Source organism: Paenibacillus tundrae, assembly GCF_030812775.1.
GTDB lineage: Bacteria > Bacillota > Bacilli > Paenibacillales > Paenibacillaceae > Paenibacillus > Paenibacillus tundrae_A.
This window is the reverse complement of sequence record NZ_JAUSTI010000016.1, coordinates 1-57,671: the sequence shown is the minus strand read 5'-3', so window position 1 is coordinate 57,671 and position 57,671 is coordinate 1. Positions and strand designations below refer to the sequence as shown.

Sequence of the window (57,671 nt, the reverse complement as noted above, 5' to 3'; positions counted from 1 at the left end):
TGGAGCGGCGATGATTGGCTGGTTAGGGACATCCATGCTCTGTTATGTTACACCGAAGGAACATTTGGGGCTGCCTAACAAAGATGATGTACGAGAGGGAGTCATCGCCTACAAAATCGCAGCACATGCCGCTGACCTAGCTAAAGGTCATCCCCGAGCTCAACGCCGAGATGATGCCTTGTCCAAGGCTAGATTCGAATTCCGCTGGCGCGACCAATTCAATCTGTCTCTTGACCCGGAACGTGCACTCTCTTATCATGACGAGACGTTGCCCGCCGAGGGAGCCAAGGAAGCCCACTTCTGCTCGATGTGTGGGCCGAAGTTCTGTAGTATGCGCATCACGCAGGATATTCGCAAATTTGCTGCAGACAAGGGATTGTCCGAGCAGGAGGCGGTTGCCGCAGGGATGCAGGCGAAGGCTGAGGAATATCGGATGCGTTCCTAAGAAAATTCGGAGATGACAGGCTTTCATAGCTTAAGCTTAAGGTTACCAGCATGCAGAAATGCAGAGCAGCCCATACCCACTAGGAACAAGATAAGAATATATAAAAATCGCATTTAATTATTCACCTCTCTCATTAAGTAACATGTGTAAAAGAGAACGATTTTTAAATCGTTCTCTTTTTTGAAATATTATGAAATATTTTATTTACCTTAAATATAAACGAGAAATAGGCATAGACAGCAAACCAATTCCAACATCTATTGCGGTGCCATGCCTACCTTCTTCTCCAAATATGTTGCAAGCAATGCCAAAGGGCTATGGATCGCAATACCGGTCTCTACTGTAACTCGCGCAGCAGCCGGCGCCATGGATAATTGGGCTGCGACTACCGTTTTGCCGGGATGCTGCCCAGCAATAGACTGTAATCCTTCACGTACTGCTGCAAGATAACCTTCCTTGTCACCGCGCATAATCAATTGAAACGTCCCAGGAATGCACACGGCTTCTGGCTGAGGTGCCTCGGTAACAAAGTTCTGCCCTTTCTCATAATCCTGTTGTAAAGCCCGATTTACCCGTGCCATTGTACCTTCAACTGTAGCCGGGTTCGTAAAAGCAAATATGTATTCATTGTCCATACGTTGTATCTCCGCTAGCAGTGGATCATCAATGCCGATGACAGGAATGGTAATATTCTGTGCTTCCTGATCTAGAACTGCAGCAAACAGGGTGCAGGTCACAAGAATGGCATCGGTATGGCAGCGTTCAATCCATTGCAGGGTTTGGGATATTTTGTCCTTCGTTATGGTGTCCGAGAAGTCTACATCATGTTTAAGCCGATCCAGCCCGGGATCAACATAATGTACGAGTTCAACCGCATAGGCAGAGAGAGCTTCTTCGATAAGTGTGATGTTGGAATAGTGAGCGTGAAAACAACTGATGGTAATCATGGTATCTTCCCCCTAATGGCTTCAGCTACCCGTGAGCAGCCTAGGCTTGCCTGAGTGTTTAACCCATTATAGAGGGCGGGCAGGGCACTGTACATACTGAATACGCTCGTACAATGCCAAGCTAACCGTCAACCTGACGGGACTGCCTCGTGCATGAGGACGAAGGCTATCGCTTGTTAGTAGTTCATCATCTGATCTGATTGGTGTGTACTCGACAACAGCGAATAACCGTCATCCCTAGCGTTCTGGAAGGACGGTAAGCTGGTTGTAACCGAATAAGAACAAGAGACGATTAGGTCGTAATATATTAGCGCATAGATGGAGTAGCGTTCTTATTGGCAATCTTTTGTTGCAAAATTTCATGAAAGGATAGACCTTGAGTACTCTCATTCTCCTTTTTTGGAGCATTGGTCGCCGTGTTGCGCGGATATTGGTGGTGATACGGGATCATTTGCTGAATAGGCATGCGGATCATCTTGGTTCCTCCTTTGATGCATTTTCTATGTATTCATGTTTTATACCTATATAGGTACATGTGACTTGTTATGCGAAATGGGCAAATCTATGATGTAATTCCAATTGGATTGTAGTGATTTTACCCGGTATTTGAAAGATGTAAACGTTTTTAGAGAAATTCAGGAATAAAGAACTGTATTTCGAAGGGAACAAATGGGAGGATAGAATCGGTTGTTAAGTGAATAGACCCAATTTTAAATAAGTCAACCATCCCCTGATTAAGACATATTGTCTGGTTGAATAGGTACGGGAATTGCTAAGTAACTTGGTACCTTAGACCGTTGTTTGAAGGGAGTGGGGTTATCAGATTGCGCAAAAAATAAGTCATTGGCGTTGATTTGACTCTAGAAAGTGATCAATCATTGGTTAAAATGATTCGCTAAAAGTACACATAACAAAGAGCCATCGGACTCCTCCGATAGCTCGTTAAATATGGTCCTATAATTTAAGATCAAGCATTGCTATCACATAAAATAACAATCTATTGCATGGATTGAACAGCAATATACACATCTACCTGAACATTCTCAGGGTCGATGCTACGTTCATCATACAGCTCAAAGTCCCCTGTAAATGTACGTTTATGCTGATCCGCCCAAGCCCATACTGCGCCCCATGCTTCCCCTACAACTTCTGCCATAGGTCCTCTTCTGGAGGTGAATACGGCGTACGTAGCCGGTGGCAGATCAACTGAATCCATACCCTCGAGCAAAACTTCATCGAAAGTCACTTCATGACCAACCAGAATGGTGTACTCCCCGGTAATACCGTCTGTATAGTCGCTGTAACAGCCATAGCGAGCTACCTCAGGTGCAGGCAGTTGGTCAGAGGGGAAATACTGATTCCACAAGCCTTGAATGCAGCCTTTGCCACTGATCTCAATTGCATTGGTTGTTCTCGCAGACACACCCGCAAGACGTTTCGCCGGAAGAGTCACATAACGAACAGGCTCAGACAATCCAAGAAGCGCACCGCTCAGACCATACGACTCCGTAGCAATAGTTGAATTAGCGGGATTAGTGAAGCCAGTTGGAACAGAAGAGCCAGATGTATCATTTGAATCGTCCCCTAAGCGTGCCGAGGTTCCTCTCTCTACTGTGCCATTCCATCGTTTCAAATAAGGAAGCTGATTCTGCAGCATAGATCGTGCAGACTCTTCATCCATGCCTTCCCCCTTGAGAATTGCGGTGCACATTTCAATCATACCTTCTAGTGGAATGTTAGGCTGTTCGAACTGCCCGTTCTTATAACAGTAGATACAATACTCTCTTGTAGCATTCCCATCAGCCTCTGTTCCGAACTGTGCTGGAGTTGTTAGTGGCATACCGCAGCTTTGGCATAACGTCGTGTTCATCATAATTCCTCCTCAATAGTTGTAACTGGATATATGGAAAGTATACTGAGGGGAACTGGACAGCAGTCTGTCAGGTTTGAGATGCAGAAGTATAATTTTGTACAATCTGTTCTGCCATTTGTCGTATTGTAACTCGGATATGCTCTGGCTCTAACACCTCGACATCTGCTCCAAAGCCCAAAATGAAGCCGTACAACCAGTTATCTTCTGGAAAGGCGACCTGGCTGATGTAATATCCGTTTCCATCGGGAATGACATTTTCAATGCCAAACCATTCTTCTGCTAGATGGCGGGCGCGAGCGTGAAATCGCAGGGTCAGAGGAGCCTCGTTGTCGGGTGCTACCCATTCTTGCTGCCAGGGTCTACCATGTGGTTGTATAATTCTTCGCTCAAAATGTTCTTGTGCAAGGGTTACATCTCGCATACGGACTAGCTTGAACATGCGGAATTGATTCCGCTCATGACAGAATGCATAGAGGTACCAAGAATGCCGCTTGAGCACCAGCGTGTGGGGTTCAACAGTTCGGATCGTCTGATTCCCTCCAGCACTGCAATAGGTGAAGGTGATGAGCCGTGACTGATCCATCCCCGATTCGATCAACTGAAGCTTGAGCTGCAATGCTTCGGGATGTGTCCAGGTTGAATAATCGACAATGAAGCGGCTCGTATTAGACTGGAAATCTTCATTTTTGGCTTCGGGTACAATACTGCTGAGCTTCTCGACCAAGAGGTCCCGTGCCACGTTGCTATGAGAAGTAGAGATACTACGCAGTGCAGTCACGATGGATGCCAGATCCTGATCTGTTAGCACGTTACGGTCAAGTCGATAACCCTCTGCAAGACCAATTCCGCCGCTAGCACCTTGATACGTGACGACAGGGATGCCGGCTTGACCCAACGTGTCGATATCTCTATAAATGGTACGGATAGACACTTCAAACGTATCCGCTAGATCCTTGGCCTGTACACGACCTCGATTGACCAGCAGCACCACGATGGCTAATAAACGATCCAGTTTCATGAGTGGGTTTCCTTTCGATCGTTGATTATGTTAGATTCAGATAGATTATACTGCCCACTATCACATATAGGAGTGGAATAGGCAATGAAACGTATTACGATATTGATCGCAGATGATGAAGTTGAGATTGCGGATCTGGTTGCTTTGCACCTGCAAAAAGAAGGATATCATATCATCAAAGCATTTGATGGCAAAACGGCAGTTCAAGCCGTTCAGACACAAACGATAGATTTAGCGATTTTGGATATTATGATGCCTGGTATGGACGGATATGAGGTGACCCGTAAGATTCGGGAGCAGCACCATATGCCTATTATTTTTCTGAGCGCGAAGACCTCGGATATGGACAAAATTACGGGACTCGTGATGGGTGCGGACGATTACATGACCAAGCCGTTTAATCCGATGGAGCTGGTTGCCCGTGTGAATTCACAGTTACGTCGTTCGCTTCAATTCAGTCAGGCACCATCTGTCCATCGAACTGTTCTCGAGAAAGGCGGACTTGTGATCGCTCCCGACCAGCATAGTGTTATGCTCTATGGCAAGCCTGTAGAGTTAACACCGAAGGAATTCGATATTCTATATCTGCTTGCTAGCCATCCCAAACAGGTTTTTAGTGCCGAAAGCATTTTTGAACAAGTGTGGGGAGAGGCTTACTATGAGAGCGGTAATACCGTTATGGTTCACATTCGAACCCTGCGCAAGAAGCTTGGTGAAGACGTAGACAAGAACAAGTTTATCAAAACGATCTGGGGTGTGGGGTACACATTTAATGAATAAACGTAGAAGTTTTCGAACAACGATGATTCTGTTGCTTGGTCTAAGCATGCTGGCCTCTGGTGCAATTACCTATGGTGTGTACAAATTAATGCAATACTTCTATTCTGGAGTGCGGGCAGAAGATCAGCTTGCGGAGTATCGACATTTTATGAAGAGCATCGGTGATATTTATTTTTTCTTACTCCTGTTCATTCCACTTGCAATATTGTTCTTCTTCTGGTTTACCAAACCCTATGTTACCTATTTTAAAGACATCTCTGCAGGCATAAGACACTTGGCCAATGGAGATTTTCAGCATCGGGTGCAGATTTCCTCGAAGGACGAATTAGGAACGATTGCCGAGGATATTAATTTGGCAAGTCTCAAGCTCAAGGAAGCGGTAGAGCGGGGTGATTTTGCAGAGAACAGTAAGGATCAGCTAGTGGTGAATCTGGCGCATGATCTGCGAACTCCTTTAACCTCCGTGTTAGGTTACCTAGATCTATTGGTGAAGGATGATCAACTCACAGAGGAGCAGGTTAGGCATTTTACTTCCATTGCATATACCAAGTCTCAGCGTTTAGAGAAACTGATTGATGATTTGTTTGAAATTACAAGAATGAACTACGGCATGTTACCACTAGAGAAAAAGCGACTCAACATTAGCGAATTGCTCCGACAATTGAATGAGGAGTTGTATCCGGTATTTGAAAAGAACCACTTGGTTACTCGATTGAACATGGATCCCGAATTAATCATTTCGGGGGATGGCGAGCTGCTTGCACGTGTATTCGAAAATCTATTAATTAATGCAGCCCGCCACGGTAAGGACGGTCTATACGTAGATATTAACGGGCGTAATGAAGCGGGACAAGTCATCGTTCAGGTGATGAACTATGGTGGACATATTGATCCAGAAGACTTGCCCCATATTTTCGATATGTACTATACGGGCGATCGCTCGCGGACACCTCAGGAGGGTGGAACAGGTCTAGGGCTCTTTATCGCCAAGAATATTGTGGAGCAGCATGATGGAGCCATATCGGCTGAGAGCGATGTTGTACGAACGGTATTTGAGATTCGGCTGCCTGCGCTAGCGTGAGTTGAATCTAAATGAAGTTAAATTTAATCAAACCAAATGAAATGATTATAAGATACACCCTAATTTAAGAAAAACTTTAGAATTGCCCTGCTTTTATTTAACTAGTTTCTTCTATCCTTAATTTTATGAGGAAAAGGAGGAGCGTGGAGATGAAAAAGTGGGGATTTTTGATATGTATCATTGCCGTGGGTTATATTTTTAGCAGGTCAACTGCTTGGTTTCAAGAACCGACCGAACCGATGATCGAGATTCAGTATACGAATGAGATTCATACACAATACGCCCAAACCATTCATGTAGATATGAAAAATGAAGTACATAAAGGTAATCTATTACTCGTTAATTCGGAGTATCCTGTTCATCTAGAGGGTATGAGAACGGATATTGTGAATTTAGCTGAACAGAACGAGTTGGTGCGTGGATATGGCTTGATGGATCAGAAAATAATGTTATCGCGGTACGTAGCCCAAGCGTTTGAGAAGATGGTTGAAGCCGCTGGCCACGATGATGTCCGATATTTTATCATAAGTAGTGGTTATCGGGACTTGGCAGAACAAGCACGATTGTATGAGGAAAAAGGGTTGGATTATGCACTCCCTCCAGGGCACAGTGAACATAATCTAGGTTTGTCCGTAGATGTAGGCTCTACATTAGCCGCTATGAGTGAAGCACCAGAAGGGGCATGGCTGGAGCAGAATGCCTGGAAATATGGTTTTATTTTACGCTATCCGAAGGACAAGGTACATATTACAGGGATTCAATACGAACCCTGGCACTTTCGTTATGTAGGCTTACCACATAGTGCTGTCATGTACCAGCGAAATTTGGCATTGGAGCAATATCTGGAGCTGCTTAAGGACAAGAAGAGCCTGACTGTTGATGTTGAGGGTCAGACCTATCACGTTCATTATTACACTGCTTCCCGAGAACAGGCGGTGCACATCCCTGAGAACCGTTCATATGAGATATCGGGCGATAACATGGACGGCGTCGTCGTGACGGTGAAGGAGTAACATCACCAGTAACATCGCAACATTTGCACACTTGCAACCGTACAATATAAAGGAGGTTCCATCATGAAAACCCAAAAAATATTAATCCAATTCTTATGGATCTCCGCTTTGGTCATCTATCTATATCTGTTAACGAAGCTGATCTTATTCAAAGGTAACCCCGTTGATATTAAATTGGTACTGACTCAACTTAAGTTGCTCATGCAAGAGCCAGACCTTATTCATACACGAATTGTCAACTTAACGCCATTTCAGGAGATCGCAAGAGACTGGCATAGTCTGTCGTTGGGTCGGCCGGGTAGTGCTATTCATCTGTTTGGCAATGTGCTCGCTTTTATTCCACTAGGTATATTTATCCCTGTGCTAATGGGTAACAAGTTGTTGGCGGGGGCAAACGTGTTGGTGTTATCTCTACTGCTCAGTCTGGCCTATGAGGTGACACAGTTATTGACCGGTATGGGTGTATTTGATGTGGATGATCTTATCCTCAATACTGCGGGTGGAATCATTGGGTATGTTCTCTTTGCGTTGGTTCGTGGGGTGAAACGGATGATAGCAGGTGAACCTGCGCGTACTGTGAAAAAACGATATGATGCAAACAAAAGTCACACCTAAGGGGGAGGATATTCATGTTCTATATGGCTCTTCTAATCATTGGCGTAGGTCTTATGTTCATCGTTAGTCCGCGTTATGTAACGCATAGCTCGAATCGTCGTATAATGGATCGCGCGACATCCAAGTGGATTGGGTACTCACTCATTATGATGTCATGCTTGTTTCTTATCATGGGAGTACTGCAAATGTTGGATCAGGCCTCCCATCATATGGATCATTAGTGAGCAGGCATGTTCGTCAACTGAAAAGGGGGAAAGCGATTGTATTCATTAGCTAAACAACTGGCTAGCCGAATGAGAGCTATTATGGAAGTTGAGAATGAGATTGCAGTTTCCAAAAGCAAAGATGCCGATGACAAGGCTATACTGGATCTGGAACAGAAGAGATCTGAGTTAATCAACAGCTCTACACGAGATGAGTTATTCGTAATCAAAACGGTGATGAATGTAGGACGTGGAGAGCGAGGATATCGGTTCTATGCTGGATCGGATGAGATAGAGATTATTAAACTACCGATTGAATTAAACGAGCATGAGTTGATGCAGAAGTATTCCTACTATCTTGTACATAAGACAGAACGTGAACTGGCGAATAGCCTTGAATTTAATACGGTTGTGACGGAAGAACTGAGGGAAGGTATGGAAATCTTAAAACTCTAAGATATCTGAACATGCAGTCTAAGGTATACCAGGAACGCTAAGCTTGAAGGAGGTTTGTTCAATGATAATGAAGATTTCATATTATAGCCCAGAAGGTCACTATTTTCATGTACCTGATCATTGTGCAGAGCGAATCGAAGAGTGGCGAATAGAATTCTCTGATTTTTTGCAGACGTTAGAATATAAGCATCCCTTCACCCAATACATGGAGTCCATTAACTATGATGGCGAATTGGAATATGGTCACTTTGTCCGTTGTTACTGAGGGGATGACTTTGTAGATTGGATTAATGTAGAGAAATTAAACAGTAGAGGGCTGTACCGCATTCCTGAACCACCTGATGATTCGGAGGTTGGCATAAAGATTGATTTTTAATAACATCTATCTTCCGGTTAGGATAAATTAACGCCTCCCATGGCAGACATATCATATGCCAGTAGATATACACTAATAATCCAAAAAAAAGCTCCCCATCATGCCAACCGGCAACGATGGGGAGCTTCTGTTATATCACTTCATAGCACGAATGGTTAATGCAATTAAGCTTTTTTCATCATTTGACGCAGTACCGTTTGCAGGATACCGCCGTTATGGTAGTAATCCACATCAACCATACTGTCCAGACGAGCGATAACAGGGAAATCGAACTGTGTACCGTCTTCACGAGTTACAGTTACTTTCAATTCTTGCCCTGGTTTCACGTCATTGCTCAGGCCAGTAATGTCGTATGTTTCGCGTCCATTCAGACCCAGGCTAGACCAGCCGTGACCTTCTTGGAATTGCAATGGCATAACGCCCATGCCGACGAGGTTACTACGGTGAATCCGCTCGAAACTTTCTGCGATAACGGCTTTGACGCCGAGCAAGAATGTTCCTTTGGCTGCCCAGTCACGGGAGCTTCCTGTACCATACTCTTTACCTGCGATAACGATCAGGTTCTGTCCTTCATCCTGATACTTCATGGAAGCATCGTAGATGGACATTTCCTCGTCTGTTGGCAAGTATTTCGTAATACCACCCTCAGTACCTGGAGCCACTTGGTTACGAATACGGATATTCGCAAACGTACCACGCATCATAACTTCATGGTTACCACGACGTGAGCCGTAGGAGTTGAAGTCTTTGCGCTCTACGCCATGCTCTTTCAGGTACAATCCAGCTGGGCTGGACGGTGCGATATTACCTGCTGGTGAGATGTGATCCGTTGTTACGGAATCCGCAAGCAATGCCATAACACGTGCAGAACGGATATCGGAGATATCGTTCAGCTTGTCACCAAGCTCTTGGAAGAACGGAGGATTTTGAATGTACGTGGAGTTTGGATCCCACTCGTACAATTCACCTTCTGGTACAGGGATGTTGTTCCAACGTTCGTTAGCTGTAAATACGTTCTCGTATTTGTTACGGAACATTTGAGCGTTCAGGGAGCTAGCAATTGCATCCTTGATCTCCTCAGAGCTAGGCCAGAGGTCTTTCAAGAAGACTGGCTCGTTATTCGTATCATAGCCGATTGGATCCACTTCGAAGTCAATATTCACCGTACCCGCGAGAGCGTATGCCACAACGAGTGGTGGGGAAGCCAAGTAGTTAGCTTTAACCTGAGCGTGTACACGGCCTTCGAAGTTACGGTTACCAGACAATACAGCCGCTACGGTCATATCGTTCTCAGCAATAGCTTCGCTTACTTCATCCGGTAGTGGACCGGAGTTACCGATACAAGTCGCACAGCCGTAACCAGCAACGTTGAATCCGAGTTGATCCAAGTACTCGATCAGACCTGCTTTTTCCAGATACTCGGTAACAACCAGAGATCCTGGAGTCAAGCTGCTTTTCACGTATCCTGGCTTAGTCAAGCCACGTTCAACTGCTTTTTTCGCAAGCAAACCTGCACCAACCATAACACTAGGGTTAGATGTGTTCGTGCAGCTTGTGATGGCTGCGATTACGACAGCTCCAGCAGCAAGCTCACTTGTTGAACCATCAGGATGCTTAACAGGTACTTTTTGTTCAAGCTTCTCTTCAGTCAGTCCGTATCCACCTTTATCAACCGGTGTGCGGATGATGCTGTTGAAGCTTTCTTTCATTTGTGTCAGCTCGATACGGTCTTGTGGACGTTTAGGTCCTGCAAGGCTTGGTACAACGGAGCCGAGGTCAAGTTCAATAACATCTGTAAATTCAGGATCTACTGTTGAAGCAGTCCGGAACATACCTTGAGCTTTGTAGTAAGCTTCAACCAGATCCACTTGCTCATCGGAACGGCCTGTGCTGCGCAAGTAGTTCAGCGTTTCGCTATCTACAGGGAAGAAACCGATTGTTGCGCCGTATTCAGGTGCCATGTTAGCTACAGTTGCACGGTCAGCAAGACCGATATTAGCAAGTCCTGGGCCGTAGAACTCTACGAATTTACCAACAACGCCTTTTTTACGAAGCATTTGGGTAACAGTCAGTGCCAGATCCGTTGCTGTTGCGCCTTCGCTCAGGCTACCTGTCAATTTGAAACCGATAACGTCAGGTGTAACAAAGTAAAGCGGTTGGCCAAGCATACCTGCTTCAGCCTCAATCCCGCCAACACCCCAACCTACAACGCCAAGACCGTTGATCATTGTTGTATGGGAGTCCGTACCTACGAGAGAGTCTGGGAATACAACTGTTTCGCCGTCAACTGTTTTGGTTGCAGCAACGGAAGCTAGATACTCCAAGTTTACTTGGTGAACGATCCCTGTGGACGGTGGAACAGCACGGAAGTTGTTGAACGCCGTTTGTGCCCAACGCAAGAAACGGTAACGCTCTTCGTTACGCTCAAATTCAACCTTGATATTGTAGTCAAGGGCATCGTTGGTTCCGAACGCATCTACCATGACGGAGTGGTCAATAACGAGGTCAACCGGTACGAGCGGGTTGATCTGTTTTGGGTCGCCGCCTGCTTTTTTAACCGTATCACGCATTGCAGCAAGGTCAACGACAACAGGTACGCCGGTGAAGTCTTGCAGAACGATACGTGCAGGAATAAATGGAATTTCTTTGTTATTGTCACGGCCATCTGCCCAGCCGGTCAATTGTTTCACATGTTCTTCGGTAATTGCGTGTCCATCGAATTGACGAACTGCTGCTTCAAGCAGCACTTTAATAGAGAAGGGAAGCTTGGAAAGGTCGCCGTAGCCGCCTTCCTGAAGAGCATCTAAACTGTAGTAGCGGTAAGACTTGCCTCCGACCTCAAGACTGCGTGCGGCGGAGAAATGGTTCTTGGCTGACATACATGTACCTCCTTAAAAATGTGTCGGTGAGATGAAGAAGACATTCATTTAAATGAAGAACAGGCCTTCATCGCTCCGTGTTCTTGTTCGTTGGTTTCATTAGGTGAAACATAATTTCATAATCGTAACTTTAGTTTTAAGTATACCGTTTCAAGAGGTCTACGTAAAGGGCTTTTTGCCTGTGAAATCCTGCTTTTCAAAAAGAATGAAGGCGTTTTCTCACAAAGAGCAAGTTTGTATCAGTTGGATTTCGAAGGCGTACTCATACAACCCGGTGGGTTCTCATAGATATAGAAGTAGTTTTATTGTGCATATCGGTGGGAGATCGTCCAAACACAGCTTATGCCGAAGGGGGACAACAGCTTGGAACGGGAATGGAAGAGTGCCTTGTATACGTACGTTAACCAATATAATCGCTGCGAGATTGACTACCGCCTACAGACAAGCGAACGTATTGTAACTGATCCTGCGTTTGTTCTGGAGCGGGGCGAGCGTATGGCGAGATTAGACGAGTGGTATCGTAAGCGGCGGGCTGTGCCGTTACGGAGTGAGACCAGCGCCAAAATCATACGTACGGTTACCGAGAGTCCGGAAGAGTCTGTGGTGGATGTGCAGCTTTACAGCAGGTTATTTTATGAGAAAAGCGGCATGACTCATCGCGAAGATCGAATTGAGCGGGAACGGTTGACCTTTCTACGGCAGAACGGAACTTGGACGATTACACGGGTAGAACGGGAGGTGCCCGAGCGCCGTCCTCCTGGAGCGAGTCGCCCGTTTCAGCAGGCTGATTTTGTACAGGCGATGAATCGACCTTTGCTCAATCATGATGTGCTTAGGCAGGGGCGCAGCTCTCGTCAACAATTGTACCGCCGAGATTTAGCGGTTGCGTATGCGGATCGTTGGTGGAATACAGGCAATCCGGCATTTGAAGAATTCGAGGTGGATTGCACCAATTACGTGTCCCAGTGCCTCTTTGCAGGGGAGGCACCCATCCACTATACTGGTAGAAGAGAAGCGGGCTGGTGGTATAAAGGGTATGTAAATGGCACGGAAATGTGGAGCTATAGCTGGGCGGTATCGAACAGTTTGGAGCGTTATCTGTCCAGTAGCATTTGGGGCTTGACCGCAACGGTAGTGGAGCGTCCTGAGCAACTGATGCTGGGGGATGTCATTCTCTACGATTGGGATGGGGATGGTCGCTTTCAGCATAGCACGGTGGTAACCGCCTTTGATGCGGGTGGCATGCCGCTTGTTAACGCACATACAGTCAGCAGTCGTCACCGTTACTGGGATTACCAGGACTCTTACGCTTGGACAGAGCGTACGGTGTATCGGCTTTTTCACATTGCAGACGAATTTTGAGTCTGTTCTCACAGGGAAAGAACTTGTTTTCGGTGACGAGCCAAGCCCATTCCGTGTAAAATAAGATCAGTACAGAATAACAATGGTGCCTGTCGTGATTACGTTCATGATGAAGGCATGATGCACAGATAATCGGAGGTTACGCATGAGTATGGATAAATTAAAAGTAGGCGTCGTTTATGGCGGGAAATCTGGTGAGCACGAGGTATCGCTTCAGACGGCGTTTGCTGTAACAAATGCATTTGATTATGAAAAGTATGAACTAGTTCCTTTTTATATCTCCAAGCAAGGTACATGGAAAAAAGGTTCTGTGATGCATGCGCCATTCGCGCAGATCGAGGATCTGAAGCTGGAACAAGCTGCGGGCGGAACACAGGAAGCGCTGAACGCGCTATTCGGTCGCCTGTACGGTGGAGAAGAAGCGTTGGACGTGATGTTCCCACTGCTGCATGGCACATTTGGTGAAGACGGAACGATCCAAGGTATGTTCGAGATGGCAGATATGCCTTACGTTGGTGCGGGTGTACTCGCTTCAGCAGGTGGTATGGACAAAGTGGTAATGAAGAAGTTGTTCGCACAAGCGGGTATTGACCAATGTGCCTTCACTTATTTCAACTGGGCACAATGGAAACAATCTGAGCATGAAATGATCGTTCAGGTGGAAGATCAGCTAGGTTATCCGTGCTTTATCAAGCCGGCAAACTTGGGCTCCAGTGTGGGAATCTCCAAAGCGCGCAACCGGGATGAATTGAAAACAGCTGTAGAATTTGCACTTCGTTATGATACGAAGGTGGTTATTGAGGAGTTCGTTGAAGCACGTGAAGTCGAGGTGAGCGTGCTAGGAAACGATGAGCCGATGGCTTCGGTGCCAGGAGAAATCGTATCCTCTGGTGAATATTATGATTATGCGGCGAAGTACATTGACGGACAATCGCAGATGTTGATCCCTGCACCACTCGATCCAGAAGCAGCAGATCGTGTTCGTGAAGCGGCGTTGCAGGCATTTCGTGCAATCGAAGGCAATGGTATCTCCCGCGTGGACTTTTTCATTCGCAAATCAGATGGCGCCTTGCTTATTAATGAAGTGAACACAATGCCAGGTTTCACACCGTATAGCATGTATCCTTTGTTATGGCGTGAGACAGGTGTAGCGTATGCAGAGCTGCTGGATCGCATGATTGAGCTTGCTTTGGAGCGTTATAACCGCAAACAAGCTCTGAACTACGAAAACGGCGTGCAAGCATAACTTTGGGTTCTATAAAATGAACTTATTATTTACACGCTAATTTAAGGAGGGATAGGCATGGGATTTCAGACTGAATTCAATTCCGTATGCAAATTCAAAAGCGAACAAGAACTATTCGAGCTGCTTGAATATGGCCGTGGCAAAATGGTTAAACAAGGATTCCGTGTGTTCCCTACCGGCCAGAAAGTCATTGCGTATACACCGGACAATGTGGCGGTTGCCATCGTGAAGATTGTCGCTTCCATTGCGGAGATTAACTTCCAAAATCAAGAGGTGACCGAAGTAGAGATGCAACTCATCCGTAAATTAACGGAAGAAGAGTCACGCATCCAGACTGCGCTTGCGGACGAGATGTTCTTTGGAGAGCAAGCCCAGAGTTAATCAACCGATTTGGTGCCTGAGCGATTATGGTCTTTCGTTTAGGGTAAAACTTGGTTATATACAAGTTGGCAAAGCTCGGCGTACTTACGTCGGGTAGAATTGCCACCCATAGAGAGGAAGAACCTTCATGCTCGTGCGTTTTGGTTACGTGGCTATGTCTGTGCTTGTGGAGAATGCTTCACCATCGCGCACAATGACCATGGCCAGCTTCAAAAAGATCGACGACAGGCAAGCAGCCATTCGTAAGCTGGAACGGATCGCGGCTGAGAATCTACACAATACGTTACGATTACTCAGACATAATCGCGGGAGTCATATTCATGTCTATCGTTTCTCCTCCAAATTAATTCCACTCGCAACGCATGAGGATCTAAGTGATTGGGATCCATTTCCGGCACTGAAATCTGATTTTGCAGCAATAGGTGAATTTGTGAAGGAGAATCAGATGCGTGTATCGTTTCACCCCGATCATTTTACGGTGCTTAGTACCCCTCGTGAGGAAGTGCTACGTAACTCGATTAAGGATCTGCGTCATCATGTGCGGATGCTCGATGCAATGGGTCTGAATGCAACCGCCAAGAACAATATACATATTGGTGGTGCATATGGGGACAAGCCTTCTGCAGCACTTCGTTTTGAAGAGAACTTTATGAAGCTGGACAAGGATATTCAAGAGCGGATTACGCTCGAAAATGATGACAAAACGTTCAATGTGCCCGAAACGCTTGCGGTGTGTGAACATTTGGGATTACCGATGGTACTGGATATTCATCATCAGTGGGTCAACAACGAAGGGGAGAAGCCTTGGGAGCTGTGGCCTAACATTTTGAAAACGTGGACGTCACCACTTGCCCAGGCAGATTCACCAGCGGATCGCCCACTCCCACCTAAGATCCACGTATCCAGCCCGAAGAGTGAGAAAGACCCGCGTGGTCATGCGGACGGGGTAGAGGTTGAGCCATTGCTGGACTTTTTAAGGCACATTGCTGCAGGTACCCCTGCGCTGGATGTCATGATTGAGGCCAAACGTAAAGACGAAGCCTTGGTTCAGTTGATGCAGAAGCTAGCATTCTATCACGAAGAGGGTGTGGAATGGGTGGACGAGTCGACGGTCATTATTCATCCCTAATGCCAAAAGAGGCTTAGGCAACCAGAAACTTTACCTCCTAAGGAACGTATACTTTTATCAAGTATTTTAATTTTTCGTAGATTGATATAGAAAGTAGAGTGAACGCTTTGAATGAGAAGGAAAAGACACCTTATGTCGTGACAAGCAAAAGCTATACTGCCGTCGCCATCAATGCAGCTTCCAAAGCTGGAGAGTGGATCAAGAGTCGACTTGGAACGGTAAGTGAACTTGGAATTAAGTATTCTCCGCAAGATCTGGTAACCGAAGTGGATAAAGGAGCGGAACAGATGATCCGCCGCCTCATTCTTACCCATTTTCCTGAGCATGCTATTCTGGGAGAAGAGGGCGTGGAGCCGGGACCTGAAGCTTCGGCTAGAGCACTCCAAGAGATCCAAGATGAAGAGTATCTCTGGATTGTTGACCCTGTGGATGGCACGACCAACTTCGTGCATGGATTTCCGTTCTTTTCGGTATCTATCGCATTAGCGCATCGTGGTGAAGTCATTGTAGGTGTTATCTATGATCCTTCACGAGATGAATTATTTGTAGCTGAAAAAGGAAAAGGCGCTTACGTTCATGGTAATCGTATGGGCGTATCAGGAGAGCAAGAGCTGGCACATAGCCTTGTTGCGGTTGGCTTCCCTGCTGATCCTAACTATACACTGCCGATTAATATGGCGGCTGTACAGGCACTTGCACCACAGGTGCGTAACTTACGTGCTGGCGGTTCGGCTGCATTACATCTGGCTTATGTTGCTGCGGGACGACTCAGCGCTTATACCGAAATTGGACTGAAGCCATGGGATATTGCAGCAGGTGCATTGCTCGTTGCGGAGTCTGGTGGCACAATCACAGATACGGTTGGAACACCGTACGATCTGTCGGTTAGCCACATCGTCGCGAGTAATGGCAAAATTCATGACGCCCTGACAGGTGTACTGAAGGAAGCCAAAGCTACGGGCATGGAGTGAGCGTAACTTATCCAAGATTGAATAACTTGTCATCGTAATCATGTGAATTTAATCAAAGGAGCGAATACCAATGGATGAATCCAAAGAACTGGAACAACGGCTCAGAGATATGCTGATGGAAGGGAACATGGAGGACTCCGGCGACGCCGAACAGCGTGAACGCCAATTGATTCCTCCCAAATATGAAGTGCGGATCCAGACGGAGCGCGATCCCATTGTCGAAGAAACGTTGAAATTCCGGCAATTGGCACGTGAAGTAGATGATCGTTATGACCGTTATCTGGAGCGTGCTGCTGGTAACAAACCGGATACTGACACAGTGGGTCCCAATCATTCTAAAGATGCAGATCCGTCGCAAACTTAACCAATGGCCAATGTGTGACTATAATTAGACATAGCCAACGAATAAGAATGAACGAAATAACAGGTTATCCCGTCAGGGAAGCCTGTTATTTCATGTGCATCACCACCGGTAGTGGGGACAACCTCTACTTGATAATGATAGAATAGAATGACACGCACTTATGTCATTAGAATGACGGATGTACTATATAATCGTGTAAAATGATAGATTCGCGAAAAGGAGTGTTAACGAGAATGAAGCGTAAACGTACATGGGGAAATACAGCAGCAGGATTAACAGCGAGTATGTTAGCCGGAATGCTGCTCTTAGCGTCATCTGCACTGCCTGCGCATGCAGCAGAGGCAGGCACAAGCACATTGCCAGCAAGCACAAGCGAAGCAGCCCTGCCAGCGAAGAAAGACGCAGTCGCGGTAACGAAGGAGATTCGTATCGTAACCTTGGGAGATTCCATCACTGTAGGATACGAGCCTAATCTCAAACAGCAAGAGCTACCCTATGGTTATGTAGAACGTTTGCAGGAGCAAGGCTTGCTTCATGGTCGTACACAAGTGGATAACTTCGGCATTGCTGGCTTGAAGAGCAGTGGTCTGAAGACGTTCACGACGGCAATTAAAGATGGCAAAACGCTCACGTCTGAAGCGATTCAACCAAGTCTGCCAGACCCAAGAGCTGGACAGATCGGAGCGAATACCGCTGCCATTCGGGAGAGTATTGCTCAAGCGAATCTAGTAGCCATTACGATTGGCGGAAATGACGTTTCGGAATTGCTCGGTACAGCAAACAAGCTGAGTGATCAGGAGCTTCAAGAGAAGGTAAAAGAATTACTTACAACATATACAGCGAATATTAGTGCAACAATTACTGATATTCATGAGATTAACCCAACGGCTCGAATTGTGATTGCGGATCAATATCAACCAATGCCAGAGGTAGCAGGCAAGGAGCTTTATGCGAAACTCATGGAGGCATCCAAAGGCTTCACAACAACGATTGATGGAATTGCAGCTCAATTCACTTCCCAAGGGGTCGATGTACAAGTAGCTCACGTAGCGAAAGAGTTTATTGGTGGCGAAGGTACGATGACACATATGATCAGAGATCGTGACTTCCATCCGAATCAATTGGGATATGCATCGATTGCCGAAGTATTCGCCAAAACCATTTGGGGCAATTATAACAAACTGACAGCTCCTGCAGCAGGCGAGCCAATGAACATTATTGTCAGCGGCAAAACGTTGGATACACCATACAAACCGATCATCCGCAGCGGTAAGAACCTTGTAGCTATTCAGGATATCGTGAACGCGGTTGGTGCAACAACGGTATGGGATAACAAAACGTCTACAGCTACAATTACTTATGGTGATCGCAAGGTTGCTGTGAAGATCGGTGCGGACGCGGTTTTAGTTAACGGAGCATCGGTTAAAGTGGACACGCCTGCCTTCCTAAACAAGGTAGGCAAAGAGTCCAAAACATATGTACCTCTTGCTATGGTAGCAGAAGGTCTTGGATTTGACGTGCAATATGTAGCGAAGCTAAAAACGGTATTTGTGAATCCGTAACACATAGTTCATACCCGAATAGACAGGTGGGTTCCTTCATTTCAGAGGGAACCCACCTGTCTATTTATCTTTTTATCTAGAGACATCATGAATAGATTGTTCCATGACGCCAAAAAGTTGAATAAATATGACTTGTCATCTGACCATGGATGTGTAAATATGAAAATAACTTACAGTATAACTATACTCCATAAGAAGCATCGTACCCTTCGCCAGTCAAAGGAGCGCGTTGGATGAGGAAAATTAAGAACGCTTTCATGACGTTGCCGATACAACACAAAACCATTCTTCTCATCGGGCTTTTGATGTTGGTCAGCTTCACCTTTTATGTCTCTGTCCTGCGATATGTCTTCAACATCTATGACCGCCAGATTTACGAGAAATCATCACAGGTTCTTAATATGTCCTCTGTAGGCATCGAGAATCAGCTTCGGGAGATCACGAATCTATCCTTCAAAGTCATGTCGGACGAACCACTTCAGCAATACCTGTTGCAGTTGGAGAAGGCAGAAACGGGATACGAAAAGAACAGTGTACGCAAGAAGATCACCAATCGACTTGTCGCTTATGCTGGTTCGGAGAAATACGTGTACTCTATGATATTTATTGATAATGATAATAATATTATGGCTGCGGGAAACCGGGAAGGTGTCTCCGAAGCAATGCAAAATGAGCTGGTTGCGCTCGGTGAGCAGCATTCCGGTGCAAACGCTTGGTATACCGGGGGGGATCGTCAAGCGAGATTGTTATCGGTAAGACAGGTGAAATCCTTCATCGGAGGTGCGTTTACACTCGATAAGCTAGGGACGTTAGTGATTCGTGTTCGATTGGATCGTATTGTACAGGATCAGATGCAGCATCCGGCAGAGGATTCTCAGCTACTCATTACGGATGGCAAAGAAGTCATCTATCCAACTGAACCTTCAGTCAGTGAATCGGAAATTGAGTCAGAACTGAAACGCATTCAGCCATACGGTATTGCAACGTTTGAACAGGGGAGGAATTTTGTTGCCCGTGCGCACTCCTCCTATACGGATTGGGTATACCTGTATATGACGCCCTTTGATCAGATGTTTAAGCAGATTCAATTTGTTAAACAGCTGGTTACGGTCATTTTCATTGTCATATTCCTGGCGGCACTTGTATTCGGATTCCGGTTTTCGCGTAGCATCACGCAGCCTATTGCTCATTTAATCAAAAAAATGCGCAATATCGAAAAGGGTGATCTCGACAAGCTGGAGGAAGCTGCACTCGGTGATATTCCGTCTTCTCCGCAAAATGAGGTGGGATTGTTACATCGAACCTTCAAAATGATGCTACAGCGCATCCGAGAATTAATTGATGAGAATTATGCCAAGCAGCTGGTTATCCGTGAGACAGAGTTGAAAGCGCTTCAGGCGCAGATCAATCCTCATTTCTTATACAACACACTCGAATCAATCAATTGGCTCGCCAAAATTCAGAAACAACGCCAAATCTCTGAAATGGTGGAGGCACTTGGGTTTTTGTTACGAAGTTCTGTGAATATGTCTGAGAAGTGGATTACACTCGAAAGGGAATTGGACATCGTTCGCAGCTATGTGACCATCCAGCGCACACGCTTTGAGGAAAGGCTTGATTTTGACATGGAGATTGCTCCTGAAGTAGGAACAGCTCGGATACCGAAGCTGACGTTACAGCCTCTGGTGGAGAATGCCATTCATTATGCACTGGAGCCAAGCATAGATCCTTGTCGCATTCGTATCCGAGCGAGGGCAGAGGCTGATAAGGTGGTTATTGAAGTGGAGGATGATGGTCCGGGAATGACGGCTGAATTCTTAGAACAATTGCACGAGGGACAGATTCAGACAAGAGGGCAGGGCATTGGGTTATCTAACATTCAAGAACGGATCAGATTGACCTTCGGTGATGAAGGCACAATGGTCATGAGCAGCAGCCCTGGATCAGGAACTGTAGTATCCATCAGCATACCTTGGATTAGAGAGGACGATGACGATGTACAAAGTAATGCTCGTAGATGATGAGCGTGTCATTCTAGAGGGGATTTCTCAAGTTGTCGATTGGGCTGCGGCAGGTACGGAGCTGGTGGATACGGCGAGAAATGGAATTGAAGCATTGGACAAAATCGGGCAATCTCGTCCTGACATTATCATCACAGATATTTCAATGCCTGGTTTAGATGGTCTTGGACTTATTGAGAAGGCGTCCGAGGCCTATCCTGATCTACGGTTTATTATGTTGTCTGGTTATAAGGAGTTTGAATATGCCCGTAGAGCCATGCAATATGGGGTGAAGCATTATCTACTTAAACCTTGTAATGAGAATCAGATCCATGATGCCTTGTCCGAGATCTTACAGGAACAACAGGTTGCCCAGGTTAAGGAGCATGTTGCGGGAGAGATGAAGCAACGACTGCAAAGGGTTCTTCCACATGTGAAAGAACAGTTTCTGCTGGAATTCATGACGAATCGTACCTACGGACCAGGTGATCTAGAATATTATCAAGAGCTGTTCGAGCTAGAGCTTGAGGATACTGAAGTGCGCTTATTGTTGTTCCGAATTGCAGATGAACATGATTACAGTCATTTATTTGCGATCAAGAATATCGCGAATGATCTTCTCCCACATGTCATGTTAAGTACGACAATAGAAGGAAAGCTGTTAATTTTGCTAAAGGATTCCGCAGATGCAGTTAGCTTACAGGAAAGTATTGAAGAAGTCCGGACTACATTTACACGATTGTATAAGTTACAGGTGACGGCTGCACTGAGCGAAGCGGATCGAATGATTCAGTCCCGGCGTCTATTCCGTGAGGCATTGCAATGTCTGAATCATCGCTTTTTCATTGGAGAAGGGAAGCTCATTACGAAGAACGATCTTGTCTTAGCTGGGGAACGTGAAGGTATACATGTGGAGCAGGATGCGGATCAATTATGTCAACTAATCAAGTCGGGAAATGCTGAAGAGACGGCGTCTGAAGTGGATCGTCTGTTTGATCTGTTATCCGAGCATCAGCTAGAGATTGAGGTGACTCGCTCCTATGTGGTGCAATTGTATTCGGCAATGATTCAAGTCTGTCCACCCGAAGAGGCGACGGAGTTCACTCAGCGAATGGCAGAGCTCTCTCATATTGATACGTTATCTGGTCTGAAATCCTTTGTATCCAGCAGTGCAGCCCGATTGACCTCGGGTTATTACAAGAATCATATTAGTCGACAATCCTCAGCGGTGGAGAAAATGATGGATATCGTGGATCGTCATTACGGTGAAGCGGATCTCTCGCTAAACGGTGTAGCACATCAGATGTTATATATGAATCCGGATTATCTGGGGAAAATTTTCAAGAAGGTGACCGGTGAGAATTTCTCCAATTATGTGAATCGTCTACGGATCGAACGGGCGTGTGACCATATTCGCCGAGGCGGAGATGTAAAAGTATTTGAGCTTGCCGAATTATTCGGCTTCGGCGGCAATTCACAATATTTCAGTCAGGTGTTCAAAAAGTGGACGGGAATGACACCTACTGAATTCCGTAGATCCGGCACATAACAATTGGACACCGATCCTGTGGTGATGATATGGGGAGGACGAACAGTGCCATGAGAGGCAATGTCGTCCTCCTCTGTTTTTTGAACCAACAAGACGGATTTGTGTATTCAACTATGCGCGTACATTTGCGAAAATGACATTATCAAGTTTGTGAAAGCGTTATCAGGGAAGAAAAGGTAACCCATTCACACAACCATATCAACATAAAAGGGGAGATTGGCATGGTGAAAAAGGCAATATTCCTGATGATGGCTGCATTGCTCGTTTTTACAGCGGCATGTAGTTCAGGTGGAGGAACAGAAGGTTCATCCTCAGATGGTTCGGTTAATCTACGGATCGCATGGTGGGGTTCAGATGCACGACATGAATATACACAGAAGGTCATCGACCTGTACAAAGAGAAAAACCCGAATGTCAAAATCGACGTGGAATATGCTTCATTTGATGATTACTGGAAAAAACTCGCTCCACAAGCAGCGGCAAGTCAATTGCCTGACATTGTGCAGATGGACATTTCCTATATCAGTCAATACGCTCAGAACGGTCAATTAGAAGATCTCGCTCCTTATCTGGGCAATCAGATCAAAGTAGACGATGTCTCTGAGAATGTTATTAGCACTGGCTTAATTAACGGTAAACAGTACGGTGTGCCAGCGGGTGTTAACGTTCTAGGCTTCCAATACGATCCGGCATTGCTTCAAAAAGCAGGAATAGATTCAATTCCAGATGATATGACTTGGGAAACTTATGAAGAGCTGGGTAAACAAGCGGCAGACAAAGGTCTGTTTTTGGATGGTGGGGTAGCTCCGGATATCTTCTTCCACTACTTCCTGCGTACCAAAGGACTGTCCCTGTACAATGCAGAGGGAACTGGGCTTGGCTATGACGATGATAAACTGTTCGTTGAATTCTTCGGACTTATGCGTCGCATGATTGAGCAAGGTGCAGCTCCTACTCCAGATATGGTTAACCAAACCAAAGGTATCATTGAAGAATCCGATCTGGTGAAAGAAAAAGGAATTGGTGTATGGCAATGGTCGAACCAGTTCGTGGCATTACAACAAGTAGCTAATCGTCCACTTGCAATTGCACCGATGCCAGGTCCTGACATGGAAAAAGGACTTTACATGCAACCAAGTATGTACTGGGGTGTAACGTCTAACTCCAAAGTAAAAGAAGAAGCAGCTAAATTCATCGATTTCTGGGTGAATGATGTTGAAGCTAACAAATTGATTAAAGGTGAGCGCGGTGTACCAATCTCTGGAGCAATCAAAGAAGCGATTGCACCTGAACTGAGCGATGCAACGAAGCAAGTATTTGAATTCGTAGCATCCATGGAGCCTAAAGCTTCTCCAATGAGCCCGCCACCACCAGTAGGTTCACCTGAAGTAATCTCATCCTTGGCAGATGTTGCAGAAGAATTGAACTTTGGCAGAATTACACCAGAGCAAGCGGCAGAGACATTCCGCAAAAATGCTGAATCTGTTCTGGCCAACAATAAATAACAGTTGAATGATTGCTTGCTCATCTCATGACTGGGATGGACGGGAACAGGGCTACTCGCTTCTGCGAGGGCCTTTCCCCGTCCAATCATTTTGAGAATCCAGTCGTAGCGCAAGCAGATCTATAAAGGAGGTTCGTTCCATTGAGACAGTATTCGTCGTTACGTAGAAACCTGACCGGATATGCGTTTATCAGCCCGTTCATTATCGGCTTTCTGGGTTTTACGCTGATCCCCATGTTTGTTTCTCTATATATGTCATTCACGAGTTATAACTTGTTCACTTCTCCGCGCTGGATCGGGCTCGACAACTACTACAAAATGTTCTTCGAAGACCCGAAATACTGGAACTCGGTTAAGGTAACATTCCTGTATGTATTCATTGGGGTACCGTTAAGGTTGATCTTTGCCCTCTTCGTAGCGATGATCCTGAATACCGGCTCTCGCATGGTTGGAACGTACCGTACCTTGTACTACCTGCCATCTATTATTGGTGGTAGTGTCGCTGTATCCATTATGTGGCGTAACCTATTCAGTAATGAAGGTGTCGTTAACAGTGCACTCGTTGCAATCGGGGTAGGGCCAATAAGCTGGTTCGGTGATCCTGATGCATCCCTAGTCATGTTAATCTCGCTGTCCGTATGGCAGTTTGGTTCCTCCATGTTGATCTTCCTGGCTGGTCTCAAAAATATCTCCCCTGAGATGTACGAGGCGGCAGGCGTGGATGGAGCGAATCCGATTCGTAAATTTTTCAGCATCACCTTGCCACTCCTCAGTCCAATTGTTCTGTTCAACCTGATCATGCAAACGATTGGTGCATTCATGACATTTGTACCTGCCTACATCATCTCCAAAGGAGAGGGCGGACCAATGGACGGTACAATGCTGTACTCTCTGTACCTGTTCCGTCAGGCATTCATGTTTAATAACATGGGTTACGCGTCGGCAATGGCCTGGATTATGTTGCTGATGATTGGTTTGCTTACAGTAGCTGTATTCCTGACATCTAAATTCTGGGTGTTCTATGAATCCGAAGGAGGGAAGTAACGATGGTTTGGAAAAATGTAAAATGGCCCATTTATCACCTGTTCGTTGCAGCACTAGCCCTCCTGATGCTCTATCCAGTACTCTGGATGTTATTCAGTTCCTTCAAGGAAAGCCGCACCATCTTCGTTACGGCAGATACGCTCTTTCCAACAGAATGGATATGGAGTAACTATGTTGATGGCTGGAAAGGTGCTGGCGGTAGACCGTTCATGGATTACATTACGAACTCGCTTGTCATTGTTATCATCTCAACCATTGGTGCAGTAATATCGTCATCATTGATTGCTTTTGGTTTTGCCAGACTGAACTTCAAAGGACGTGCCTTCTGGTTCTCCATTATGATGTTGACTCTCATGCTGCCACATGACGTTGTACTCGTTCCTCAATATATCATTTTCACGAAGCTTGGTTGGTTGAATACGATCCTGCCGATCGTTGTTCCTACATTCTTCGGGATGCCGTTCTTCATCTTCCTGATGGTGCAGTTCATTCGGACGATTCCTAAGGAATTGGATGAGGCAGCTACGATTGATGGATGTAACAAATTTAGGCTGTACATTCAGATTATTATGCCACTCATCAAATCATCACTGGCTACTGCCGCAATCTTCTCCTTCTATTGGAGATGGGAGGACTTGCTGGGTCCAGTATTGTACCTGAATTCACCGGATAAATACACCGTTTCGATGGCTCTGAAAATGTTCCTGGATAGCGAATCTGCCTCTAACTGGGGAGCGATGTTCGCGATGTCCATCGTCAGTCTCGTACCAGTTGTAGCTGTGTTCTTCATCTTCCAGAAACAAATTGTACAAGGGATGAGCACTAGCGGTTTGAAAGGCTAATTGCACGCGTTGGAACAGAACGCTGAACAAGGAGGCTATTTCCATTGAATAATGCTCAGGATCGTCATGCCGTTGCCTCGGAAGCAACGGTAGAGAACAACGAGAGTACAGTTACTGCATGGAAGTTTAAGTTTGGCCCTGGAGAAGAAATAGAAGGATACAAAACGGTATCCTCAAATACAATCTATGAAACTTCTCAGGGATTCGGATTTGAACGAGGCTCCATCGTGTACGAGAAACAACGAATTCATGAGAATGAGTCATCACGAGGAGCTAATCGCACTCAAGGTAATGGGGAGCCGGTTAACCTGGCCTCCCAATTACGTTCAAGCTTCTGTATTCCAACGAAAGCTGCCTTTGTCATGGATGTGCCTGATGGCACGTATCAAGTAATGATGATTGCAGGAGATGAGTTGGCCGAGACACGTACTCGTGTCAAAGCTGGGGAAGGCAGACTCATGGTGCCAACCATCCATACGTTGCCAGGACAATGTGCAGAGGTTCGATTCTCCGTCGTTGTTCGAGGGGGAAAGCTTCGCTTATCCTTCTCAGGCCCAGCACCACGAATTAATGCATTGGAAGTTACCCTTGCGAACCAGACCATGACCGTGTTTCTCGCAGGGGATTCCACGGTTACGGATCAACCGGAGAGTGGTTACCCCTACTGTGGTTGGGGGCAGTTGTTGCCTGCTCAATTCAAACACGATGTGGCTGTAGATAATCATGCGCAGTCAGGGCGCAGTTCTCGCAGTTTCATTAATGAAGGACGCTTAGATGCCATTCAGAGGAAGATCAAAGCAGAGGATTTTCTCTTTATTCAATTCGGACATAACGATGAGAAGCCAGATCCGAGTCGTGGAACGAAGCCTTTCACAACCTATAAAGAGCATTTGAAAAAATATATTGATGTCGCCCGTGAGGCAGGGGCTCGTCCAGTGCTGGTTACTCCTGTTCATCGTCGTTATTTTGCAGATGACGGTACGCTGACAGATACGCATGGCGATTATATCGTAGCCGTACGTGAATTAGCGCAAGAGGAGGAAGTGCCGCTGATTGATCTCGCGGAGCGGAGTCGTCTTTTATTTGAGCAGACAGGTATCGAAGGTACCAAAGAGGATTTTATGTGGGTGCTGCCTGGTGAATTTATGAACTTCCCTGCTGGCGTGGAAGATAACACGCATTTTCAAGAACGCGGTGCTCATCGTCTTGCTCAACAAGTGGCAGAAGCCATCCGTGAGTTAAGATTGCAACCATTACAGATGTTCTTGCGGTAGGTGAGACGTCTAGTAGTCAAGCAACGGTTTATCAGAGGCAAGCACTTAGTTGAAGACGAGGAGGTTGGCATAGTGGGAACGAATCAGACGAATGATACGAGCGATAATGCAGGAAATAGCGCAGGGGGAGCAAAAGGCCATACATATTGGGTGATCCCCGATGGATACATTCCTCCAGATAGTAGCGGTGCATTGGAAAGTCATGAGAGCATTTGTGTATTAAACACTGGCACAGAAGATGCTGAACTTGAGATCACCATTTTCTTCGAGGATCGGGAGCCATTGGAGCAGATCGCGGCAACGGTACCTGGACGGAGAACAAAACACATCCGAACAGCCTCATTGCAAGCAAATGGTGAGACGATTCCACTCGGAGTGCCTTACGCTATAACGGTGTCCAGCAATGTGCCGATCATAGTGCAGTACAGTCGTTTGGATACGACGCAGCCTGAATTAGCATTGATGAGTGTTGTTGCTTTTCCGATAGCTTAGATGAATAATGGTGGAACACCGAAAAATGTTAAAACATTAAAATGATAGTATACCAAAAGGCGAACCAATCACCCTCTACTAATACAGGGAATGGCTCGCTTTTTATTTTGAAGCATTATATTTATAGGTGTTTGCATTCATAATGTCGACACGAACGTCCACCTGACCCAACTTGAAATGGGCGAGTGGATCAGCTCGTTTGTTGGCGTGTGTAGCCCACAAGGGATGGTCATGACGATATAGGTACTCCGTCAGGCCATAGGCATCTATTTTCCTCGCTTGTGTATGTTGAAAGGTATGCTTTATCTCATTTTGAATTTGTTGTGCTGCTTCTTGTTCTAGCATGCGTTTGGATTGATGGGTACTATGGTCTTCGGTGATATAAGCCTTAACCATTGTTTTTAGGTCAAATTGAACCCCAGTTCCACTCTTCTTCGCTCGTATCACAGTTCGTGGATCACGGAGCATGAGGGATAGACTGGGTGTTTTTTGCTTGTCCGAATAGACGTAAAGCGGATATTGGTAGACCTTGTTGTAGTTTACATATCTTGCTCCTGCCGCATGATTGGCGTCTACTCTTCCTTGATTCTGCCCACCTGTGATAACGTAAAATCCATTCATTTGCACGAGCGGTGGCTTCCGATCCTGGTTTGTCCATGTGTGATTGGTATTCGTAACAGAGGGAACCAGAACGGTGGCCACGGGTTCTCGGAGCCCATCTAGAAGCTGATGCATCCGAATAGGCTCAAATGCTGAATATTGTTTATATAGCTTGATGGGTTCGAATAATTCAATCGTCTGTTCAGATTGGTTCAGTAGAGCAGAGGAAGAGAGCAAATCCTTCATATCGTCCGTCGTAGCGTAAATCCAAGGCGTATAACGAAGTTGCCCAGAATGCATAAGTGTATTGAAGATATCCTCTAGATGCCCATTGAGTGCATTTTGGGTTAATACGATAGCCTTCACATGGGTCCACAACGTCTGCTGTTGAGAACTGCGGTACAGATCATTAACAGCCATATTCAATGTTGCTCCTTCTCCTTGACCAATCCATATTTGACTTCCTTCACGAGAGGTAGGTCCATCTTGCTTCGCAATATTCGAAAAATCAATGAGTTGCGCATAGGCTACATAGTGATCCTTAATATAATCAATACCCAGCGCAGTGATGAAATTAATGCTCTGAACTTCCTTCGAATCCCAGCATCCAGATAGGGGAATAGACATAATAATGGCGATCAGCCAGAGCCCTATTTTTCGGGTAAGGCATGTCATGAACTGCACAGTGTACTTCATGATTTCCCCTTCTTTCGGGTGGAATCTTGAGTATGCAGAACCTTAGGGCGTTGTTTGCGTTTCAGTGTAGGCAGCATCGATACAGATTGAGTAAAGTCACCAGGAATATAAGGAGATACAGGAGACAGGTACGATACGCCGTAACATTCTAGTGACACCAAGTGTACGATTATGGCGAAGAAACCAATCATGAACCCAAATAGCCCGAGCACAGAAGAGAGAACCAACATGAAAATTCGAATCTGTGAAGTGGCTCCCCCTAGCACGGAATTCACAAGGATATAACTAGAAATGACAGAAATTGCCACAGTAACAATGATGGTGGGGGAGGTAATTCCCGCGCGAATGGCTGCATCTCCGATGATAAGTCCCCCGACGACACTAACGGTCTGTCCTAGTGCCCTGGGAAGTCTACGTCCAGCTTCATTAAATAATTCAAACATAAAGATCATTAAGAAAGCTTCGAGTGTAACCGGCATTGGTAATCCCATTCGGGTACCCGCAATGGTTGCGAGAAGAGGTAGTGGAATCTGCTCTAGATTGAAGCTGGTAAGTCCGATATAGAAGGCAGGAAAAAAGCAGGCGATTAATAGCCCCGCAATACGAAGAATCCGCTCAAAGGTTACGATAAAGAACGGGGTACTCTCGTCTTCGGGGGACTTTAGCTGATTGAATAAGGTAGTAGGTGCAATTGTTGCTACTGGAGAACCTTCGATGAGAACAGCAAAGCGACCGTTAAGTATGGAATCAACGACATAATCAGGACGTTCGGTACTATCTGTTAAAGGAAAAATGCTTTTGATTCCGCCCATAACAGCCCTTTCGACAAGCGAGGTTCCGAGAACACCATCGAGTTCAATCTGATTGAGATTGTTGCGGGCTTCGCTTAGGATATCCGGGTTAATAATATCGCCTATGTACAACAATCCCATAGAGGTTTGTGTCCGGTTACCTTTAACAAATTTCTCGTAACACATGGAGTCACTTTTGAGGCGTTTTCGAATAAGGGCAATGTTGGTACTAAGCTCTTCGGTAAATCCATCGCGGGGCCCTTTGACTGATGTTTCAATAGCGGATTCCTCGGGTGTACGACCTGGAATGGAGGCGATGTCCATGCTATAGGCTTCTTGTTCTTGGCCGAAAAAAACGACAAGTTGACCGCTAAATACAAGGCGATTAATATTGGGAACATCCTGTATATCCGGAATGGAGCTCATGGAGAACCCTAGTTGTGAAGGTAATGGTCTGTCTTCATCGAGTCCAGCTTGCTCTAGTCGAGGAATAACATACTGATTAATCTGTTTGGTATCAGTCAAGCCCTCGCAATACACCAAAATGATTGATAATCCAGCCTGCTGCTTCGAAGGATAAGCTTGAATAACAACGTCAGCACAAGAGTGAAATAGCTGCTGTAATGAAGCAAACAGAGACTCTGGGGACTCGGACTTAATCGGTGTGTGCTCCAAGTTGTTTCCTCCTCTGAGCGCGCGAACTGAACCACGCAGTGAAAGTAGCGACTACAGCAAGGCTACCTAGATATAGCACGTTAACCGGGAAAATAACATGTACGAGCAAAAATTCGAACGTGATATCATCCAAGGGATGTAACATTGTCATGATAAAAACGACAGTGAGTGCGCTAATGGCAGCTTTTCTTGTATAGGCGTTTTTAATATTCCATATCTCCACCACAATATACATACCGAGGGATATCCGTGTAAAAGAGCCTGCGAGCCACTGGTAGATTGAAAAGAAATCCGTTTGGGCAATATATTTGCCCAAGGAAGCAATGCGCCACTCCTCAAAAGCAGGGTAACGCATCTTAGCCGCCTCATAGGGATCGAATTCCACAATGGCTCCGATCAGTGGGCCGAGCGTTAATCCTACAATGATGCAGGCGAGTAATAGATATTGCCACAGTCGAATACGAGAACGAAGGTGGGGCTGAATATACCAGAGAAACAATAACTCAAACATCCCAGCCAGCGAGTATAAGGTTCCATCAATGACAGGAGACCATCCATGCTCAAGCATGGGCATCAAGCGACTGTAATCCTTGTATTGCATATTAACGATAGCTACATAGAAGCCAAGGATAACAACCAGTGGCAGCAGCAATCCAGCTGTGAACGCCATCGTGCGTATACCTTTATAAGCGGTGTAGCCACTCACAGCCATTAAGGCAATGGTCGTCGCGATTAATGGCGTATCCTGAAGATAGTTTGTTTTGGTCCAAGTAGTCGTATCATGCAAAGTGAAATAGATCAGGGACAGAAAGAAGAAGCTGTTCCCTATACGAAACAGCAGACCAATCGGTTTACCGAGATGATTCGATAACCAGTTATTGAAGGTTTGGTGCTCAAGATGTCGGGAGACATACGCTAGCATAAGGGTGAATAATAGAAAGGGACCTGCAGACAGCAGAACGGATATCCACGCATCTCGTTTAGCAGCCGTGAGAAGAGCGGGGATGATCATTACGTGACTGACAAGCCCCACCGTTAACATCATAAGCATTAATGCCTGCAAGAATGAAGGCTGGGTTGGTTTCATGCTGAGAGAACCTCCTGCCTAATAGAGGTTGTTCAAAAAGTGGCGATCTTTATCCCATCTTCTTGGCACCGAAGATCGCTCTCTTTGAACAAGCACTTATAGGATTATCTCAGCAGTGTTTACTTGAATTCTGTCGTTCATACAGGTGAGTGCGTACTGAGGTCAATGTATTTGCTAATTCATCAATGAGCTAACGCTAAATCAGGCTCTGACATTAGGTTCTAACTTGCCTCTTCTACCACTCATGTTGGTGCCAAGAACACCCGCAATAATGAGCATTGCTCCGATAAAATGATAGTCACTAACCGGTTCATGTAGAATCCAAGCCCCGCCTACAATTGAAATTAACGTCGACAGATTGCTGAATACACTCATCTGCGAAGCCTCCAAATGGGTCAGTGCATAACTAGCAAGCAAGGTAGAAATCATGGTTGAAAGTATAGCTAGGTAGGCGATTGAGCCCAGATAAGAACCATCCCCAAGTGGTTTGACATAATCCGATAATGTCCCCATTGAAGTATGGCGAATGACAGCTGTGACGTTGAAGACAATGGCTCCAACCCATAAAGTTACCCACGTCAATTCCATCGGTTTATATTTTTGCGTCAGAGGTCGTGCTAGAACACCATAACCTGCAAAACAAATAGTGGAGAGCAGAAGCAGGGCAATGCCCTTAAAATTGCCGAGAGACATTGCAGTGCCTTTCATCCAAAAGATGTAGATAACACCAGCTACCGATAACATCAGAAACAGCTTTTGCATCGTTGTTGTTCTTTCTTTCAGAAAGACGGAAGCCAGAATAAGCGTGAATACAGGAGCCATGGCTTGGATAATACCAGCTTCTGATGAATTTGATGAGACAAGCCCAAAGGTCTGAAATGCAAAAAATAATACAGGAGACAAAAGCCCAAGTGGGATAATACGCAATAGATCTCGCCACGTGAGTTTAATTCGAATCCATCCCAGAATAACAGGGATACTGACCACTAACAGAGACAGTGCGAATCGGTGTGCTAACACATCAATCGGGTGGGCGATGCTGACTGTCATTTTTGCAAATAAAAAGGATAAGCCAATAATAGCCGCATAGGCAACGGCTGCCACATAGGCAAACCCTTGAGTACGAGTAGGGGATTGTGTCATATCGATTCCTCCGCTTAGTTCATAAGATCATGTTGACCCTCTCAATATACTGCTGGGAAGAACGTGTTACAATGAACAAAAATGCAGATTGTACTGGTACAATTGTGGGGGCGAACTTGGAGTGAAGAAGAAATATGAAGTGATCGCAGAGTCCATACAACGTTGGATTCAGGAGCAAGCTCGCGAGCAGAAGACAGGGCAATGGATGGACAAGGGGATCAGACTTCCAGCAGTACGTGTTTTAGCAGAGCAGCACCAATGTAGCATCAGTACCGTGATTAGAGCGTATGAATGGCTGGAGGAACGACACTTGGTATACGCGATTCCTCAGTCTGGGTATTATGCAGTACAGAATGGAACAGATGTAGATGAATCCGGATGGAATGGCTCACTGGATTTTGCTTCAGCTGCGCCTGATCCACGGGTATTCCCATACTCTGATTTTCGCCATTGTATGGATCTAGCGATGGAGAAGAAACAGGCCGATTTATTCCTATATGGAACGGAAAGGGGGCTCCCTTCGCTCATTCAGTTGGTGCAGAGACAGTTTGCAGATTATCAAGTATTTGCCCATACAGATCAGTTCTTCATTACATCCGGGGTGCAGCAGGCACTTGCAGTACTTGCATTAATGCCTTTTTCAAACGGAAAGCAGCGAGTGTTGCTGGAATTACCAACATATCACAATATGCCATCACTTCTAAGCGGATTAAACGTGCCGATTGCAGGAGTTGAGCGCTCTCTAGGTGGACTCGACTGGGATGAATTAGAACGTCAATTTCGAGAGGGAGACATCAAATTCTTTTATGTCATGCCACGATTTCACAATCCGCTTGGAACTTCACTGACAACGTCGGAGAAGAAAAGGTTAATTCGGCTCGCAATCAGATACGATGTGTACATCGTTGAGGACGATTATTTGGCCGATCTGGAGGATAATTCGAAGCAGGATCCTTTATTTTCTCATGATACAGAGGGACGGGTCATTTATCTGAAAAGCTATTCCAAAATCCTGTTTCCGGGTCTGCGCATAGGGATTGCGATCTTGCCTCCTAAGCTGACCTCTCCCTTCAATATGTACAAAAAAATGCTCGATATTGACACCTCCGTATTGTCTCAGGCCGCACTAGAAGTCTATATTAGCAGTGGCATGTTTGCCCATCACGGTAAAGTGATTCGCAACCGATATGCCGCGCGTATGCATAAGGTTCATGAACAATTAGATACGTACCCGGAATTTAAACCTTTCAAGGAAGCGCCGCGTACAGGAGGGGAGCACACGGTATTGCCTCTTCCGTCCAACATCCCACTTCATGCATTACTGACTCGGTTGGAGCAGCATGGTGTTATGGCTGGGACTACGGAGCGATATTACCCGGAGGGGATGCATGGGGATAAAATGCTACGATTGAACATATCGAACGTGCCGAAACAGCGAATCGAAGAGGGAATGCGAATTATCGCAGAGCAGATTACGAGGTTACATATTGTGCAGCATTAGAATGGATCAGGTAGAAACGTAAAAAAGAGGCGTCGATAAACGGTCACCATCACCGTTTATCGACGCCTCTAAGGCATGTCTGAGAATTTCGAAGGACGCACTACGGCGAGTTTTCAGACACGACTTAGCGTCGTACATTATTCCTGAGCCATCGCTTTAAAGGAAGCTTCGGCTGCTTCTAAGGTTGCTTGTACATCCTCATCCGTATGTGCAGTCGTCAGGAACCATGCTTCATACTTGGATGGAGCCAGATTAATGCCCCGGTTCAACATATGCCGGAAGAAGGAGGCGAACTGTTCTCCATCTGTATCCTGAGCTTGATCATAGTTTGTAACTGGGTGATTACAGAAATGGGTGGAGAAGGCGCCACGGATTCGGTTGATCGTTACATCGATGCCATGGCGATCTGCAGAGGCCTGCAGCCCTGTGGTCAGATCGATTGCAAGGCGTTCCATCTCTTCGTATACACTTTCACCTTGTAACACTTCAAGGCAGGCGATGCCCGCAGAGATCGAAGCTGGATTACCCGCCATCGTTCCTGCTTGATAAGCAGGGCCGAGCGGAGCAACTTGTTCCATGACGTGTTTACGTCCGCCATAAGCACCAATTGGTAGACCGCCACCAATAATTTTACCTAATGCGGTCAGATCCGGTTCAATCTCAGCGTGATTCTCCAGGCCAGCATAGGTCTGAGTAGAGCCGTAGTGGAAACGGAAGGCTGTAATAACCTCATCATAGATGACGAGTGATCCGTTGTCTCGTGTCATCGCGCAGAGCCCTTCGAGGAAGCCAGGTTCTGGCATGACCATACCAAAGTTTCCTACGATCGGTTCAACCATTACCGCGGCAACATCGTCACCCCAACGCTCCAGAGCGTCTCTCAGGGCATCCAGATCGTTAAAGGGAACCGTAATAACCTCATGGGCAATACTCGTTGGAATACCTGCGCTATCCGGAATACCAAGCGTGGATGGACCAGAGCCGGCTGCTACTAATACGAGATCGGAGTGTCCGTGATAACAGCCAGCGAATTTTACAATTTTGTTGCGTTTGGTATATGCACGTGCTACACGAATCGTTGTCATGACAGCTTCGGTACCAGAGTTCACAAAACGAACTTTATCCATGGAAGGAATCGCTTCTTTTAACATTTTGGCCAGATGAATTTCAAGCTCGGTTGGTGTTCCGTACAGAATTCCATTGGCAGCTGCTTTTGTAATGGCCTCTGTGATATGAGGATGGGCATGTCCTGTAATAATAGGGCCGTAAGCTGCGAGGTAATCAATATATTTGTTGTCATCAACATCCCAGAAATGAGCACCTTGTGCCTTTTTCATGAATACGGGTGCACCACCGCCAACGGCTTTGAAAGAACGAGACGGGCTATTAACGCCACCAACGATATGTTGAAGTGCTTCTTCATATAAAACTTCGGAACGTGAGCGAGATGGGAATGAATTCATGGGAAAACTCCTTTCGATAATGGGTTGTATGTTACCTATTCATAGCACAACACAGCGAGAGGGCAGCGTAATAGCTGCCCTCTACGTGTTTCTACTTCGAAGTTGTTACTGTGCTGGCTGTTCGGAGGATTTGGGTTCGTCCCCGCTAGCCGTTTTATCTTCTGTTACCGTGCTGCTGTCTTCAGGCTCAGCAGGTGGATGAATGATATCCTGAATGTGCTGTTTGAGTTTCTCTTCGTTCGTAACAGTTAACACTTGTGCTCCACCGGCTGTGCGCTCTTCCTTGAGCATGTTCATTGGTGGAATCTGTTCACTGCCGTTCATGCTGCTCTGATATCCGAGTCCACCTAGCTTCCACATATCGGAAAGGGTGAGATTCGTATCGACATAAGGGCTAACCTCTTCCAAAATGGAAGGTAATTTCGCAATGGTGGTTGTCGACTGCATCTTCGCAGCAACCGCCTTGAGGAACTCGCGTTGGCGTTCTGAGCGAGCGAAGTCTGACATCGCATCATGACGGAAGCGCACATACATCAGAGCCGTATTTCCATCTAGGTGCTGATAACCTTTTTTGAGATCAATGTCATATTCGTTATTGTCTGCTTTACTTGTATAATGCATGTCCTTCTCTACGTCAAAATCCACACCGCCAACGGCATCCACTAATTTAATGAATCCTTGGAAATCCGTATACACATAATACTGAACAGGGATGCCGAGTAAGTCACTGGCGGCTTTCATTGCAGTGTTAGGACCATGTGTAATCGCGGTGTTAATACGCTCTTTACCGTGACCGTCTATATTCATATAAGTGTCTCGCAGAATGGAGAACAGATTGATTTTTTTGGTAAGTGGATCGAGTGATACCACCATCATGCTGTCTGAACGGGGAACTTCGCCTTTGGCTAATCCACGAGCATCGACACCCATAACCAAAATATTAACTGTGTCGGTTCCTTCCCACTTCGGAGGGTCAGGGGCGTTCACTTTTTCAACATTTTCGATACCGGCAAACGGAGATTCGTCGCCTTCCTTTTGCAAACCATTCAACTGATTGAGAATAGAACCGAAATAAAATGCCGCAGCTCCACCAACAATCAATACGAAGGCGGCAAGAGATATCCATATGGTTCTCTTCGTCTTTCTGGTCATGCTAGCTCTCCTTTGTATTCAAAATGAATTAAAAATTAGTCCGATGATCATCTAGCCGAAGTTTTCCGCGCACGATCCCATTCACAGATGCGAGAGAGGACGCTCCTCACACTATTTTAAAGCTTGCTGAATTTCGACTGATACTATTATAATTTCTTTTTGGGCTACAAGCAATTTCAACAAAATCCAAGTGAGGTATAAACATGCTGGCGATTGATGTCAAAGATTTACGCAAGTCGTTTAGCGTTCAGAAGAGCCGTGGAGGGCTCAAGGGCGCGTTTCAAGACCTGTTTGCACGTCAATACCAGGAGGTATTGGCTGTAAACGACATTTCGTTTCAAATACCGCAAGGCGAAATTTGCGGATATATCGGGGAGAACGGTGCCGGCAAATCTACAACAATTAAGATGTTGACCGGCATTTTGGTGCCTACTTCAGGCCAAATATCAGTTGGTGGATATGTTCCATATCTGGAACGGGAGAAGTTTGTACAGAACATTGGCGTCGTTTTTGGTCAGCGGAGTCAACTGTGGTGGGATATTGGTGTTATCGAATCTTTCCACCTGCTACGCAAAGTATACCGTGTAGGTGAGGTCGATTTCCGCAAAAGACTGGATGAGCTTGTTGAACGTCTACAACTTCAAGACCTGCTCAGCCGTCCAGTACGTAAGCTTAGTCTTGGACAGCGCATGCGCTGTGAGTTAGTAGCAGCCTTGCTACATAATCCAGGCATTGTATTTTTGGATGAACCTACGATTGGGCTTGATATTGTCGTGAAGTCCGAGATTCGGGAATTCTTGAAAGACATGAATAAGGAACACGGTACAACCATTCTGCTGACTACACACGATCTTCAGGATATTGAGGCCCTTTGTTCAAGAGTTATCATGCTGGACGCAGGAAATATCATCTATGACGGTGGCTTGGATCATCTGAAGTCCCAATGGGGAACGGAGCGAGAGATCCGCTTCAAGTTCGGCACAGCACACACGATGAGCCAAATGCAGGAATGGACTGCGGCAATGCCTGTACGCTGGACAGTGGAGAATGAGCTGTCGGCATCGGTATGGATTCCATTGGAGCTTAATGTATCCGACGTGCTTGGAAGGGTTGTCGGACAGGCTGATATTACCGATATTCAGATTGTTGAGATTAATACGGATGAGATTGTACGTAGTATCTATCAATCCGGTTCTGCTGAGCGCCCTGAAATTGTAGCGGCAAGCAACGAAGCGGTGGGTGTATCTTAGATGAACAGTGCATTTATTGATTTTATGCGCATTCGTTTTCTAACGATGCTGGCATACCGGGTGAATTATTATTCCGGCATTTTGATATATACGCTGAATATCGGCGTGTATTACTTTACCTGGCAAGCCATTTATGGAGGCAGCGGAGAAATTGGCGGCTTCACGGCTGCTCAAATGACGACGTATGTCGCCGTGTCATGGATGGCGCGGGCATTTTATTTTAACAACCTGGATCGGGAGATTGCGGCCGACATTCGTGATGGCTCCATTGCGATTCAATTCATCAGGCCGATTAACTATGTCATGGTCAAAATGATGCAAGGACTTGGGGAAGGTATTTTCCGTTTCTTGCTGCTCATGATACCAGGCATGTTGATAGCTATTCTTCTCTTCCCGGTGGAGTTACCTACTGCACCTTCGGCGTGGATCGGTTTTCTCGTGATGCTGTTCTTCAGTTTCTTGATTAACTCCCAGATTAACGTCATTACGGGACTTGCGGCATTCTTTGTGGAAAACAACGAAGGTATGATGCGCATGAAACGGGTTGTAGTAGATCTGTTCTCTGGTCTAATTATTCCGATCAGCTTGTATCCAGATTGGCTGTCAACCATTATGAAGCTGCTGCCTTTCCAAGCAATTACGTATCTGCCCGGCTCTGTATTTACAGGAAGAGTGGAAGGCACAGGCATATGGAATGTACTCGGTATTCAGGTGCTGTGGTTTGTGTTGCTGCTGATTCCGATGATGCTGATCTGGCGGCAAGCGCGTAAGCGTTTGTTCGTGCAAGGGGGTTAACGGAATGTATTATTTAAGTTTAATCGGAGAATATCTCAAAAATTATATGAAAACAAGGCTCACCTATCGTGCCGACTTCTGGGTTGAAATTATATCGGATCTGTTGTTCCAGGCAACGAATCTGATCTTTATCTTTGTTGTATTCCGTCATACGGATAACTTAGGTGGCTGGAGTGAGAGTGAAGTTCTCTTTGTATATGGTTACTTTATGGTGCCGTATGGTATTTTTAGCTGCTTCGTTAATCTGTGGGGGTTCAGTGAGCGCTATATTGTCAAAGGTGAGATGGATCGCATATTGACTCGACCTGCGCATAATCTGTTCCAGATCTTGCTGGAGAATGTCGATCCACCGGCGCTGGTTGGTTCGTTCATTGGTCTGATTATCATGGGCATAAGCGGAGCGGAAATGGGTCTGGTACTGGAGTGGTGGCATATTCCGGCTCTGATCATTCTGGCACTAAGTTCAGTCATGATCTACACTGGAATATACACGATTCTGACCTCGCTCTCGTTTTATTCAGACGCACCTACAGGAATCCTTCCTTTGATGTACAACATTCAAGGGTATGGTCGTTATCCAGTAACGATCTACAATCGTGCGATTCAGGTGCTGTTAACTTGGATTATTCCATTTGCCTTTGTGGGCATCTATCCAGCAGCGCTTTTCCTGGAACGATCGGAGATGCATCGTATGGCACTGCTAACACCAGTCGTGGGACTGGTGTTCGGCTCAGTGGGCTTACTTCTATGGAATTTTGGCGTGAAACGCTATCGCGGAGCAGGTTCGTAATTTATAACGTGTGAAGATTAGGGAGGAATTGAGATGACTGTAACTGTAGGCGAGATGGCTCCTGATTTTGAACTTCCGTCCAGTACGGGAGAGAATGTGAAGTTGTCCGATTATCGCGGAAAGCGAGTAGTGCTGTATTTCTATCCTAAAGATATGACCTCTTCTTGTACACAGCAGGCCTGTGATTTCCGAGATCGACATGAAGAGTTTCAAGGGTTGAATACGGTCATCTTGGGCATCAGTACAGATCCAATGAAGCAGCACGACAAATTCATTGCTAAGCATGGACTGCCATTTGCCTTGCTATCGGATGAGGAGCATCGGGTTGCGGAACAGTATGGTGTATGGCAACTTAAGAAGATGTATGGCAAGGAATATATGGGCATCGTACGCTCCACCTTTTTGATCGATGAAGAAGGGAAATTGATGAAGGATTGGTCCAAAGTGCGAGTAAAGGGACATATTGAAGCTGCACTTGAAGCGGTTAGGGAGTTATCGAGCTAGTACAGAGGGACGAATTATGCAAAGGCATAACAAAAGGCTGTGTTTTGGGAATGAATATTCCTGGGACACGGCTTTTTTTGTCAATCAGTCCACCAATTTATAGTAGAGAGGCGAGATTATTATTGCTCCATCACTTTTAACACTGCAAGTTGGTGACTGTATATCCACATTTACACCAGATTTAATTCTGTTTAGACTTGCCATGTCGGATTCGGTGAATCAATAGCAGTAGTAACGGGATGAGAAATCCTGTCGTAATATCCCACATAAGCCAACTGTCAGCGGTGATTACCATATAGTACAGCACATTGGGAGCGAGTAGGACTGCCATCGAAAAGAAGAGCATGGAGGACGGTAGAATAAGCATTTTATGACTTTTGAGTTGGAACAGTTGAGCGATTCCGGCCACAAACGAATACATGTACAACAGGCTTTTGAAGTAGGTAGAGATTAGCCAAGCCGAAGCCATCATCGCCTCAATACGAAGAAACGAACCTCCAACGTTAATTTTTTTGGACAAGAAATAAGAGATGTAGATGTTATGTTGGGTAATAAAAGAACCTGTAACTGCTAATGACAACAAAACGAGAAGCGTGAGCATGATACCCGCCGTCAGGGAAGAGAGTAACAAGTCTCGCTTGAGATGGGTCTTTTTGTGGACATAAGGAATAACCATCATAAGTGCAAGTATATCTCCAAAAGGAGAAAAGGCACCTACCGTAACGCCCTTCCAGAACTCGAGAGGGCTTGAGTCAAGAACAGGTTTGAGACGAGATAACTCAAATTGTGGCAAGAGACCAAGGAGCAGGATGAGCATGAACACCACAAAGATAGGCAACAGAATCTCGCTGGTGGCACCGATACTGCTGATTCCTTTGAGAAGAGCCCAGGTCAGTGCTGCCACCATCAAAATGATAATTGCTCGAATTGGGGTTGCAATATAAATCTTCGTAGTCAAGAAATCTCCGACTTCCCTTATACATGTAAAGGCGATCATGGCAAAGTAAAATAGATAGGCTATAGTGAAAATAGTTCCTATCCATTTCCCAAGGATCTTCATACAGATCTGAACAAAATTTAGCTCAGGGTGAGTGCGATGAAGTTTATAGAACACATACACAACCAGTAGACCTATAGGCTGACTCACAATTGAAGCTAGCCATGCATCCTGCTTCGCGGAGGCAGCAATCATTGATGGGTAGATCAAGGTCATATCGCCAAGAATGACTAGGAAGGTGAGTGCTGTGAACTGTTTAAGTGTAAGCGTCTCTTTGTTCATACCCGAACTCCTTTAAGCGCTCATGATTTTCAGGCTGACTGTTCATGATTTCTTTTGATGAGAAAATGATTTGATCCAATGAATCACAAGAAGCAATCCTGGAAAGATAATGCCTATCGTAGTATCCCAATCCACCCAATACGGAACGACAGTTATAATGATATACGTAATTCCAGGCGCGATCACATTGGATAACCCAAAGATCAGTAGACCTGTAGGTAAAATAAGGTTTCTATATTGTTTCATATTGAATAGTTCGGCGGTGCCTAGCACAAAGACATAAAGATAGATGCATGCTTTAAAATAAGTCGAGATTAACCACGCTGACGCCATTAGGGCTTCAATACGTTGAAAAAAATCACCGATATTAATCTTTTGTGACAAGATGAAGGATGCATAGATATTATGCTGTGTGAGAAAAGCACCTAGAACAAGCATAGAGATCGTGACCAGAGATGAGAGGATGAGATTTCCGATGCCTGCAGCCAGAATGATATCTAGGCTTCGATGAGAAGTTTTGGCTGTATAAGGAAGAAGCATAAGAATGGGGACAGCTTCACCTATTGGATAAATGATACTAACCAAGATACCCTGAGCAAAGGAAACACTGCTATTTTCTCTAATTGGCTTCAGATTGCTTACTTCGACTTGGGGTAATAGGCAGACAACAAGAACAATAATGAATATAATCAGCACGGGCAGTAGAAGCTCACTTGATCGTCCAAGTGATTCCAGACCGTGAATAACAGCCCACACAATAGCAACGGTAAACAACAATATGACGACACGAATCGGAGTGGTTTGGAAAATTTGAGTTGTCATGAAGTCCCCGACCTCTCGGGTCTGGGTTGCAGCTCCAACCATAAAAAAATACAAGTAAAAGAGTGCCAGCAATGTTCCGGGCCAATATCCCAGGATAGATCTGGAGATGGACACAAGGTTCTGACCTGGATAGGCGTTACCTAGTTTAATGAACATAGCCATGAGACCCATCCCTAACGGGATGCCGATCAGAGCACAGATCCAAGCATCCTGCTTCGCATAGGACGTAATTACGGAAGGATAGATCATCATCATGTCGCCAACGACCATCATGATCGTTAGCGTAGCCAATTGTCTCGTTCCAAGCCGCCCTTGCTCAAGCATACATTCACTCCCTTTTAACTAAGTACCTGTCATTCGAGCTAATAACTGATTGATTGGTTCATAGATCCAGACAATGAGCTTTAAGGGACTCGGAAATTCCCACAGATTGACCGCAATGACACTAAACGTGATGCCTGCTAGCAGTAAGACACTATAGACAGCGGTTTCTTTCCATTGCCTGCTCTTAAAGAGGGTAGGGAGGTCAATCCAACCAATGATGATTCCAATCACTACCGCAATAATGGAGAGCACCATAAGATATTTTCACTCCTTTAACTCATTTTGGAATGAGTCATCCAATGTTCCTACACGTCTGATTTGTGAATTTGCTTCATATTTAACCTCAAGGTCTTCGAAATGTTGGTCCCAATTTCCCTCCACTTTTTTGAAGTATTTAGGGTTAGACTGATATATCTCTTGCCCGAATCCGAAGATATCCACATGGAATTTGCGTCGCACGGAATTGACCGAATTTTTCATTAACTCAACGAGACGCTCCTCTGATAGTTTCTCTAATTCACGGATGGCTGTCATAGAACCAATCTGAAATTTGCACTCCACCGAGCCAATGGAAGAAACGTTTTTGACTTTAAGATTCATGACTGGTTCTCCACGCGTAAATTTTACTTTACGATCGGTTGAGGTGCGGAGGGTCTTCATCGTTACCGTGCCCTCCGTCTTAGGACAATCCACATGACCAACAGTCGTTTTGACATTACCTTTAACATAATTGAATCCTTTGGACTCTTCTTCAGTTAACCAACCAATCAGTTTGTCCTTTTTAAAGACAGATAGTCCAGTTGTATTGAGGCGTGCGGATACCTCGATACTCTCGATATTACTCTTTTCCCCGCTTTTGCTACGATTCCCTATAATCTCTACTCCAGTAATCACGGGCTGTATACCTGGGGATAGCATCGTATCCATCAGTTCGTCTCCCGTTACCGTAGTCGTAGGTGACCAGATCTTGGCGGAGACATCAAGCGAATTAAATAACTTTTCGGCAGGAATGTTCTCAAGGGGTGTAAGCAGGTCGAGAACGTTAGAAGCTTGGGTCTTTCTTGCGACCATAACGTAATAATCAGGACGAACGGTAGGTTCGCGCATGAGTGCTTCCATTACGTCATATATCCCTTCTTCACGGGCATATTCCTCTCCAAAGACAAGTATACGGACATGCGACATGAAGATCCGGCGAGGACTTGTTTCGGTCAACTTTTGGATAGCTTCCAGCATAGAGTCTGCTGTGGCTTGGTACTGTGTAACCGGTGTACCTCTTCCTCCACCAGATTTGGAAGAGATTTCGCTGGGGACAACAACTTGAGCACTAACTTTTATTTTGTCGCCCTCCTTATCAATACCTAGACCAAGCATAATACCAAGTTGGTTAAGTTCCTGACGATCCCAACATCCAGTTAGGAGAGGGAGCACTACAAGAAAGCAGGATATAAGGCGTAAGGATGTCTTCATGTCATGTTCTCCTGACTATCGTTGCTGCTTCTTTTTTTTAGGGGGCTGTCTATTGATGTTGGGTGATTTTGTAGATTGTGGGCGAGTCCTCATATTAGGCCAAGGCACCCGGAACAACGTATCTTTTAAGTCGCTCTGAATGAACGGAGCAAAAGGTGACATGTACGGTACGCCGAATGAACGTAGTGTACACAGATGAGTCACGGTAATTAACAGCACAATAAGAATGCCGTAGAAACCAAAGGCAGCTGCCAACATCATCAGCACGAAGCGTAAGATTCGGACAGAGATCGATAGACCGTTCTCTGGGATGACGTAACTTGAAATTGCAGTAATGGAAACGATAATGACCATTGCTGCTGAGACAACCCCGGCATCAACCGCAGCCTGACCGATAACAAGTGTACCTACGATGGAGACAGCCTGACCGACCGTTTTGGGAATTCGGATACCAGCTTCACGCAAGATCTCGTAGGTTAATTCCATAAGCAATGCTTCAATGAACGCAGGGAAGGGGACTCCTTCTCGTTGTGCAGCGAGGCTGATAAGTAGATTGGTCGGTAACATCTCTTGGTGAAAGGTTGATATGGCAATGTAAAAGGATGGAGCCAATAGTGCAATAAAAAATGCCAGGTATCGAATCATACGGATCAATGAGCTGATGTCTGCCCGTTGATAATAATCCTCAGGAGACTGAAAGAAATGTACGAACAAGGCCGGTACAAGCAGTACAAAAGGTGTACCATCCACAATAATGGCAACGCGACCCTCAAGGAGTGCAGCAGCTACGGAATCGGGACGTTCGCTGTTATAAACCGTCGGGAAGATGGTGCGTGTCTCATCCTGAACAAATTCCTCTATATATCCGCCTTCCAGGATGCCATCGATATCGATCTGATCCAGACGTTTTCTAAGTTCTTCAACAACATCATTGTTGACCGTATCCTTTAAGTAGAGTACAGCGACTCTTGTTTTGGTGATCTGTCCGATTTCTCTTTCTTCAATCCAGAGGCGAGAATCTCGTATTTTTCTGCGAATCATTGCTGTATTTGTACGTAAATTTTCATTGAATCCTTCCATGGGGCCACGGACAACAGTCTGTGATATCGGCTCGCCAACAGAGCGATCTTCCCACCCGGCAGCTCCAATCTTGAGACCATGCACAGAACCCTCAATCAACAGGATGGCAAAACCAGCAATCATGGCATTTAATACATCATCCATATCCTCAATGAGCAATACTTCACTAGCAGCAAGAACATCATTTTGAAGGTAAATGAGATGTTCATCATCTGCTGAAAAATCAGGGAGTTCGCGTCGCTGTAACAAGGATTCAAGAATAGCCTGATTTAATATCTGTACGTCTACGAGACCATCGATATATAGCAGAACGGCAGGCCATTTGTGCAGGCATTGGAAAGGGCGAATCATCAGGTCATTGCTGTTTCCCATCATCTCTTTGCAGTACTCTATGTTTTGACTCAGATTTGGATTGATATGCTGCGTTGTATCATGACTCTGCGCATCGATTCTCATATTCATATCCCCCCAGTACAACCTTTATTTGCAAAGTAGTATGACCTGGATGAATACAGATTATGACAACAAAGTGTGTGAGTAATGAAGATGCTATATAAACTTAATTGAATCAAACGGATTACATAGAGAATTTATATGGAGAGGCGGTTGTTGAGTATTTTGGGGGAGGGGAGGATGGGCTTCTCCAGGTGTGGATATCGTACATTTATTTCTGTGTGCCAGGCATTTCATAAGTTAAGAAAATAAAAAAAAGAGCTGCATCGTCTGCGGCTCATGATAATGGCATGTGTTAACTCGTTGTATTTGTTTCTTGTTATTTCGATCTCATTGCAGAAGATTTTAGTCGGCATTTTGTTTTTGTCTTTGGGGAACAGGAGCTTTCTTCTTCACATTACGTTGACTCCAGACAGTGCGGTAACGGTAAATCACAGCAATTAACAGTAAAAGTCCAACCCCTGCTAGGAGGTACGCAGAGTACTTATGCGCGAGCTGAAATACGACGTTCCACTGAGGGCCGAATACTTTGCCGATGCCTAGAAATAGGACAACCCAGAATAGTGCACCCGAGTAAGCGTAAAGAGCGAATTTGCGAAAAGGAATCGCAGCGATACCTGCAAAATAACCTGTAAAGTGCCGCACACCTGGAATGAAATAGCCAATGAAGATCAGACCGTTACCATATTTACCGAACCATTTCTGCGTTTTATCCAGCTTGTCCTGCTTCAATAAAAACCATTTTCCATAGCGGGTTATAAACGGCAGTCCTGCTTTAACTCCAATAAAATACGTGATGGTCATGCCAATTGTTGTTCCTAGAAACGCAAGGATCAGAAGGAATCCAAAGTCGAGCTGTCCTTTGTATGATAAATACCCTGCGTAAGCCATCGTTGTTTCACCTGGGAAGGGAAGGGCAATGAACTCAAGTAACAATCCAAAAAATAATACGCTATATCCATACGATCCAAACAGATGTTGGATCTTCTCAAGCAATTCCAATACTTTTCACTCTCCTGAGGTTAAGGTGTGAGTTACGAAGCGTACCATAACTCCCGGACTGTCTTGCTTAGGATATGCTACCTAATTCATAGCAAAGAATCAATCGTAATCCATACGATACGATCCGAAAAATTATAGTGAAGAATGACGTCTTTTTTTCACATGGCCTCCATATAATTCTAACAAATCCGCTGAAGTCTATCAGCAAATTTACTAGAAACGTTGGAGGTTGATTCATAAATGACGCAAAACATGGAATCAAAGGTCAGTGTAGAAGTGGATATGCCCGTGAATGGTGCCCAAAAACATACATACAGGTTCCCCCAATGGATGACGTTCCTAGCACGGATAGTATTAGCGATAAGTTTATTTACAACGTGCGCGTGGATAACGGATATTTCTTACGCTTCAGGTTCTAATGTACCCACTCCCAACGAGAAAAATAATCCGAAGAAGACGGTCTATCTAAGTTTCGATGATGGTCCTGGATTGCATACGAGGGAAGTGCTAGATATTTTGAGTAAAGAGGAGATCCCCGCTACGTTCTTCGTACTTGGTGAGCAAGCGCAGCGAAATCCTGAACTTATTCGAGCAATTGTAGAAGACGGACATGCAGTGGGAAATCATACATTCAATCATAATTACAAGCAATTATATAGTGATTTCAAAGAATTCTGGAAACAGATTAAACAGACAGAAGAAGTGATTCATGGAATCACCGGGCTCCGCCCTAATCTGGTGAGAGCACCAGGTGGAAGCTATGGCCACTTTGATCAAAGCTATTTTGACCTGTTGAAGCTAGGTGGATATACCGTGATGGATTGGAATGTGGATAGCGGAGATTCGAGGCGTAAAGGTGTGCCTGCGAGCGAAATCGTACGTAATGCTACCAAGGTGCCTGTAGGAACCAGCTCAGTTATTGTATTAATGCATGATGGGGGAGCGCACGCCGAAACGGTAAAAGCACTGCCTGAAATTATCCGGTATTATCAGGATCAAAACTATCAATTCGATACGATCAAGGCTTCTGATCAGCCTGTCCAATTCCGTGTAAAGTCCGATGGGGCATATGCTTCTCGTAAGGCGCCAGGCAAAGCTTGGATTGCTGAGCATGTGGAACCTAATTCTGCCTTATGGCTCGCAGGTAAGGAACTAAAGGTAGAAATAGGGATGGCGGCAGCGACCTTGCACTCAGGAGAATTTCGAATAGAGGAGCAGCAGATCATGGTGCCTTTGCGAAGCTTCATGAAGAAGTTCGGCAGTAATGCACGTTGGGATGCAGAAACAAGAACGGCTACGGTAGTCTGGAAAGACCGAACTATCTACGCAAGCAGTATCAGTGGAGAATTAACTTCAGGACGATTAGGTCAAGCGGGCGAAACCGTGAAGGGGAAGGTTCGAAGTCAGGGCGGTACAACTTGGGTTCCGCTTCGAGATCTGTTAGAGCAGATGGGGCTGAGCATCCAATCCATGAAATCCAATAAATCGGAATGGACGGTGAAGGCAAACATTCCTGTAGCTGCTATGGGAAGGGGAAATCTTACAATCTACGTCTAATCTCTCTACTTCCGGGCAACACTGAAATCATAGATTACTATGACTAAGAAATGCCGATAATGGAAGGAGAACGAGTGATATGACGTATATTCGGATAGAACATGAGCACGCGGTGGAGTTATTAAATAGAGTAATTAAACGAGTTGAGACTGCTATTATCGGTAAGAACCGAGAGATTCAATATGTGCTTACGGCCATGCTCGGTGGTGGACATACACTTCTGGAGGATGTACCAGGCACAGGTAAAACGATGTTAGTTCGTGCGATGGCTTCTGCGCTTGACTGTTCCATGGGGCGCATTCAATTTACTTCGGATGTCATGCCAGCAGATGTAATGGGTACCTCGATCTATCATCCTCCTACAGGGGAATTTACATTTCGTCCAGGTCCGGTGATGTCTAATTTCGTATTGGCCGATGAGATTAATCGCGCTTCACCCCGAACCCAATCTGCTCTCTTAGAAGCGATGGAGGAGCGCCGGGTTACGGTTGATGGCACAACGTATGCGTTACCGCGTCCTTTCTTTTTACTGGCGACGCAGAATCCATTGCAGTTTGAAGGCACCTACCGTTTACCCGAAGCACAGCTAGACCGCTTCATGATTAAGATTGGACTCGGCTATCCTGAGCCTGAACAAGAAGTAGAGCTGTTAACGCGTATGCAAAATAGAGAATCTAGTTTGGCAAGTCCACCGGTCATGCTTGCGGAAGAAGTGGTAGCCATGCAGCGGGAGGTTAGACAGGTACATGTTGATGCAGTCATCAAGCAGTACCTGGTCTCCGTCGCTGTAGCGACACGTAGCCACTCATCCGTGAGACTTGGGGTTAGCCCTCGGGGCACGCTTGCTTGGATGGTTGCCACGCAGGCCTTTGCCTACCTTCGAGGACGCAGTTATGTGATCCCGGATGATGTCAAAGAGATGGCGATTCCTGTACTATCTCATCGCATTCAGCTTAAGTCCCAGAATAGAACAGAGGGTTCATGGTCACAAGAACAGGTGATTCAGGAGGCTTTGTCTTCCGTTCCGATCCCGGTTCAGTTGTCGGCACAGGGAAGGGGACGGAGGCCATGAGCACATTTGCCGGCCGTCTAATCAATACCGCCCTCATCTTGGCTTGTGGCTCCCTCTTCGTGTGGTATGGAGGCAAATCAGCATTGTTTCTCTTCGCCATTACACTTCTGATTGGAGTTAGTGGAGTGCTTATCCATGCCTGTGGTCCACGCTACATTGATATTCGCAGATATATGCAGTCCAACCGCATGTTATCTGGCGAAACCATTCATGTGCGAGTCGAGCTGGAATTCAAGAGTCGTATTCCGCTGTTGTGGATTGTGCTGTGTGAGAATACACCTGCGGGTGTGCATCGAAAGTGTTTTTTTCCAGGAATGAAGAGGCAATTCACCTATCAATACCAGTTGTCTGGTTTGAGAAGGGGCATCTACGAATGGGATAACGGCCGATTGTACTGGGGGGATATTTTCGGCTGGAATACGATATCTGCGGAGACGAGCGGCGGAACCTCATTGATCGTTGTACCTTCTGTCACGGTCACCGAATATGAAGAGAGCCACGTCACCACATCTACAGTTGCGGGAGAGGGACAGCTGTCCGAGCAGAGAAGTCTTCAGGGTAACCGGGGGCATGAGTTCCGCGACTATCAGCACGGTGATCCAATGAAACGAATCCACTGGAAAAGTACAGCCAAAACCGGGAGACTTCAGACGTTTGTCCCTGAAACAATGGAATCACCATCACTTCATATTTTGGTGTATGAAGGTCAGGCGGGTTATGGACAATCTTGGGATGATTCAAGCGATCATCCTGCATTTGAACGAGCCGTCAGTATGGCAGCAAGGTGGATTCATCAAGCGGATATGGATAGCATTCCGTATCAACTGTGGTCAAGCAACAGAGAAGGTCTAGCTTATCAACAGACGTATAAATTTGGTGAAATGCAATCTTTTAGTGACTTGGAGCTATCTCTAGATTGGTTAGCGTTAGCACGGATTAACCAGTCTTCACAGGGTGGAGCCGTCATGATGAACCGGATGATGCTGGAGCAGATGTCGATTGGATCGCGGGTTGTTGTACTCAGTGGACGGATGGATGCGGATCTTCATCAATGGGTGCTGGATGCTGTAAGTCTAGGAATTCAAGTAGAGGTGCAATTAACAGAGGCAGCAGGGACAAATCTAACAGATATAAGTACAGCGGATTCAAAGCTACCTGTACCTCAATCCCAGTCCGTCGCGTGGCTAGAGCAGCTTCAGCAGTGTGGGGTACAAATCTGCAACGTGGCAGATCACCCAACACCTCCTGTAGGAAAGGTGGTGGTTACGGATGTGGGAGCATAATCCGAACCGCCACTCACCATCCAGTGAATCTATTGCAGAAGGCTTGTCATACCTCAATCTGGACAACAGAAGCAAAGAGGCCGCAGAGCCTGTTAGTTATAGGTTGTTCATTTGCACACTGTTGCTGCTATTGTCTCTGGAATGGATCTATCCTGTGACCTCTTCGGGTCAGCAGGGAAGTGAACGTTTTTTATTGGTCATGGCTGGATTAACCGGAGCACTGCTTGTGGTCGGATTATTTCGTACTGGTTGGATTGCAGGCACGCTGATTCGATTATGTATTGCTTTTGTTGCCCTATGTTGCATGTACGGCGGACAAGATCCACTTGGATGGGGGATCACGTATCCTGAGATGCTAATGTCCGACTTGGATACCTTCATGCAGAGTGGACATTTCTATAGTATAAGTACAGAAACAAGAGGGTTCTGCATGATGTTAGGCTGGAGCATGCTGATTACCTCGGTGCAGTCTCTCTTTTTGCTGCGTCTAAGTGTCATGTTATTTGGTGGAGCTACACTGGTTTATTTGCTGCTGCTGGAATCTCTGGCTGGGCTGGATGTCTACACATCCATCGTACGTTCAGTACTCTGGATCATGCTCATCCAAGCTCTGTTGCAGCTCCTGCGTTTATCCGGTGGGGTTACGACACCACGTTATGCGCTGAATCCTTATGGGCGCTGGAGTATAGTGACTGTGCTTGCCGCCATAGCGATGATTTCTTTCTCTGGGTTGCCAGGTCACTATAGTTCAATCTCGCAACCGGAGCGTATATCCCTTAATGAGATTGGTGAACGTCTGGCACAATGGGCAGGCTATAATGCAGGAGATAGTATTCCTGCTGCAGCATCTGTTACAGGATATAGCACTGCCGATGCTCCTATGGGTGCACCTCTGACCCAAGGGGATACGGTCTTTTTTGTAGCGAAAAGTCCAGAACCGACGTATTGGCGCGGCGAGACTCGCTCATATTATAACGGCAGTACATGGAGTGATCCTGCGCAAAGTTTCGAAACGGCTAGTCCATCCGGATTACTACGTACAGATGGATGGGAGAATCAGAACTATTGGACTCGCATTCTACAGACCGTTACGATGCAGCGAGAGTGGAAGGGACCCAATCCGCTCTTTACGGGAGGGATGCCGCTCAACGTATCATTTCAGGATCGTGAAAGCGTTAATGAGAAAACCATGCTCTCGCTTCTGTCGAACAGGGATTCAGCGACGCTGTGGCTGTCGGGTTCAGGCCGCCGTGTATCCGTTAAACGCTATACAGCAGATGTGATGATTCCTACAGCTGAGCCAGAACATTTACGTCTTCTGGAAGCCAAACATCGGAGTAAAGATCCTGCCGAAATTCGTAGAACTTACCTACAGCTTCCGGACTCACTGCCCGGACGTGTGCGTTCCCTTGCAGGTGAGATTATAAAGGGGAGCAAGACACGATACGATGCAGTACATGCAGTCCAGACATATCTGGCTAATCATGCTGAATATACACTGGATACACGTATGCCTCCGCGTGGAACGGATTTTGTGGATGATTTTCTGTTTGTTACTAAGCAAGGGTACTGCAATCATTTCTCAACAGCGATGGTTGTCCTTCTGCGTGCAGAAGGTATTCCAGCCCGATGGGTAAAGGGATTTGGTACAGGGCAGCTTGACCCTAAGGTTCCGGGTCAGTACAGCATTACCCAAGGTGATGCTCATTCTTGGGTGGAAGTATATTTCCCGGGCGCAGGCTGGATGCCGTTTGAGGCAACGCCTGGTTTTGTTATACCGCAAGCGACGGCGGGTACTGATGCCGAAGCTACGCAGCTCCAGGATGCAGGTGTGCAATCGCACCTGGAACCGTGGTCTGGTGCGAGCGCTTGGCTGCTCGCTCGCGCCCAAGCATTTGTCGCGGCGCCTTGGCTCACCGCGACGGCACTTGCGGCAGCGGCGGCATTGTTCGCCGCTGTAGCCTTCGGCGTGCGGCGGCTACGCCCCGCGCTGCCGCTGAGGCTGCTGCTGGCTTGGCCGCGCAGCAGCTTTCCGGACCGAGAGCGGCTGCTACGCGCTGCCGCTCCGGTCTGGCCCGCGCTTGCGCGGCAGTACGGCCCGCGGCCGCCGGGCATGACGCTGCGAGAATACGCAGCGTCACCCGCCGTTGCCGCAGGCACGGACAGCGCGGACATCGCGCGGTTTGCAGCCGACTGGGAACGGCTGCTGTACGGTCCAGAGCGTCCGCTGCGCGCGGACAGTCTGGACTTCCTGCGCCGGGCACTTCGGCTAGCCCGGCGGTTACCAAGGCGCTAGTTAAACGGCAAGGCTCTACGTTTAGCCGCCTGATCACGGACGCCTCTCTTGCCTAGCGGCGAACGAGGCGTCTTTCCGCGCTAACCTTGTTGAGATGGTTAGCATTGGTTAGAGGTACTTTTATTCAACAAGTAGGAGTGGAAAGGGTAGAAGAGGTGGAAAAATTGTGGGACTGACTTGAACAAAAGTGCAGTTACACCATAAAAAGAAGCATTCTTTTGTTCTCCATTCGTGTTGCTCATAAATTGTCGAATAAAGGAGTTTAGCCTTTCCTTGACGGTATGTTTTGTCGTTGCGTATAATTAGTTTCATTAATTGAGGGAGGCACGGTAATGAATAAGCAGAATGAAATTGTGGTTGTCCTTGACTTTGGGGGCCAATACAACCAGTTAATCGCCAGAAGAATCCGGGATCTTGGCGTATACAGCGAGCTTTTGCCGTATAATACACCGGCTGAGAAGATCGCAGAATTGTCACCAAAAGGGATCGTATTCTCGGGAGGTCCATCCAGCGTCTACGCTGAGAATGCACCGCACGTAGATCCAGGCGTATATGATCTTGGACTTCCAATCTTCGGAATCTGTTATGGTATGCAGCTTATGGCTCAACAGCTAGAAGGTAAAGTGGAACGTTCCGAGAAGCGCGAGTATGGTAAAGCAGACCTTGAGTTTGCTGCAGGTGCAGCATTGGCTCAAGGCATTGAAGGCGAACATACGGTATGGATGAGTCATGGTGACCATGTTGTTACACTTCCTCCGGGTTTCAAACTGGATGCAGGCACGGAAAGTGCGCCGATCGCTGCAATGAGTAACGATGAGCGCAAATTGTATGCTGTTCAGTTCCACCCAGAAGTGCGTCACTCTATTCGTGGTAATGACATGATTAGTAACTTCTTGTTTAATATCTGTGGTTGCGAAGGCAACTGGACGATGGAGACTTTCATCGATGACACGATCAGAGACATCCGCGAAAAAGTAGGCGACGGTAAAGTACTGTGCGCACTTAGCGGTGGTGTAGATTCTTCCGTTGTAGCTGCTTTGTTGCACAAAGCGATCGGTGATCAACTGACATGTATGTTTATCGACCACGGTCTGTTGCGCAAAGGTGAAGCGGAAAGCGTAATGGAGACGTTTGTTGGCAAATTCGACATGAAGGTTGTCAAAATTGATGCACAAGAACGTTTCATGTCCAAGCTGGCTGGTGTGGATGATCCAGAGCAAAAACGTAAAATTATCGGTAACGAGTTTATTTACGTATTTGACGAAGAGTCCAAGCAGTTCGATGATTTCGAATTCCTAGCGCAAGGTACACTGTACACGGACATCGTAGAAAGTGGTACAGCAACAGCTCAGACCATCAAATCTCACCACAACGTGGGCGGTCTGCCCGAAGACATGAACTTCAAACTCATCGAACCTTTGAACACGCTGTTCAAGGATGAAGTGCGTAAAGTAGGTACGGAGTGCGGCCTGCCGGACGAAATTGTACACCGTCAACCTTTCCCAGGACCAGGTCTTGCGATCCGTGTTCTTGGCGAAGTGACGGAAGAGAAACTTAAAATCGTTCGTGACTCCGACTACATTCTGCGTGAAGAGATCGCCAAGGCCGGTCTTGACCGCGAAATCTGGCAATACTTCACTGCCCTGCCGAACATGAAGAGTGTTGGCGTTATGGGTGATGCGCGTACGTACTCCTACACTGTAGGTATCCGTGCTGTAACATCCATCGACGGTATGACAGCAGACTGGGCACGTATCCCTTGGGACGTATTGGAGAAAATCTCCGTGCGGATCGTTAACGAAGTAGATAACGTAAACCGTATCGTTTATGACGTAACTTCCAAACCACCTGCAACAATCGAGTGGGAATAGTTAAATAAACATTAGAGAAGCTTGGAGAGCCTTATTTCGATAAGGTTTCTGCCAAGCTTTTTTTGTTTTATGGCATTATAAAAATTAGCAACCCTGTCTATTTGTTCAACGTCACAGAACTTTAGCAAGGGTACTTAAGGAGAACGACGCTGTATCCTTAATCTTTTTGACCAACTAGGAATTTGAATTCTCACACTCTCGCATCCTTATCGGGGCTGTACTCGATTATCGCTTGGGTAACAATGTATCCAATAATCTTAAAAATAGGGTAAGGAATACATTACGAATTGAGATTTGGCTGGTCTTATAATGTGATGCAGTGAGAGTATAAGGAAGCACATCTGAGCTTGGTGTTATTTCTTTTCTTTATCTCCTTTTTAGATTTACTTCAGATTCTTTTCAGGTTTGAGTTCTATACTGAGTACATACTACGGCAATTGGCTACTGAAAGGAGATTGAGTGTATGCGTAAAACCGACAATATGAGCAAATGGAAGATGGGCATTGGAAGTGCATTTCTGATGGTGATGCTGGCGGGATGCGGTTCGGGTGTGCAGGATCTGGCTTCCGGTTCCGGTGACTTTTCATTTGTAAACTTAGAGGCGGCGGATGCATCTTCCGATCAGACCAGAAATCAGGAAGTATCCTCTGACGTAACAACGAACACAGATCAGGATCAAAACAAACTACTTGATGCTTCACAGACAGAAATATAATCGACGTAGGATTGGTTTGGACAAATAGCTGGCTCTATAACATCACAAGTTATTTACAGGTTTAATATTAATATTACTCGAATAAAAGACAGGGCCATCTTTCAATAAAGAATAACCGTAATATCCACCTTTTCGCGCATGCTCATATGAACACAAGCTACCTTTATCGAAGCATTGGTTGTGCTTTGAAAAGGGTAGCTTTTTTAATATGCATTTAACTATCCGAAACGATATGAAGTCTGACAAAATGGACATATACTACTAGAAATACAGTTGATAAACTCGAAGGTAAATGGTTTGTAAATCGCTAACCTGGTTCTTTTTGTTAAATAATACGAACGATATGAAGAGGGTATGGAAATAACATTCGTTTTTATCATTGACAAAATAGAACCCGCCCTCCTAAAATAGTGATGGGAAACAAACAAATAGCGCATACTAATTCGTATAATCCTGGGGATTGGCCCGGGAGTCTCTACGAGATCACCCTAATGATCTGGCTACGAAGAGGAGCAGGCTAAGCACATAAATTCTACATGATTGCGTCTTACATCACGCACGCACATTAGAATTTTTTTGTTCTTGGTCAAAAGGCTTTAATGCCGCTCCTAGTCAAGCTGAGCTCTGGGGATATAACATCTTCAGGGTCATTTGTCGTTTTTCAATATGGCTTCAACATCTCTAAGGGGGAGTAAGTAATTTATGGATCGTTTCTTTAAACTCAAAGAAAACGGAACAAATGTTAGAACGGAGATTGTTGCGGGTCTGACCACCTTTATGACAATGGCTTACATTCTTTTTGTAAACACGTTGTTTCTAGGTTCTAGCGGGGCGGGAATGTCTGATAACGCAGTGTTTTTTGCAACGGCAGTCGGCGCTGGATTAATGACAATTATTATGGGATTGTTCGTAAATATTCCGATTGCGCTCGCACCGGGCATGGGATTGAACGCGTACTTCATGACAGTGGTTCTTAGCTCGAATGGTGCAATTACTTGGCAGGCAGCTCTTGGAGCTGTGTTCCTTTCAGGTATCGTGTTCATTATTTTGACCGTGACTAGAGTACGGCAAATGCTGCTCGTTGCAGTACCGCAATCGATTAAAATGGCTATCACAGTCGGTATTGGTTTGTTTATTACGATTATTGGTTTCAAATTGGCTAACTTGGTAGCAGTAACGGTGAACGTAGCGCCAGATGCAGATCTGAGCCAGCCGATTCCGGGCAGTAGCTTCAACCTTTCACTCGGTAACTTCGTAACACATCACGATGCACTGCTTGCTCTTATTGGTTTGTTGCTTATTGCTATTCTGATGGTTATGCGAATCAAAGGCGCTCTCTTGATTGGGATCGTGGCAACAACGTTGATCGGGATTCCGATGGGAGTTACTAATCTGAGTGGGTTGACTGGTGCAAGCTGGTTGCCTAACTTCAGTGATCTGGCTGTAGGACAGTTGGACTTAAAAGGCGCAATTAGCTTAGGTTTGTTTGAAATCATCTTTATCTTTACCTTTGTTGAATTGTTCGACACGTTCGGCACCATGGTAGGGACGGCAACACGTATGGGCATTATGAAAGATAAGAAAAAAGGCGAGAAAACGATCGGTAAAGCGATGCTCGTCGATGCAGTTGGTGTCAGCGCAGGTGCTGCATTGGGTACAAGTACGATTACTGCATATGTTGAAAGTGCTTCAGGCGTTGAAGCGGGTGGACGCACAGGACTAACTTCAGTAACTACGGGTCTGTTGTTTATCCTCGCATTGTTCATCGCTCCACTGGCACTGGTTGTTCCTTCTGCTGCGACTGCTCCAGCGCTGATCATTGTAGGTGTATTGATGATGAGTCAGGTTCGCAGTATTGAATGGGATGACTTCCTCCAAGCTTTCCCTGCATTCCTTACTATTGTGCTGATGCCTTTCACGGGTGGAATCGCGAACGGGATCTCTGCAGGTATCGTATCTTATGTAATCTTGGCGGTATTCAGCAACTTGGTAACAGAACGTAAAGTGAAAATTCACTGGTTGATGTGGATCTTAGCGATTATCGTAATATGTCGGTATGTATTTATGGGCGGCGAATAGTCGTGCAATTGAAATAAAACTTGAATAGAATAGAAGGAGAAGCCGATACGATGGTATATTACCGGAGTGTTGAGCTTCTTTTTTGTTTACTACTATATAAATAAGAAGGGATTCAACTTCGTTGATATGATGAGTCTCTATGCTTTCAATTCAATGCTGGTGATTAAAGAAAGTGAAAGATACATGCAGAGATAGTTGCAGTGTAGTGGTTCGGAAAAGATGGACTATGAAACGATGGAGATATGAACTTGGGATGAGAATAAAGATAAGGAGCTAGCTCCTGAATGAACTCAGGGAACGTATAATATAGAAACATCATACTTAGGAAACTATATATTATAGAAGAAACTTATCTTCTGAGAGGGAGCGATTAAGAAAACTGATTTTGTTTTAAAAAAAAGCTTGCGTTCTAAATCTGTACATGGTATATTCTAATTCCGGCCAAGAAAACACGAGAAACACGGTGCGGCAAGCAAACAACATAAGCTTCGAAAGAAACTTAAAAAAAGAGCTTG

The 57,671-nt window shown here is 45.8% G+C and carries 51 protein-coding genes and 1 riboswitch (1 of these 52 running past the window's edge); of the genes, 34 read left to right on the top strand and 17 right to left on the bottom strand.

Annotated features, from left to right (window positions below):
• Nucleotides 1–445, top strand: the 3' end of a protein-coding gene (gene thiC / locus J2T19_RS22545; protein WP_307219903.1) for a phosphomethylpyrimidine synthase ThiC. It extends 1,313 nt beyond the left edge of the window; only the last 445 of its 1,758 coding nucleotides appear in the window; its start codon lies off the left edge, out of view; the stop codon is at nucleotides 443–445.
• Between the two features lie 257 nt (nucleotides 446–702).
• Here thiC and J2T19_RS22540 read toward each other — a convergent pair whose 3' ends face one another.
• The 4 genes from J2T19_RS22540 to J2T19_RS22525 all read right to left on the bottom strand — a co-directional run bounded on the left by J2T19_RS22540 (nucleotide 703) and on the right by J2T19_RS22525 (nucleotide 4,283).
• Entirely contained in the window at nucleotides 703–1,392 is a 690-nt protein-coding gene (locus tag J2T19_RS22540; RefSeq protein ID WP_307219794.1) for a hypothetical protein, read from the bottom strand.
• Nucleotides 1,393–1,699: 307 nt separating this feature from the next.
• Nucleotides 1,700–1,867 carry a hypothetical protein gene (locus J2T19_RS22535; protein WP_156395468.1) on the bottom strand — a complete coding sequence of 56 codons (168 nt, stop codon included), beginning with the start codon at nucleotides 1,865–1,867 and terminating at the stop codon, nucleotides 1,700–1,702.
• A gap of 522 nt (nucleotides 1,868–2,389) precedes the next feature.
• A complete protein-coding gene (locus tag J2T19_RS22530; protein WP_307219792.1) occupies nucleotides 2,390–3,262 on the bottom strand; it encodes a zinc ribbon domain-containing protein in 873 nt (290 codons plus the stop codon).
• Nucleotides 3,263–3,332: 70 nt separating this feature from the next.
• Nucleotides 3,333–4,283, bottom strand: coding sequence for a helix-turn-helix transcriptional regulator (locus J2T19_RS22525; RefSeq protein WP_307219790.1), 951 nt, complete (start codon nucleotides 4,281–4,283; stop codon nucleotides 3,333–3,335).
• A gap of 84 nt (nucleotides 4,284–4,367) precedes the next feature.
• Here J2T19_RS22525 and J2T19_RS22520 point away from each other — a divergent pair, with 84 nt between their 5' ends.
• From J2T19_RS22520 to J2T19_RS22490, 7 genes are all read left to right on the top strand, one after another.
• A complete protein-coding gene (locus J2T19_RS22520; protein WP_307219788.1) occupies nucleotides 4,368–5,063 on the top strand; it encodes a response regulator transcription factor in 696 nt (231 codons plus the stop codon).
• The gene (locus J2T19_RS22515) at nucleotides 5,056–6,144 is read left to right on the top strand and encodes a HAMP domain-containing sensor histidine kinase (protein WP_307219787.1); all 1,089 of its coding nucleotides are present in this window, start codon (nucleotides 5,056–5,058) and stop codon (nucleotides 6,142–6,144) included. Before J2T19_RS22520 ends, J2T19_RS22515 begins: the two co-directional genes overlap by 8 nt.
• Before the next feature lie 149 nt (nucleotides 6,145–6,293).
• On the top strand, nucleotides 6,294–7,157 hold the full coding sequence (locus J2T19_RS22510) for a M15 family metallopeptidase (protein ID WP_307219785.1): 864 nt from the start codon (nucleotides 6,294–6,296) through the stop codon (nucleotides 7,155–7,157).
• 63 nt (nucleotides 7,158–7,220) lie between these two features.
• Nucleotides 7,221–7,772 carry a VanZ family protein gene (locus tag J2T19_RS22505; protein WP_307219783.1) on the top strand — a complete coding sequence of 184 codons (552 nt, stop codon included), beginning with the start codon at nucleotides 7,221–7,223 and terminating at the stop codon, nucleotides 7,770–7,772.
• A gap of 14 nt (nucleotides 7,773–7,786) precedes the next feature.
• The gene (locus J2T19_RS22500; RefSeq protein ID WP_307219781.1) at nucleotides 7,787–7,993 is read left to right on the top strand and encodes a hypothetical protein; all 207 of its coding nucleotides are present in this window, start codon (nucleotides 7,787–7,789) and stop codon (nucleotides 7,991–7,993) included.
• Between the two features lie 39 nt (nucleotides 7,994–8,032).
• Nucleotides 8,033–8,431: a hypothetical protein gene (locus J2T19_RS22495; protein WP_307219779.1), complete on the top strand. Its 399-nt coding sequence runs from the start codon at nucleotides 8,033–8,035 to the stop codon at nucleotides 8,429–8,431.
• Nucleotides 8,432–8,492: 61 nt separating this feature from the next.
• Nucleotides 8,493–8,696: a hypothetical protein gene (locus tag J2T19_RS22490; protein ID WP_307219777.1), complete on the top strand. Its 204-nt coding sequence runs from the start codon at nucleotides 8,493–8,495 to the stop codon at nucleotides 8,694–8,696.
• Nucleotides 8,697–8,971: 275 nt separating this feature from the next.
• On the opposite strand, the gene acnA is transcribed toward J2T19_RS22490, so the two are convergent.
• Entirely contained in the window at nucleotides 8,972–11,686 is a 2,715-nt protein-coding gene (acnA, locus tag J2T19_RS22485) for an aconitate hydratase AcnA (protein ID WP_307219774.1), read from the bottom strand.
• A gap of 342 nt (nucleotides 11,687–12,028) precedes the next feature.
• Between acnA and J2T19_RS22480 the strand changes: the two genes are divergently transcribed.
• The 14 genes from J2T19_RS22480 (at nucleotide 12,029) to J2T19_RS22415 (ending at nucleotide 27,406) form a co-directional block, all read left to right on the top strand.
• On the top strand, nucleotides 12,029–13,048 hold the full coding sequence (locus tag J2T19_RS22480) for an amidase domain-containing protein (protein ID WP_307219772.1): 1,020 nt from the start codon (nucleotides 12,029–12,031) through the stop codon (nucleotides 13,046–13,048).
• Between the two features lie 145 nt (nucleotides 13,049–13,193).
• The gene (locus J2T19_RS22475) at nucleotides 13,194–14,294 is read left to right on the top strand and encodes a D-alanine--D-alanine ligase (RefSeq protein ID WP_307219770.1); all 1,101 of its coding nucleotides are present in this window, start codon (nucleotides 13,194–13,196) and stop codon (nucleotides 14,292–14,294) included.
• A 57-nt stretch (nucleotides 14,295–14,351) separates the two neighbouring features.
• A complete protein-coding gene (locus tag J2T19_RS22470; RefSeq protein WP_239293852.1) occupies nucleotides 14,352–14,675 on the top strand; it encodes a hypothetical protein in 324 nt (107 codons plus the stop codon).
• A 127-nt stretch (nucleotides 14,676–14,802) separates the two neighbouring features.
• Complete coding sequence (gene uvsE, locus J2T19_RS22465; protein ID WP_307219766.1) at nucleotides 14,803–15,804, top strand: UV DNA damage repair endonuclease UvsE; 1,002 nt, start codon at nucleotides 14,803–14,805, stop codon at nucleotides 15,802–15,804.
• A 107-nt stretch (nucleotides 15,805–15,911) separates the two neighbouring features.
• Nucleotides 15,912–16,775 carry an inositol monophosphatase family protein gene (locus tag J2T19_RS22460; RefSeq protein ID WP_285859233.1) on the top strand — a complete coding sequence of 288 codons (864 nt, stop codon included), beginning with the start codon at nucleotides 15,912–15,914 and terminating at the stop codon, nucleotides 16,773–16,775.
• Nucleotides 16,776–16,845: 70 nt separating this feature from the next.
• Complete coding sequence (locus tag J2T19_RS22455; RefSeq protein ID WP_307219762.1) at nucleotides 16,846–17,139, top strand: hypothetical protein; 294 nt, start codon at nucleotides 16,846–16,848, stop codon at nucleotides 17,137–17,139.
• Between the two features lie 233 nt (nucleotides 17,140–17,372).
• Nucleotides 17,373–18,701, top strand: a complete 1,329-nt coding sequence (locus J2T19_RS22450) for a stalk domain-containing protein (protein ID WP_307219760.1) — start codon at nucleotides 17,373–17,375, stop codon at nucleotides 18,699–18,701.
• A gap of 233 nt (nucleotides 18,702–18,934) precedes the next feature.
• Nucleotides 18,935–20,722, top strand: coding sequence for a sensor histidine kinase (locus J2T19_RS22445; RefSeq protein ID WP_307219758.1), 1,788 nt, complete (start codon nucleotides 18,935–18,937; stop codon nucleotides 20,720–20,722).
• Complete coding sequence (locus J2T19_RS22440) at nucleotides 20,697–22,250, top strand: response regulator transcription factor (RefSeq protein ID WP_307219756.1); 1,554 nt, start codon at nucleotides 20,697–20,699, stop codon at nucleotides 22,248–22,250. Before J2T19_RS22445 ends, J2T19_RS22440 begins: the two co-directional genes overlap by 26 nt.
• 221 nt (nucleotides 22,251–22,471) lie before the next feature.
• Entirely contained in the window at nucleotides 22,472–23,755 is a 1,284-nt protein-coding gene (locus J2T19_RS22435; RefSeq protein WP_307219753.1) for an ABC transporter substrate-binding protein, read from the top strand.
• A gap of 140 nt (nucleotides 23,756–23,895) precedes the next feature.
• Nucleotides 23,896–24,798 carry a carbohydrate ABC transporter permease gene (locus J2T19_RS22430; RefSeq protein WP_145052359.1) on the top strand — a complete coding sequence of 301 codons (903 nt, stop codon included), beginning with the start codon at nucleotides 23,896–23,898 and terminating at the stop codon, nucleotides 24,796–24,798.
• Nucleotides 24,799–24,800: 2 nt separating this feature from the next.
• Entirely contained in the window at nucleotides 24,801–25,640 is an 840-nt protein-coding gene (locus J2T19_RS22425) for a carbohydrate ABC transporter permease (protein WP_307219751.1), read from the top strand.
• Nucleotides 25,641–25,684: 44 nt separating this feature from the next.
• Nucleotides 25,685–26,914, top strand: coding sequence for a rhamnogalacturonan acetylesterase (locus J2T19_RS28225; protein ID WP_307219749.1), 1,230 nt, complete (start codon nucleotides 25,685–25,687; stop codon nucleotides 26,912–26,914).
• A gap of 72 nt (nucleotides 26,915–26,986) precedes the next feature.
• A complete protein-coding gene (locus J2T19_RS22415) occupies nucleotides 26,987–27,406 on the top strand; it encodes a sensory rhodopsin transducer (protein ID WP_307219747.1) in 420 nt (139 codons plus the stop codon).
• 102 nt (nucleotides 27,407–27,508) lie between these two features.
• On the opposite strand, the gene J2T19_RS22410 is transcribed toward J2T19_RS22415, so the two are convergent.
• From J2T19_RS22410 to J2T19_RS22395, 4 genes are all read right to left on the bottom strand, one after another.
• Nucleotides 27,509–28,702, bottom strand: coding sequence for a Ger(x)C family spore germination protein (locus J2T19_RS22410; RefSeq protein WP_307219745.1), 1,194 nt, complete (start codon nucleotides 28,700–28,702; stop codon nucleotides 27,509–27,511).
• A complete protein-coding gene (locus tag J2T19_RS22405) occupies nucleotides 28,699–30,168 on the bottom strand; it encodes a spore germination protein (protein WP_307219742.1) in 1,470 nt (489 codons plus the stop codon). Before J2T19_RS22405 ends, J2T19_RS22410 begins: the two co-directional genes overlap by 4 nt.
• The gene (locus J2T19_RS22400) at nucleotides 30,149–31,255 is read right to left on the bottom strand and encodes a GerAB/ArcD/ProY family transporter (RefSeq protein WP_307219740.1); all 1,107 of its coding nucleotides are present in this window, start codon (nucleotides 31,253–31,255) and stop codon (nucleotides 30,149–30,151) included. Before J2T19_RS22400 ends, J2T19_RS22405 begins: the two co-directional genes overlap by 20 nt.
• 201 nt (nucleotides 31,256–31,456) lie before the next feature.
• Nucleotides 31,457–32,398 carry a DMT family transporter gene (locus J2T19_RS22395; RefSeq protein WP_307219738.1) on the bottom strand — a complete coding sequence of 314 codons (942 nt, stop codon included), beginning with the start codon at nucleotides 32,396–32,398 and terminating at the stop codon, nucleotides 31,457–31,459.
• A gap of 121 nt (nucleotides 32,399–32,519) precedes the next feature.
• Between J2T19_RS22395 and J2T19_RS22390 the strand changes: the two genes are divergently transcribed.
• On the top strand, nucleotides 32,520–33,899 hold the full coding sequence (locus J2T19_RS22390) for an aminotransferase-like domain-containing protein (RefSeq protein WP_307219736.1): 1,380 nt from the start codon (nucleotides 32,520–32,522) through the stop codon (nucleotides 33,897–33,899).
• A 137-nt stretch (nucleotides 33,900–34,036) separates the two neighbouring features.
• On the opposite strand, the gene J2T19_RS22385 is transcribed toward J2T19_RS22390, so the two are convergent.
• Both J2T19_RS22385 and J2T19_RS22380 read right to left on the bottom strand, forming a co-directional pair.
• Nucleotides 34,037–35,362: a glutamate-1-semialdehyde 2,1-aminomutase gene (locus tag J2T19_RS22385; RefSeq protein ID WP_307219734.1), complete on the bottom strand. Its 1,326-nt coding sequence runs from the start codon at nucleotides 35,360–35,362 to the stop codon at nucleotides 34,037–34,039.
• Nucleotides 35,363–35,467: 105 nt separating this feature from the next.
• A complete protein-coding gene (locus J2T19_RS22380; RefSeq protein WP_307219732.1) occupies nucleotides 35,468–36,514 on the bottom strand; it encodes an LCP family protein in 1,047 nt (348 codons plus the stop codon).
• A 203-nt stretch (nucleotides 36,515–36,717) separates the two neighbouring features.
• Here J2T19_RS22380 and J2T19_RS22375 point away from each other — a divergent pair, with 203 nt between their 5' ends.
• From J2T19_RS22375 to bcp, 4 genes are read left to right on the top strand one after another with little or no spacing between them, the layout of a single operon-like run.
• Complete coding sequence (locus tag J2T19_RS22375) at nucleotides 36,718–37,764, top strand: ABC transporter ATP-binding protein (protein WP_307219729.1); 1,047 nt, start codon at nucleotides 36,718–36,720, stop codon at nucleotides 37,762–37,764.
• On the top strand, nucleotides 37,765–38,559 hold the full coding sequence (locus tag J2T19_RS22370) for an ABC transporter permease (protein ID WP_056699805.1): 795 nt from the start codon (nucleotides 37,765–37,767) through the stop codon (nucleotides 38,557–38,559). It begins immediately after the preceding gene.
• Nucleotides 38,560–38,563: 4 nt separating this feature from the next.
• Entirely contained in the window at nucleotides 38,564–39,349 is a 786-nt protein-coding gene (locus J2T19_RS22365) for an ABC transporter permease (protein WP_307219727.1), read from the top strand.
• A gap of 33 nt (nucleotides 39,350–39,382) precedes the next feature.
• Nucleotides 39,383–39,853, top strand: coding sequence for a thioredoxin-dependent thiol peroxidase (bcp, locus tag J2T19_RS22360; protein ID WP_307219725.1), 471 nt, complete (start codon nucleotides 39,383–39,385; stop codon nucleotides 39,851–39,853).
• A 181-nt stretch (nucleotides 39,854–40,034) separates the two neighbouring features.
• On the opposite strand, the gene J2T19_RS22355 is transcribed toward bcp, so the two are convergent.
• From J2T19_RS22355 to J2T19_RS22330, 6 genes are all read right to left on the bottom strand, one after another.
• Complete coding sequence (locus tag J2T19_RS22355) at nucleotides 40,035–41,132, bottom strand: GerAB/ArcD/ProY family transporter (RefSeq protein ID WP_307219723.1); 1,098 nt, start codon at nucleotides 41,130–41,132, stop codon at nucleotides 40,035–40,037.
• 42 nt (nucleotides 41,133–41,174) lie between these two features.
• Entirely contained in the window at nucleotides 41,175–42,278 is a 1,104-nt protein-coding gene (locus J2T19_RS22350) for a GerAB/ArcD/ProY family transporter (protein ID WP_307219721.1), read from the bottom strand.
• An 18-nt stretch (nucleotides 42,279–42,296) separates the two neighbouring features.
• A complete protein-coding gene (locus J2T19_RS22345; RefSeq protein ID WP_307219719.1) occupies nucleotides 42,297–42,533 on the bottom strand; it encodes a hypothetical protein in 237 nt (78 codons plus the stop codon).
• 9 nt (nucleotides 42,534–42,542) lie between these two features.
• A complete protein-coding gene (locus J2T19_RS22340; protein ID WP_307219716.1) occupies nucleotides 42,543–43,748 on the bottom strand; it encodes a Ger(x)C family spore germination protein in 1,206 nt (401 codons plus the stop codon).
• A gap of 15 nt (nucleotides 43,749–43,763) precedes the next feature.
• On the bottom strand, nucleotides 43,764–45,290 hold the full coding sequence (locus tag J2T19_RS22335) for a spore germination protein (protein WP_370874926.1): 1,527 nt from the start codon (nucleotides 45,288–45,290) through the stop codon (nucleotides 43,764–43,766).
• A 336-nt stretch (nucleotides 45,291–45,626) separates the two neighbouring features.
• On the bottom strand, nucleotides 45,627–46,283 hold the full coding sequence (locus J2T19_RS22330) for a DedA family protein (RefSeq protein ID WP_307219713.1): 657 nt from the start codon (nucleotides 46,281–46,283) through the stop codon (nucleotides 45,627–45,629).
• Between the two features lie 240 nt (nucleotides 46,284–46,523).
• Between J2T19_RS22330 and J2T19_RS22325 the strand changes: the two genes are divergently transcribed.
• From J2T19_RS22325 to J2T19_RS22295, 7 genes are all read left to right on the top strand, one after another.
• Nucleotides 46,524–47,840, top strand: coding sequence for a polysaccharide deacetylase family protein (locus J2T19_RS22325; RefSeq protein ID WP_307219710.1), 1,317 nt, complete (start codon nucleotides 46,524–46,526; stop codon nucleotides 47,838–47,840).
• Between the two features lie 79 nt (nucleotides 47,841–47,919).
• Nucleotides 47,920–48,912, top strand: a complete 993-nt coding sequence (locus tag J2T19_RS22320) for an AAA family ATPase (protein WP_307219708.1) — start codon at nucleotides 47,920–47,922, stop codon at nucleotides 48,910–48,912.
• Nucleotides 48,909–50,195, top strand: coding sequence for a DUF58 domain-containing protein (locus tag J2T19_RS22315; protein ID WP_307219706.1), 1,287 nt, complete (start codon nucleotides 48,909–48,911; stop codon nucleotides 50,193–50,195). Before J2T19_RS22320 ends, J2T19_RS22315 begins: the two co-directional genes overlap by 4 nt.
• A complete protein-coding gene (locus J2T19_RS22310) occupies nucleotides 50,182–52,491 on the top strand; it encodes a DUF4129 domain-containing transglutaminase family protein (protein ID WP_307219704.1) in 2,310 nt (769 codons plus the stop codon). Before J2T19_RS22315 ends, J2T19_RS22310 begins: the two co-directional genes overlap by 14 nt.
• Nucleotides 52,492–52,823: 332 nt before the next feature.
• Nucleotides 52,824–54,362 carry a glutamine-hydrolyzing GMP synthase gene (gene guaA / locus J2T19_RS22305; RefSeq protein ID WP_307219702.1) on the top strand — a complete coding sequence of 513 codons (1,539 nt, stop codon included), beginning with the start codon at nucleotides 52,824–52,826 and terminating at the stop codon, nucleotides 54,360–54,362.
• Nucleotides 54,363–54,825: 463 nt separating this feature from the next.
• A complete protein-coding gene (locus J2T19_RS22300) occupies nucleotides 54,826–55,077 on the top strand; it encodes a hypothetical protein (protein WP_307219699.1) in 252 nt (83 codons plus the stop codon).
• Nucleotides 55,078–55,500: 423 nt separating this feature from the next.
• A riboswitch (purine riboswitch) is annotated at nucleotides 55,501–55,600 on the top strand.
• Between the two features lie 179 nt (nucleotides 55,601–55,779).
• Entirely contained in the window at nucleotides 55,780–57,156 is a 1,377-nt protein-coding gene (locus J2T19_RS22295; RefSeq protein ID WP_056699874.1) for an NCS2 family permease, read from the top strand.
• The last annotated feature ends 515 nt before the right edge of the window (nucleotides 57,157–57,671 follow it).

What these genes read in the sequence shown, in the direction of transcription:
- J2T19_RS22540 (WP_307219794.1), bottom strand. Translation starts at nt 1,392, where the DNA reads ATGATTACCATCAGTTGTTTTCACGCTCACTATTCCAACATCACACTT.
- J2T19_RS22535 (WP_156395468.1), bottom strand. Translation starts at nt 1,867, where the DNA reads ATGATCCGCATGCCTATTCAGCAAATGATCCCGTATCACCACCAATAT.
- J2T19_RS22530 (WP_307219792.1), bottom strand. Translation starts at nt 3,262, where the DNA reads ATGAACACGACGTTATGCCAAAGCTGCGGTATGCCACTAACAACTCCA.
- J2T19_RS22525 (WP_307219790.1), bottom strand. Translation starts at nt 4,283, where the DNA reads ATGAAACTGGATCGTTTATTAGCCATCGTGGTGCTGCTGGTCAATCGA.
- J2T19_RS22520 (WP_307219788.1), top strand. Translation starts at nt 4,368, where the DNA reads ATGAAACGTATTACGATATTGATCGCAGATGATGAAGTTGAGATTGCG.
- J2T19_RS22515 (WP_307219787.1), top strand. Translation starts at nt 5,056, where the DNA reads ATGAATAAACGTAGAAGTTTTCGAACAACGATGATTCTGTTGCTTGGT.
- J2T19_RS22510 (WP_307219785.1), top strand. Translation starts at nt 6,294, where the DNA reads ATGAAAAAGTGGGGATTTTTGATATGTATCATTGCCGTGGGTTATATT.
- J2T19_RS22505 (WP_307219783.1), top strand. Translation starts at nt 7,221, where the DNA reads ATGAAAACCCAAAAAATATTAATCCAATTCTTATGGATCTCCGCTTTG.
- J2T19_RS22500 (WP_307219781.1), top strand. Translation starts at nt 7,787, where the DNA reads ATGTTCTATATGGCTCTTCTAATCATTGGCGTAGGTCTTATGTTCATC.
- J2T19_RS22490 (WP_307219777.1), top strand. Translation starts at nt 8,493, where the DNA reads ATGATAATGAAGATTTCATATTATAGCCCAGAAGGTCACTATTTTCAT.
- acnA (WP_307219774.1), bottom strand. Translation starts at nt 11,686, where the DNA reads ATGTCAGCCAAGAACCATTTCTCCGCCGCACGCAGTCTTGAGGTCGGA.
- J2T19_RS22480 (WP_307219772.1), top strand. Translation starts at nt 12,029, where the DNA reads ATGCCGAAGGGGGACAACAGCTTGGAACGGGAATGGAAGAGTGCCTTG.
- J2T19_RS22475 (WP_307219770.1), top strand. Translation starts at nt 13,194, where the DNA reads ATGAGTATGGATAAATTAAAAGTAGGCGTCGTTTATGGCGGGAAATCT.
- J2T19_RS22470 (WP_239293852.1), top strand. Translation starts at nt 14,352, where the DNA reads ATGGGATTTCAGACTGAATTCAATTCCGTATGCAAATTCAAAAGCGAA.
- uvsE (WP_307219766.1), top strand. Translation starts at nt 14,803, where the DNA reads ATGCTCGTGCGTTTTGGTTACGTGGCTATGTCTGTGCTTGTGGAGAAT.
- J2T19_RS22455 (WP_307219762.1), top strand. Translation starts at nt 16,846, where the DNA reads ATGGATGAATCCAAAGAACTGGAACAACGGCTCAGAGATATGCTGATG.
- J2T19_RS22450 (WP_307219760.1), top strand. Translation starts at nt 17,373, where the DNA reads ATGAAGCGTAAACGTACATGGGGAAATACAGCAGCAGGATTAACAGCG.
- J2T19_RS22445 (WP_307219758.1), top strand. Translation starts at nt 18,935, where the DNA reads ATGAGGAAAATTAAGAACGCTTTCATGACGTTGCCGATACAACACAAA.
- J2T19_RS22440 (WP_307219756.1), top strand. Translation starts at nt 20,697, where the DNA reads ATGTACAAAGTAATGCTCGTAGATGATGAGCGTGTCATTCTAGAGGGG.
- J2T19_RS22435 (WP_307219753.1), top strand. Translation starts at nt 22,472, where the DNA reads ATGGTGAAAAAGGCAATATTCCTGATGATGGCTGCATTGCTCGTTTTT.
- J2T19_RS22425 (WP_307219751.1), top strand. Translation starts at nt 24,801, where the DNA reads ATGGTTTGGAAAAATGTAAAATGGCCCATTTATCACCTGTTCGTTGCA.
- J2T19_RS22410 (WP_307219745.1), bottom strand. Translation starts at nt 28,702, where the DNA reads ATGAAGTACACTGTGCAGTTCATGACATGCCTTACCCGAAAAATAGGG.
- J2T19_RS22400 (WP_307219740.1), bottom strand. Translation starts at nt 31,255, where the DNA reads ATGAAACCAACCCAGCCTTCATTCTTGCAGGCATTAATGCTTATGATG.
- J2T19_RS22395 (WP_307219738.1), bottom strand. Translation starts at nt 32,398, where the DNA reads ATGACACAATCCCCTACTCGTACTCAAGGGTTTGCCTATGTGGCAGCC.
- J2T19_RS22385 (WP_307219734.1), bottom strand. Translation starts at nt 35,362, where the DNA reads ATGAATTCATTCCCATCTCGCTCACGTTCCGAAGTTTTATATGAAGAA.
- J2T19_RS22380 (WP_307219732.1), bottom strand. Translation starts at nt 36,514, where the DNA reads ATGACCAGAAAGACGAAGAGAACCATATGGATATCTCTTGCCGCCTTC.
- J2T19_RS22375 (WP_307219729.1), top strand. Translation starts at nt 36,718, where the DNA reads ATGCTGGCGATTGATGTCAAAGATTTACGCAAGTCGTTTAGCGTTCAG.
- J2T19_RS22370 (WP_056699805.1), top strand. Translation starts at nt 37,765, where the DNA reads ATGAACAGTGCATTTATTGATTTTATGCGCATTCGTTTTCTAACGATG.
- J2T19_RS22365 (WP_307219727.1), top strand. Translation starts at nt 38,564, where the DNA reads ATGTATTATTTAAGTTTAATCGGAGAATATCTCAAAAATTATATGAAA.
- bcp (WP_307219725.1), top strand. Translation starts at nt 39,383, where the DNA reads ATGACTGTAACTGTAGGCGAGATGGCTCCTGATTTTGAACTTCCGTCC.
- J2T19_RS22355 (WP_307219723.1), bottom strand. Translation starts at nt 41,132, where the DNA reads ATGAACAAAGAGACGCTTACACTTAAACAGTTCACAGCACTCACCTTC.
- J2T19_RS22350 (WP_307219721.1), bottom strand. Translation starts at nt 42,278, where the DNA reads ATGCTTGAGCAAGGGCGGCTTGGAACGAGACAATTGGCTACGCTAACG.
- J2T19_RS22345 (WP_307219719.1), bottom strand. Translation starts at nt 42,533, where the DNA reads ATGGTGCTCTCCATTATTGCGGTAGTGATTGGAATCATCATTGGTTGG.
- J2T19_RS22340 (WP_307219716.1), bottom strand. Translation starts at nt 43,748, where the DNA reads ATGAAGACATCCTTACGCCTTATATCCTGCTTTCTTGTAGTGCTCCCT.
- J2T19_RS22335 (WP_370874926.1), bottom strand. Translation starts at nt 45,290, where the DNA reads ATGAATATGAGAATCGATGCGCAGAGTCATGATACAACGCAGCATATC.
- J2T19_RS22325 (WP_307219710.1), top strand. Translation starts at nt 46,524, where the DNA reads ATGACGCAAAACATGGAATCAAAGGTCAGTGTAGAAGTGGATATGCCC.
- J2T19_RS22320 (WP_307219708.1), top strand. Translation starts at nt 47,920, where the DNA reads ATGACGTATATTCGGATAGAACATGAGCACGCGGTGGAGTTATTAAAT.
- J2T19_RS22315 (WP_307219706.1), top strand. Translation starts at nt 48,909, where the DNA reads ATGAGCACATTTGCCGGCCGTCTAATCAATACCGCCCTCATCTTGGCT.
- J2T19_RS22310 (WP_307219704.1), top strand. Translation starts at nt 50,182, where the DNA reads ATGTGGGAGCATAATCCGAACCGCCACTCACCATCCAGTGAATCTATT.
- guaA (WP_307219702.1), top strand. Translation starts at nt 52,824, where the DNA reads ATGAATAAGCAGAATGAAATTGTGGTTGTCCTTGACTTTGGGGGCCAA.
- J2T19_RS22300 (WP_307219699.1), top strand. Translation starts at nt 54,826, where the DNA reads ATGCGTAAAACCGACAATATGAGCAAATGGAAGATGGGCATTGGAAGT.
- J2T19_RS22295 (WP_056699874.1), top strand. Translation starts at nt 55,780, where the DNA reads ATGGATCGTTTCTTTAAACTCAAAGAAAACGGAACAAATGTTAGAACG.